Origin of the sequence: Streptomyces sp. CoH27 (genome assembly GCF_020181035.1) — a bacterium.
In the GTDB taxonomy this organism is placed as follows: Bacteria; Actinomycetota; Actinomycetes; order Streptomycetales; family Streptomycetaceae; genus Streptomyces; species Streptomyces camelliae.
In genome coordinates this window covers 1-52,494 of record NZ_JAIQYY010000037.1, presented here as the reverse complement: position 1 = coordinate 52,494, position 52,494 = coordinate 1, and the positions used below count along the sequence as shown (strand labels likewise).

Genomic DNA, 52,494 nt, shown 5'->3' with positions numbered 1-52,494 from the left:
CGCCCTCTGCGCGAACTCCAGGGTCTCTTCCACCGTGATGACATACTCCGGCGCACTCATCGCCGGCTTGCACAGCCTGGGCATATCTGGAATCCACTTCTTTTGGAGTCTCGACAGCGAGGGCAGCAGGACGTCGGGCTGACGGCAGGCCATGTCCGCCTGTCCGCAGGCACGTTGACGCCGGAGTCCCTCGGACGGACAGCACCGGCCGGGCTGCCCGGAGGGGGAAACGGGGGAACCAGGGGGGAAGCGACGGGTGGCGGCCGCTCGGGCCTGACCACAGGGCCGGCGCAGCAGGCGGCTTCGACGCCGGCCCGGCCACGGCGGTGTGCGCGAGAGGGGGCGGGCCGCCTCGGTCTTACGGCATTGCGGGGCAGAGCGTGCTTGCGCTCACCGCACCCACGAGCGCTTCGCTCTCGTCCGCGCGAACCGGCGGGCGGCGCCCAACTGACAGCCGTGCGGCTGTTTTTGGGCAGGCTAGGGGTGCATCAATCGTGACACAGGCAGTGGCCCTCGCCAAGCGCTCCCCGAAGTGACCAACGTCACATTCAAGGCAGTCTGTCCCGCACCCGGTCACATTCTCGGGGCCTGTCCTGTCGGACATACAAGGCATTGGTGGGAGAGGGGTGTGACCCGATGAACGAGAGCGAATGGCTGGCCGCGCGGTTCGAGACCGACCGGCCGAGGCTGCGTGCGGTGGCGTACCGGGTGCTCGGCTCGCTGACCGAGGCGGACGACGCCGTCCAGGAGGCCTGGCTCCGGGTCTCCCGCGCGGACGCCGCCGCGGTGGAGAACATGAGCGGCTGGCTCACCACCATCGTGGCCCGCGTGTCGCTGAACATGCTCCAGTCGCGCAGGTCGCGCCGCGAGGACCTGGTGGGCGACCCCGAGGCCGACGGCCCGCAGTCCCCGGACGCGGTGGTCGACCCGGAGCAGGAGGCGGTGCTCGCCGAGTCGGTCGGCGCGGCCATGTTCCTCATCCTCGACACCCTCACGCCCGCCGAGCGGCTGGCGTTCGTCCTGCACGACATGTTCGCGGTGCCCTTCGACGAGATCGCGCCGATCGTGGACCGCACTCCGGCCGCGGCCCGCCAGCTGGCCAGCCGCGCCCGCCGGCGCTTCCAGCAGCAGCGCGCCGCCCCGGCCGCCGAACCGAAGAGCGCGCCGGTCCGGGACGAGGGCGCCGGCGCCTTCCAGGCCGCAGAGGCCGACTTCGTCGACGCCTTCCTCAACGCTTCTCGCGAGGGCGACTTCGAGGCCCTGCTGGGCATCCTCGCCCCGGACATCGTGGTCCGCGCCGACCAGGCGGCCATGCGCATGGGAGCGGCCACGGGGAGGCCCCTGGCCGAGGAGATCCGCGGCGCGGACGCCGTCTCCCGCGCCTTCGCCAAGCTCTCCTGGGCCCCGGTGCCGGCCCTCATCGACGGGGCCGCCGGGCTGGCCTACGTCCAGGACGGCGTGCCGCGGACCGTTCTCCGCTTCACCATCGCCGACGGACTGATCACCCGCATCGACATCATGGCCGACCTGACCGACCTGCAGATCATCGTCCTGTGCTGAATCCGCCGCGGCACGTGCCGCGGCAGCGCGAAAGGGCGGTCCGCACGGGACCGCCCAGGTCGTTCGAGGTGGTGCTCAGTCCACCAGGGAGTCGAAGGCCTTCAGCAGGCGCCGCTGGACGTCGGTGATGTGGTAGTACGCCCCGAGCTTGTAGTACTCCTCCTTGGGCGACAGAGTGAGCCCGTAGACGAGGGTGCGCTTCTCCCCCACGTACGAGTACGGCGCCCTGGTCGCGTAGTTGTGGAACTTCTCGATGTCGCCCGGGTCTTCGGAGGGCACCAGTGTGGGGTCGGTGGAGATCACGGCGAAGCACAGCCGCTCGATCTTCCCGGTGTCCCAGCCGAGGGTGGGGTAGACCGAGAACGAGCGCTTGCAGAACTCCAGCCCCAGCTCGGTCGGAACGTGCAGGCCCAGCTCGCGCACCAGGGCCAGGACGGATTCCGGCTCCAGGTACTTCCGGTTCAGGTTGCTGAAATAGAGGTTGACCTGCCGCTTCTTGTAGTCCATCGAGGTCATCTGGACCTTGTCCAGGCCATAGCGGGCGAACAGCTCGGCGTTCTCGGCCACGGACTTCGGCATGGAGGGAATGGCGCTCAGCTGGGCGACCCCGGGCATGTTGTCGGTGGGGAAGAACGCGTACGTCTTCTTGAAACCGCCGGTGACCTCACCGTCGATGGCGAACAGCGAGACCGGAAGGTGCTTCTGGGTGTCCGCCAGCAGGTCGTCCACGGGATGGCCCGTCGCCGGGAACAGGCCCTTGTCCAGCACGGTGGCGTACGGGTCACCCTGGGTCGTCTCCGCCGAGATGCTGAAGTCCAGCTCCGTGGAGTGGCGCCCGCTCGCCATGGAGAAGACGACCACGCCCTGGTCGAGCCTGCCTCGGAACGCGTCCAGCAGCGGATAGACCTTGTCACGTGCGCAGGTCACGCCCAGCAGACCGGCCGCTTCCTCCATGGCCGCGTAGACGCGCTCGACATCATCAGTTCCGGACATTCAAACCTCCACACGTGTTCCCGATGATCCGTCACAAGTCGATCGGCGGTTCGGGGACATTGAACGAAGCGATGCCGTGCGCCGCCCCCCGCTGCTCCCCCGCCCCAGCGTCGGCCAGACGCCTTGAGCGTGACTGGAGAATCGACTGGTGCCGACTTGGCGCACAGACCGTCGGCACATAAGGTCGCAAACAGCGGTGGAACCATTGCCTTTCCCACGCCGCAGAGGAAAACACCGACGTCCAGAACCGTCACCCCCCTACGGGCACTTGTCGTATTCGGCGCGCGCATGTGAAAAACCCGCTCCGTTCAGGCCGTTCACCGCGCTGCACCAGGCGTCCGGTCGCCGGACACGGCCTGCTTCGGCCGTCCTGGCCGTCGGCCAGGCGCCCTCCGGTACCGGCCGGGCGACCGCACAAGGCCGTGGAAATGGAGAGTTCACGGATGGCAAACGAAAAGGTCGATACCGGTAGGCCGGACAGGGAAGCCGGTCATCCCGATACGTGGCGCATCGCGGAACTGGAACGCGAGATCCAGGAGCTTCGCCGTACCAACGAGGCACTGCGCGTGTACGTGGCCAGAGAACTCGAACTCGATCCCGAAATCCCGGCAGCCGGACACGTGATCGCGGAACTCTTCGCGACGGATGGTGTCGTACAGGGCATCACGAACGGCGGTGGAAGCACCGCGGCCGCGCCGCCCGGGCGAGCGGAGGACGTCCGGTGGGCCACGGAGCGGGCGGCGCAGAACCCCGCACCGCCGCGCCCGCTGGTCGAGTTCCGCGCGCTGGGCCCGATCGAGGCCGCCGTCGGGGGCCGCCTCGTCGACCTGGGAGCGCCCAAGCAGCGCGCGTTGCTGGCGCTGCTGGTCAGCAAGGTGGGCCAGCCGGTGACCGTCGACGTGATCGTCGAGGAGCTCTGGACCGGGAACCCGCCACCGTCGGCGATCGCCTCCCTCCAGGCGTACGTCGCCAACCTGCGGCGCGTACTCGAACCCGGTCGCGCGCCCCGGACCCCGCCGACGGTGCTGCGCACCTATGGACGTGGCTACCTGCTCAACAGCCGGGTCGTCGAGGTCGACGTGCAGCGCTTCGGCGAGCGGGCCGTCGCCGGCTGGCAGGCGCTGGAGCGGGGTGACGCGCAGTCCGCGGTCCACGCGTTCGACGTGGCGCTGGCGCTGTGGCGCGGACAGGCGTACGCCGAGGTGGCCGACACTCCGTATGTGGGGCCGGACGTGGCGCGGCTGGACGAGCTGCGGCTGTCGGCGGTCGAGGGTCGCTGCGCGGCCCTGCTCGCGGCCGGTGCCCACGAGGTCGCGGTGGCCGAACTGGAGGCCTTCGTGCAGGCTCATCCCCTGCGTGAGTACGGGTGCGAGCTGCTGAGCCTGGCCCTGTACCGGGCGGGTCGTCAGGTCGACGCGCTGGCGGTGCTGCGCACCAACCAGCGGCGGCTGGCGGAGGAGTTGGGGATCGATCCGCGGCCGGCGCTGCAAGTGCTGGAGCAGCAGATACTCAACCAGGCACCGTGCCTGGACTGGCGGCCGCACCCCAGGGCGGTCGCGGAGCCGGCCTGGCCTTCCGGGCGGTGCGGATCGGCGCCGCCCGCGCCCGTCCGGCCGTCGCCGGCCGCCACGGCACGGTCCTTGGCCGCGGGGCGGCTTCGTTCGGTCGCGCTGGCCGGCAGCGTTCCCGGTGGCGGCTGACCTCCGCCCCTGCCTGCCCACCCGCACAGCAGCCCGCGGGCCACAGCGCGGTGCCCCCCTCGGCACGCCGAGGGGGGCACACCTGCGCGGCTTCACCGTGCCGGGGGACGGTCACGCGTCCCGGGCCGGGCGGGGCGGAGAGCCCGCCAGCGGCGAGGAGTCCTCGTACCGGACCTCGTAGACGCGCTCGGTGAACTTCCAGCCCTCGTCGGTGCGCTGGTACCGGTCGTGGTAGATGGCGTAGTTCTGGCCCCCGCGGCCGTCGAGGCCACGCCCGACCTCGGAGATGTAGGTGCGGCCCGATGCGGTGTCGCCGCCGAGCTGGATCAGGCCCGGGTGGGTGTTCTGCACGAGGAAGTCCACCAGGTCCGGCACCCGCCTGCCCCAGGCGCGGATCGCCTCCCGGCCTTCGAGTTCGACGGGGATGTTGGGCATCCGCCACACGCCGTCCGGGGTGAACAGCGAAGCCACACGGTCGTAGTCACGCATCATCACCGCGTCGGTGAACTCGCCGCGCAGCGCCTCGATCTCGACGCGGTCCACGACGGCTTGAAGGTCACTCATCGCTTTCTTCCTTCTCATCGCCTTGCACTCGGAGCACGGACGAACGGCACCGCCCACGGGACGCCCGGTGGCCGGACGGTGTGTTCGCCTCGTCCGTTACGACAGGGCGGCCGTGCGGAATGTGACACGGCCCCTCGCGTCGCAGGTCGGAAGGCACGGCGGTGACCTGTCAAGCCGACGCCGACCCGCGCCATAGTGCGGCTCAACCACCGCGACCGATGCTGGGGGACGCAGCATCGGCCGAAGAGCGTCGTCGTGGTGGCGTCGACCGTCGTATCCCGGGACGACAGACACATCGGTTGAACCGTTTCCCCGGCCCGCCCGCCGGCATCCAGGGTCCTTCGTGATCGCCTGACGCCCTGTATGTGGGCCGGCCCTCACCTTATGGAAGGCCGAATATGGAGGTTACCGAGGTTCCGGTCCTGATCGTGGGGGGCGGCGGCTGCGGCCTGTCCGCCTCCCTCTTCCTGTCGGACCACGGTGTGGGCCACGTGCTCGTGGAGCGGCACGCGGCCACGTCGATTCTCCCGAAGGCGCACTACATCAATCAGCGCACGATGGAGATCTTCCGCCAGCACGGCCTGTACGACACCGTGGTCGAACGCGCGGCGACCCCCGGGCAGTACGGCCGGGTGCGCTGGCAGACCACCCTCGCCGGCGACGGGCCGTTGGACCGGCGGGTGATCCATGAGATGGACGCCTTCGGCGGTGGCGCGACGACGGAGGTCTACGCGGCCGACGGCCCCGTGCTGCCGATCAAGCTGCCGCAGCTCAGGCTGGAGCCGATCCTGCGCAGGCAGGCCGAGGAGCGCAATCCAGGCCGGGTGCTCTTCTCCCACGAACTGGTCTCCTTCGCCGATGAGGGCGACCGGGTCGTCGCCGAGATCCGCGACCGCGACAGCGGCGAGGTGACCCGGATCGCCGCGCAGTACGTCATCGCCGCCGACGGCGGCCGTACGCTCGGCCCCCGGCTCGGCGTGCAGATGCAGGGCGTGACCAAGATGGCCGAGGTCACCACCGCGTACTTCACCGCGGACCTGTCCGCGTGGTGGCACGACGGCACCCTCATCACCTGGTTCATGAACCCCTACCGGCCCGATCTGAACAGCGCCCTGCTGGAGATGGGGCCGACCTGGGGCAGGCAATGCGAGGAATGGGGACTCACCTTCGCCCTGGGCGACGTGGACCGCTCCGACGACGCGGCGATCGCCGACCGGATGCGCGAGGTGCTGGGCCTGCCCGACCTCGACCTCACGGTGCACAAGGTGTCGCACTGGATGGTCGAGGGCGTGCTCGCCGACCGCTACCGGGCCGGCCGGGTGCTCATCGTCGGTGACGCCGCCCACCGCCAGCCGCCCACCACCGGGCTCGGCCTGAACGGCGGCATCCAGGACGTGCACAACCTCGCCTGGAAGCTGGCCGCGGTGGTCGCCGGCCGCGCCGACGACAGCCTGCTCGACACCTACGAGGCCGAGCGGCGGCCGATCGGCCGGCGCAACGTCGAATGGGGCCTGGCCAGTTGGTTCCACCACCGGACCATGACGGAGGCCGCGCTCGGGCTCGGCCCGCATGTCCCGCCGCAGCGCCGCCCGTCCGCGTTCACCCAGTACTTCGAGACGTCCGCGGTCGGCGAGGTCACCCGCGCCAGGGCGGCGGAGATCTTCGGCACCCACCGCGCCGAGTGCCAGGCACACGACCTGGAGATCGGCTTCGCCTACGAGCAGGGGGCACTCGTCCCCGACGGGACCGAGCCGCCGCACCGCTCGCCCATGGGCGACGTCCACCACCCCACCACCCGCCCCGGGCACCGGCTGCCGCACGCCTGGATCGAGCGGGACGGCCGACGCCTGTCCACCCACGATCTGGTCGGGTCGTCGAACGGCTTCGCCCTGATCACCGGCCCTGTGGGCACCCCGTGGGCCGAGGCGGCCGAGGAGGTCGCCGCGAAGTTCTCGGTCCCCATCACCGTGGCCCGGATCGGGCCCGGCGCGGAGTACGCCGACGGTGGCTGGGCGGACGTACGGGAGATCGCCGACGACGGCGCCGTCCTGGTCCGCCCGGACAACCACGTGGCGTGGCGCTCCATGGGAGCCGCCGAGAACCCGGCAGGCGTGCTGGCCCAGGTCATGTCCGAGGTCCTGGAGCAGGGGGCCGCGGACAAGCCCTAGCCGACGGGTCGCGTCGCCACGGCGGCGGGGCCCGTCACATCCGGCTGCTGCGGCCTGTCATAGAGGTGAAGCAGCTTGAGCCCGACCGAGTACCTAGGAGACAGCTCATGTCCACACCCAGCGCCGTGCCTGCGGCAGCCGTGCCCATGGCAAAAGATTCACGGCGGTGGATCGTCCTCGCCGTCATCTGCGTCGCCTACCTCATGCTGACGCTCGACAACACGGTGATGAACCTGGCGTTGCCGTCGGCGCAGAAGGCGCTGCACTTCTCGGACACCGACAAGCAGTGGGTCGTGACGGCGTACGCGCTGTGCTACGGCAGCCTGCTGCTGTTCTGCGGCCGGCTGGCCGACCTGATCGGGCGCAAGGAGACGTTCATCGTCGGCCTGGTCGGATTCGCGGCCGCCTCCGCCGTCGGCGGTGCCGCGGGCAGCTTCGGCATGCTGGTGGCCGCCCGCGCCTGCCAGGGTGTCTTCGCCGCGCTGCTGGCGCCCACCACTCTGTCGCTGCTGGCCACCACGTTCACCGACCCCAAGGAGCGCGGCAAGGCGTTCGGCGCCTTCAGCGCGGTCGCGGCCAGCGGCGGCGGCCTGGGCCTGCTGATCGGCGGCGCACTGACCTCCGCCCTCAACTGGCGCTGGTGCATGTACGTCAACCTGGTCTTCGCCGCCTTCGCGCTGATCGTCGGCTCCCCGCTGCTGACCCGGCAGCCGCGCACGGGCGCCCGGATGGACGTCCCCGGCGTGCTCCTGGTGTCCGGCGGCATGTTCGGCCTGGTCTACGGCTTCTCCAACGCGGGAACGCACAGCTGGCACACCACCTCCACCTGGAGCTTCCTCGCAGTCGGTGGTGTGCTGGTGATCCTCTTCGCCCTCTGGCAGCGCCGCGCCCAGAACCCGCTGCTGCCCCTGCGGGTCGTGCTCGACCGCAACCGCGCCGGCGCCTACATCACCAGTGCCGTCGTCGGCGCCGGCATGTTCGGCGTGCTTCTCTTCCTCATCTACTACATGCAGACCGACCTGGGCTACTCGGCGTTCAAGTCGGGTGTCGCCCTGCTGCCGATGGTGGCCGTCATCGCCGTGATGAGCAACGTGGGCAACATCCGGCTGATGCCGAAGGTCGGCCCGAAGCCGCTGATCCCGCTCGGCATGCTGTGCAACGCCGGCGGCATGGCCTGGCTGACCCGGATCCAGCCGGACTCCCACTACGCCTCGACGATCCTCGGACCGATCATGGTGATCGGCGTCGGCATGGGCTTGGTCTTCTCCGGCGCCCTGAGCACCGGCACCTCCGGGGTGCAGCCGCAGGACGCGGGTATCGCTTCGGCGACCATCAACGCCGGCCAGCAGCTCGGCGGCGCCATCGGCACCGCGCTGCTCAACACGATCGCGGCCAGCGCCGCCACCGGCTACCTGAACAGCCACGCCCACGGCAAGCCGGGTCCGGGGCTGTTCCAGCAGGCCGTGATCCACGGCTACCACAATGTGTTCTGGGTGTGCGCGGCCATCTTCGCGGGCGGCGCCGTCATCAGCGGTCTGCTGCTGCGCAAAGGCCCGCTGCCGGTGCCCGGCGCACCCGCCACCAGGCCGGCCGCCGAACCGGAAGTGGCGCACTCCTGACGCACGAATTGAACAATCCATGCGAGAGGGCCGGGTAACCCGGCCCTCTTCCTTTTCCCGTCAACCTCGCCCCGGGCACTCCCGGGTCACGGACGAGGCTGACTGTATCGGGCCTCCAGCACTCTTCTGTACGTTCGTGTGGAAGCACTTGAAGGTATAGGTGTGCATCGAGGGATGGGATACATGGCATCTCTCTTCGCCGGATGAAACCAACGGCCGTCGTCATCTCACGCATTAACGCCGCAGGAGATTCCATGCAGGTTCGGTCGTGTCCCAGAAATCACGCGCACAAGGGCTGCACCGCCGGCGATTCCGTCCTGTGCGACGTGTGCATCAGCCAGGTGGCGCGCAACCTGCGCACGCTGCCTGCCCTCCACCAGGAGTGCCTGCACCACGCATCGCCGACATCCAGGCGGAGCAACCCCACGAAGGTCTCGGGCAGCCGGACGCGGGACCATCTGAACGTCTCGGTGCTCGACGCCCGATACAACATTCTCGCCACGCTCGAATCCTGGGCCGAGGTCGTCTCGGAAGAACTCGACGTCGCCGTTCCGGCCCGCTCCGTCCCGCATCTGACACGCTTTCTGACGCACCATCTGAAATGGCTGGCGTCCCAGCCTCCGGCCGTCGATTTCGCGGACGAGATGGAGAGTCTGGCCGCCGAACTGCGCGGCACGATAGACCCGGAGTCCAACGATCTCCGAACTGCGATCCGGAAATGCGTCGTGGACAACTGCAGTGGAACGATCAGCACATCACTGACGAACAGCGGAAGGATGCCGCGGGGCAGCATCGAATGCTCCGCCGGACACTCCTGGGAAATGCATGAGTGGCTGAATCTGAGGCACCTCATGGAACAGCAGCGAAAGGGGGTCATGGCATGACCAAGCCGCCACGTCACCGGCTCGTCCCGACCAATGTGGCCGCACTGGCCGTGGGGGTGTCCGAAGCGACCATTCGCAAGTGGGTGAGCCGGGGGAAGATCACGCGCTACGGGGCGCCGAACTGCCGCTCCGAGTTCGACATCGACGAACTCACGCGGATCGCCCTCCAGCGTCGCCCCTGCCCACCGCGACACCCTCACTGACCAGTTCCTGAGCAGTCGACCGGACTATGCGATCCCACCGCAGCAACGAGAAGGGAAGCTGAGCGTTGACTCCACCGACCTCTGTGGAGGGGGTGTCGGGGCACCACCGGACTCGCTCCGTCGGCATCGGTCGCGCCCATGCGAAGGCCATTCTGCTGGGAGAGCACGCGGTCGTGTACGGGGCTCCCGCGCTGGCCGTGCCGATTCCCCAGCTCTCCGCCACGGCGAGCGCCGGCTGGTCCCACGGTCCCACGGACACCTCCGGCGGCGAGGGCAACCTGTCCTTCACCATGACCGGTTCGGTGTCGCGAGCGATGGTGACACAGGTCTCCGGCGGGCTGCGCCGGCTGACCGCCGCCTTCCAGGCGCGTACGGGCGTGACGGACCACGCGCACCTCGACGTGATCGTCGACGGCACCATCCCGCCGGGCCGCGGGCTCGGCTCCAGCGCCGCCACCTCGCGGGCCATCGTCCTCGCCCTGGCCGATCTCCACGACCGTGAACTGACCGGCTCCACCACGTTCGAGCTGGTGCAGACCGCGGAGAACGTGGCGCACGGCCGGGCCAGCGGGGTCGACGCCATGGCCGTCGGCGCGGCGGCGCCGCTGCGGTTCCAGGCGGGCCAGGCCCACGAACTGAGCGTCGGCTGCGACACGTTGCTCGTCGTCGCCGACAGCGGCACCCACGGCAGCACCAAGGAAGCGGTCGAGCTGCTGCGCGCGGGATTCCGGCGGGACGGCACACGGGAGAGCTTCCTGCACCGCGCCCGCGTGCTGGTCGACACGGCCGCCCTGGCCCTGGCTGAGGGCCGGCCGCTGGAGGTGGGCGCGCAGTTGACGCACTATCACGAGCTGCTGGCAACGGCCGGGCTCAGCACCGACGGGATCGATGCCCTGGTCGAGGCCGCGCTGGACGCGGGCGCGCTCGGCGCGAAGATCACCGGCGGCGGCCTGGGCGGCTGCGTGATCGCGCTGGCCCGGCCGGAACATACCAGGAACGTCACCGTCCGACTCCACGAAGCCGGCGCCGTGCAGACGTGGGTCGTACCCCTGAGGAGGCACGCCGACCATGTCTGAGCAGCTCATCACCCTGATCGACCTGGCTGAGCCCGGCGAGCGGCGGGGCACCCCGGGCCGCGCCACCGCCGTGGCACACCCGAACATCGCGCTGATCAAGTACTGGGGCAAGCGCGACGAGAAGCTCGTCCTGCCCCGCACCGACAGCCTGTCGATGACCCTGGACATCTTCCCCACGACCACCACCGTCCGCCTCGCCCCCAGAGCCGGACAGGACACGGTGACCTTCAACGGCAGGCCCGCGACCGGCGAGGCGCTGCGCCGTATCGTCGCCTTCCTGGACCTGGTCCGGGACCGGGCGGGGGCCGCTGAGCGGGCGGTCGTGGACACCGAGAACACCGTGCCGACCGGGGCGGGCCTGGCGTCCTCCGCGAGCGGGTTCGCCGCGCTGGCGGCCGCTGCCGCCGCCGCGTACGGGCTCGGTCTGGATGCCACCGCGCTGTCCCGGCTGGCCCGGCGCGGCTCCGGATCCGCCTCGCGGTCGGTGTTCGGTGGCTTCGCCGTCTGGCACGCCGGGAGCGGTACGCCCGAGGAGGCCGACCTCGGCTCCTACGCCGAGCCGGTGCCCGCGGCCGGCCTCGATCTCGATCCCGCCCTCGTCATCGCCGTGGTCGACGCCGGGCCCAAGGCCGTCTCCAGCCGGGAGGCCATGCGCCGCACCGTCGACACCTCGCCGCTGTTCGAGCCGTGGGCCGTCTCCAGCAAGGACGACCTGACGCAGATGCGCGCCGCGCTGCTGGCCGGTGACCTCGAAGCGGTCGGGGAGATCGCGGAGCGCAACGCCCTCGGCATGCACGCGACCATGCTCGCCGCCCGCCCCGCCGTGCGCTACCTGGCCCCCGCCACCCTCCGCGTCCTCGACAGCGTGCAGCAGCTGCGCCGCGACGGTCTCCTGGCCTACGTCACCATGGACGCCGGCCCCAACGTCAAGGTGCTGTGCCGCAGGGTGGACGTCGAGCGGGTGGCCGCGGTCGTCCGCGGCGCCGCCGCCGGCGGTGCCGTACACATCGCCCGCCCGGGACCGGGCACCCGCCTGCTGAACGTGGACGGACGATGACCGGCGGGCGGGCGGTCGTCCGGAGCGCTCCGGGCAAGCTGTTCATCGCGGGCGAGTACGCGGTGGTGGAGCCCGGCACCCCGGCGATCGTCGTGGCCGTGGACCGGGAGGTCACGGTCACCGTGCGCGCCCCGGCCGGGCCCGGTGTCGTGATCACCTCCGATCTCGTCGACCGGCCGATGCGCTGGCAGTGGCGGGACGGCCGGCTGGAGGTGTCCCCCGGGCAGGACGAGGAGCGGGTGCGCGGCGCGGCGGCCCATGTGGTGGCGGCCATCGAGACGGTGGCCGCTCTGCTGGCCGAACACGGCCTGCCCGCACCGGAGTTGAGTGTCTCGGTCAGCAGCGACCTGCACGACGGGGGCAGGAAGTTCGGGCTGGGTTCCAGTGGCGCCGTGACCGTGGCGACCGTCGCGGCCGTGGCGGACCACTGCGGCCTCGGCCTGTCGCGTGCCGACCGGTTCCGGCTGGCGCTGCTCGCCACGGCCCGGATCGACCCCAAGGGCTCCGGCGGTGATCTCGCCGCCAGCACCTGGGGCGGCTGGATCGCCTACCAGGCCCCCGACCGCGCCTTCGTGCTCGACCTGGCGCGGCGCCGGGGCGTCGGGGAAGCGCTGCGCGCCCCCTGGCCGGGGCTCGACGTGCGCCCGCTGCCAGCGCCGCGGGCCTTGCGTCTGGAGGTCGGCTGGACCGGCCGTCCGGCCTCCACCACCTCACTCGTCGGCGACCTGCACCGGCGCACCTGGCGGGGCAGCGCCTCGCACCGCGACTTCGTCAAGACCAGCACCGACTTCGTGACCGCCGCGATCGACGCGCTGGAGAGCGGCGACGACAAGGCACTGCTGCACCAGATCCGGCGCGCCCGGCAGGAGCTGGCCCGCCTGGACGCCGACGCTGGGCTCGGCATCTTCACCCCCGAGCTGACAGCGCTGTGCGCGGCGGCCGAGGCCGTCGGCGGCGCGGCCAAGCCGTCGGGGGCGGGCGGCGGCGACTGCGGCATCGCCCTGCTGGACGCCACGGCCGAGCACGACATCGCGCACGTACGGAAACGGTGGGCCGCGAGCGGAGTGCAGCCCCTGTCCGTCGGTCCCACCCCGGAAAGGAACGAGGAATGACCAGCGCTCAACGCAAGGACGACCACGTCCGCCTGGCCATGGAGCAGCACCGTGCGCACAGCGGCCTCAACCAGTTCGACGAGGTGTCGTTCGTGCACCACGCCTTGGCGGGCATCGACCGGCCGGACGTCTCGCTGGCCACGTCCTTCGGCGGCATCGAGTGGCAGGCCCCGCTCTACATCAACGCCATGACCGGCGGCAGCGCCAAGACCGGTGAGATCAACCGGGACCTGGCCACCGCCGCCCGCGAGAGCGGCGTCGCCATCGCCTCGGGCTCCATGAACGCCTACCTCAAGGACCCGTCGTGCGCGCACACGTTCAGCGTGCTGCGCACCCACAACCCCGACGGGTTCGTCATGGCCAACATCAACGCGACGACCTCGGTCGACAACGCCCGGCGCGCCGTCGACCTGCTGCGGGCCGACGCCCTGCAGATCCACGTCAACACGGCCCAGGAAACCCCCATGCCGGAGGGCGACCGGTCGTTCTCGTCATGGGTCGGGCAGATCGAGCAGATCGCGGCCGGCGTCGACGTCCCCGTGATCGTCAAGGAGGTCGGCAACGGCCTGAGCCGGCAGACCGTCCTGCTGCTGCAGAACCTGGGCGTGCGGGTGGCCGACCTCGCCGGGCGGGGCGGCACCGACTTCGCCCGCATCGAGAACGGGCGCCGGGAGCTGGCCGACTACGCGTTCCTGCACGGCTGGGGCCAGTCCACCGCGGCCTGCCTGCTGGACACCCAGGACGTGGCCCTGCCGGTGCTCGCCTCCGGCGGCGTACGCAACCCCCTCGACGTGGCCCGCAGCCTGGCGCTCGGCGCCCGTGCCGTCGGCGTGTCGGGCGGGTTCCTGCGCACGCTCATGGACGACGGGGTCTCGGCGCTCGTCGCGCAGATCACGACGTGGCTCGACCAGCTGGCGGCCCTCCAGACCATGCTCGGCGCCCGCACCCCGGCTGACCTCACCCGCTGCGACGTACTCATCCACGGCTCCCTGCGCGACTTCTGCGCCGACCGGGGCATCGACACGAGCCGCCTCGCCCAGCGCTCGGCCTCCACGCACTCCCTCGCATCCATCGACACCCTCCACGACCTGACGGGAAGCACACGATGACCGACACCCACGCGATCGCCGGCGTCCCGATGCAGTGGGTCGGGCCGCTCCGTATCTCCGGCAACGTCGCCACCACCGAGACCCATGTGCCGCTGGCCACCTACGAGTCGCCGCTGTGGCCGTCGGTGGGCCGGGGCGCGAAGGTGTCCCGGCTGGCCGAGAAGGGCATCGTCGCGACCCTCGTGGACGAGCGGATGACCCGCTCGGTGCTGGTCGAGGCGACCGACGCGCAGACCGCGCTGACGGCCGCCCGCACCATCGAGGCCCGCAAGGGCGAGCTGCAGGAGGTCGTCCGCACCTGCAGCCGCTTCGCCGAGCTGATCGAGATCCGGCACGAGATCAACGCCAACCTGCTGTTCCTCCGCTTCGAGTTCCGCACCGGCGACGCCTCCGGCCACAACATGGCCACCCTCGCCTCCGACGTGCTCCTGAAGCACCTGCTGCAGACGGTCCCGGGCATCTCCTACGCGTCGATCTCCGGCAACTACTGCACGGACAAGAAGGCCACCGCGATCAACGGCATCCTCGGCCGCGGCAAGAACGTGGTCACCGAGCTGCTCGTCCCGCGTGACGTGGTCCACGACGTCCTGCACACCACGGCCGCGAAGATCGTCGAGCTGAACATCCGCAAGAACATGCTCGGCACCCTGCTCGCCGGCGGCATCCGCTCGGCCAACGCCCACTTCGCGAACATGCTGCTCGGCTTCTACCTGGCGACCGGCCAGGACGCGGCCAACATCGTGGAGGGCTCCCAGGGCGTCGTCATGGCCGAGGACCGCGACGGCGACCTGTACTTCGCCTGCACGCTGCCCAACCTGATCGTGGGCACGGTGGGCAACGGCAAGGGCCTGGCCTTCGTGGAGACGAACCTGACCCGGCTCGGCTGCCGGGCCGACCGCGCGCCCGGCGAGAACGCCCGGCGCCTCGCCGTCCTCGCCGCGGCGACGGTGCTGTGCGGCGAACTCTCGCTGCTCGCGGCACAGACGAACCCGGGTGAGCTGATGCGGGCTCACGTCCAGCTGGAACGCGACAACAAGACCGTAGAGGTTGGTGTTTGAGGCATGTCCCTGTCCATCGGAATCCACGATCTGTCGTTCGCGACGGGCGAGTACGTCCTGGAGCACACCACGCTCGCCGCCCACAACGGCACCGACATCGGCAAGTACCACGTGGGCATCGGCCAGGAGTCGATGAGCGTGCCCGCCGCCGACGAGGACATCGTGACCATGGCCGCGTCCGCCGCCGCGCCCATCATCGCCCGGCACGGCGGGGACCGGATACGGACGGTCGTCTTCGCGACCGAGTCGTCCATCGACCAGTCGAAGGCGGCCGGTGTGTACGTCCACTCCCTGCTCGGCCTGCCGTCGGCGTGCCGGGTCGTGGAGTTGAAGCAGGCCTGCTACGGCGCGACGGCGGCCCTGCAGTTCGCCATCGGCCTGGTGCGGCGCGACCCCGCGCAGCAGGTCCTGGTGATCGCGTCCGACGTCTCCAAGTACGAGCTGGACAGCCCGGGCGAGTCGACGCAGGGCGCCGCCGCGGTGGCCATGCTGGTCGGCGTGGACCCGGCCCTCGTACGCATCGAGGACCCGTCGGGCCTGTTCACCGCCGACGTCATGGACTTCTGGCGGCCCAACTACCGCGCCGCCGCGCTCGTGGACGGCCAGGAGTCCATCAACGCCTATCTCCAGGCGGCCGAGGGCACCTGGAAGGACTACACGGAGCAGGGCGGCCGCTCGCTGGAGGAGTTCGCCGCGTTCTGCTACCACCAGCCGTTCACGAAGATGGCCACCAAGGCCCACCGCCACCTGCTGAACTACTGCGGCAAGGACACCGACAACGACGCCGTCGCCGCCGCCATCGGTCTGACCACGGCCTACAACCGGGTGATCGGCAACAGCTACACCGCGTCGGTGTACCTGGGCCTGGCCGCGCTGCTCGACCAGGCCGACGACCTGACCGGCCGCTCCATCGCCTTCCTCAGCTACGGCTCCGGCAGCGTCGCCGAGTTCTTCGCCGGCACCCTGGTCGCCGGCTACCGCGCCCACCTGCGCACCGAGCAGAACCACACGGCGATCGCCCGGCGCACGCCCGTCAGCTACGCCGAGTACCGCGAGCTGCACGAGTACTCCCTGCCGACCGACGGCGGCGACCACGCCACCCCGGCCCAGACCACCGGCCCCTTCCGGCTCGCCGGGATCAGCGGCCACAAGCGCATCTACGAAACGCGCTAGATGGCACCGCCCCGGCCCCGGTGCGCGGGCAGTCCGTGGAGGCTGCCCGCGCACAGGTCCGTCCGTGCATTCCACTGCAAGGTCCCAGACGAGGGGAGGGCAGCCGCATGACCGACGTCAGGATCCTCGGTACGGGCGCCTATCTGCCGGAACGAGTTGTCTCCAACGACGAGGTCGCCGCGCCGGCCGGGGTCGACGACGCCTGGATCGTCGGCAAGACGGAGATCCGCGCGCGGCGCTGGGCCGCCGCCGACCAGGCCACCTCCGACCTGGCCACGGCGGCCGGGCGGGCCGCGCTCGAAGCGGCCGGCATCACCGCGGCCCAGCTGTCGGTCATCGTGGTCGCCACCTCCACCCCGGACCGCCCCCAGCCGCCCACCGCCGCGTACGTCCAGGGCGATCTGGGCGCGATCGACGCGGCGGCGTTCGACGTCAACGCGGTGTGCTCCGGCGAGGTGTTCGCGCTGTCCGCCGCCGAGGGCGTCCTCGCGCGCCGGGGCGGCCACGCCCTGGTCATCGGCGCGGACCTGTACTCACGCATCCTGAACCCGGCCGACCGCAGGACGGTCGTCCTGTTCGGCGACGGCGCCGGCGCCATGGTCCTGGGCCCGGCCGCTCACGGTCCCCGCATCCGCCACCTGTCCCTGCACACGTTCGGCGAGTTCTCCGGCCTGATCGAGGTACCCGGCGGCGGCAGCCGGCTCCCCCTGGACGAGCAGGCCCTGGCTGCGGGACAGCAGTACTTCACGATGGACGGCCGAGGCGTACGCCGCTTCGTGGCGGACCATGTGCCGCAGCTGGTCAAGCAGTTCCTGCACGAGGCCGGCGTCGCCCCCGACGACATCCGCCACTTCATCCCGCACCAGGCCAACGGCGTCATGCTGGACTCCCTCTTCGAGGAACTGGCCCTGCCGAACGCCACCATGCACTGGACCCTCCAGGAGTACGCCAACACCGGCGCCGCCTCCATCCCGATCACCCTGGACTCGGCCCGCCGCATGGGCACCCTCCAGCCGGGCGAACTGGTCCTGCTGGCCGGGTTCGGAGGGGGGATGGCGGCGGGGTTGGCGTTGGTCGAGTGGTGAGAGGGCCGGTGGCCGGTCGGCGGCGGGGCGAGCTATTGCGGGGCCCGAGGCTTCCGGTGTCTGCCGGTCCCAGGGCCGAGCTTCGGCGCCGGCCCCGAGACAGGGGTGACCTCGGTGTCGGGGAACAGAACGCGCCTCGCCTCCGCAAGGCTCGCTGCGAAACCGTAGGGCTCCCACATGTGTCCGTTCCATCGCTGGATCGCCCGTGGCGCATCAGGGTTCAGATGTGATCCCTGCGGACTGCCACCCGTGACGAGAGGCACGGCGCGGAGCCGTCCGATCTTCGCGTCACGGCGCTCGGCCCACTGCGACAGCGGTTCGTCGTCCATCGTGCTTCCTACGAGCTGGGGGGGGGCGGCTTCCTCGGAGGGTAGCGGTTCAGGCGAGCCGATGCTCCCAGCGCAGCAACGGGCTGCTGTCGATCCAGTACAGGTGCGATCTGTCGGTGACGCGGAGCCGCACAGCCTCGATACCTGGACTGCCGTTGTCCTGCCAGGCGACGAGGGCGCGCTCGATGTCGTCCCAGAGGGCCACGGGGCCGCCCTGGCGGACGGTCCAGCTCTCGCCGTCGGCGATGAACTCGGCGAACGACTCCCGCTCAGTGTCGAAGAGGTACCGCAACGGTGCGCCGTCGCTGCGGGTGGCGCGAACGAATTGCGCTCCCGGTGCGGCGAGCTGTGCGAGGAAGGCGGGCATCCACTCCTCCAAGACGAGAGGAGACACCAGCGCGGGCCGGTCACTGTCCGCGTAGGCAGTGCGCGCGGAGAGGTCGCCGGCCAGGGGTGTCACCGCCTGGGCCCGCGCCTGCATGAAGGAGGAGCGTCCGATGATCGCGCCCTCGGCGGTACCGTCATCGCCGACAGTGACCTTCGCGAGGCCGGTTCCCCACGGCCAGGAGCCGACCGTGCTGAGGACGATGCCACCGGGCCTCGTCTGCCGGACCCATGTGTACGGGATGCGGCGGACCGCGCAGGTGACGATGACTCTGTCGTACGGCGCCCGGTGCGGATGGCCGAGAAGCCCGTCGCCCGTCACCGTCCACGTCGAGTAGCCGACGGTTTCCAGGGCGGCATCGGCGCGTCCCGCCACCTGCGGGTCGACTTCGACGGTGGTGACGTTGTCCGCACCGAGGTAGTGGCACATCAGGGCCGTGGAATAGCCGGTGCCTGTGCCGATCTCCAGGACGCGAAGTCCCGCCGTGAGACCCAGAGTCTCGATCATGGTGACGACAGTCGTCGGGTCGGTCGAGGACGACGTGGGCACGCCCTCGACGGGTTCGCCGGTCTGGTCGGCGGTGAGGTGGCCGTCGAGCTGGGTGGTGAGGGTTTCGACGCTGTAGGCGATCTTCAGCCACTCGTCCGGGTCGGCGCCGAGAGCGGTGACGGGCCGCCAGGTCCGCCCCTCATCGAGGAAGACCCCGGGATGGAGGAACTGCTCGCGCGGCACGGTCTCAACGGCACCGCGCAGCCAGCGGGACTTCAGAACGCCCTTGCTCGTGAGCAGCGCGGCCATGCGGCGCCGCTCGGATGCCGAGTCGGTCATCGGCTGTCTCCTCGCATGAGTAGGTCGGCGAAGGCCGCGGACATCGGGAGGCCGGTCTCCGTCTCCAGCCACCCCCACTGCCCGTTGGGATTCAACTCCAGCCACCAGTAGTCCCCCGCCCGGTCCACCGCGAGGTCGAAGCTTCCTGATACCAGCTCCAGAAGGTCCAAGTAGGCGTGCAGGGCTTTGTCCACCCGGTCGGGGAGGTGCTCGACGGTGTAGGCCAACGCACTGTAGTCCTTGCGCCAGTCCAGCAGTTCGGAGTCGATGCGTACGGCGAACGTGTGCCTGCCCACGATCAGGACGCGGAGGTCAGCGACCTTGTCCACGCGGGCCTGAAACAGGTGCGGGGTGACACGAACACTGTTGTCGACCTCGTCTGCGGTGACCGGATCAGCCCAACCGGTCATCGGCACGCCCTCACGCATGTACCGGGTCCATCGCAGCGTCTTGAAGATCGCATCTCCCTGAGTGTGGATGAACTCGCGTGCCTCGGCCGGGTCGTTGGTGACGAGGGTGGGCGGGACAGTGAAGCCCAGCTGCTGGGCGAGGACAAGCTGAGCGGGTTTGTAGTCGGCCGCGGCGATGCGCAACGGATGGTTGACCCAGAGCGGGCCGTCCAAGGCGTAGAGCGTGCCCCCAAGCCCGTAACGGACCTGCGCCGCCGCGAACCGGGAGTCGTCCGGAGACAGATGAGGGAACGACGGCCACTCCGGGCGGCGCCAGTACACCGATCGGACGCGGGTCAGGTCGGCGGTTCTCGACGGGGTGCGCACCTGCCCGGTCACAGGGGCCGGGCAGGTGCCGAACCGAGCCGAGACCGTGAGGTCCTCGCCGATGTCGGCGGGGTTGAACCGGACCACCGGCACATCGCGCCGGTTGAGCTCGGTGATCACCATGTCGGCGGTGATGTCGTCCGCCTCGGTGGCCACCAGTACCGGCCTCTTCTCGGTCGTGGACATCAGTCCTGATTGCTGTCCTGGTCGTGACCCTGGTCGTTCCGGGAGTCCGAGTTCGTCGTCGTGGAGGTCTCGGTGCCGGAGCTGGTGCCGTGCTTGCCCATCTCGACCACCTGGCCGGCGCGGTCACGGAACACTCCGAGCTGCGTGGTGGGGTCGACGGCGACTGTGGCGTGGGGCCGGCGGATGATGGTCGGGTAGGGCGCGAGTCGGCTCGCCCCCCAAGGCCGGGTGAGGGTGGGGAGTACGCCGGAGGTGGTCATGAGACTCCTTGTGTTGAAAAGGGAGTGTGTGGGACACCGCCCGCGCCGGCAGGGTGCGGACGGCGATCTGGGGGCACCGCCTCAGAGGTGAGCGGCCTGGATGTTGTCGGCCGCAGTCGTCCACTCGACGCCGTTCTCGGGCCGGATGTGCGCGACCCGGACCGTACCGTGGCTGTGGAGCTCGTGCGTGACAGCGACGAGTACGCCCTCCCCGCGCGAGGCGACGTCGCGGACGTTCATGTTCAGGAGAGGGTGCTGCTCGTAGCCGTCGGGGCCGACCGGGTTCACGTCTTCGCCTCCTGCCAGGTCTCGCTGCGGCGCATGAACTTCTCCCAGCCGCTGGCCGCCCGTACCCGCAGAGCCCGGCTCGGCGCACCCGGTTGGGGCTCCAGGAGTGTGTACGTACGGCCGCTGGCGCCAGGGTTTCTGCGGGGCAGCGCGGAGGTTGTCACGCGGTCGCTCCTCTCTGGTGGGGCAATAGCCGGCCGCAGCTTGGACGGGACACGGCGCGGCCCGCTGCCTCGGGGAGTCGCCCGAAGGGTCCTTCGATCCGAGCAGCGTGTGACCAGTGAACAACGATCCGTTACCGTCTCCCAGAGCGGATCCCGCGCAGTGCCCAGGCGTTTTCCGGGCATCGGGTGTCGCGAGTGAGGAAGGCGCTCTTCGTGAGGGGGACCAATGGCGCCAAGGCGTAGGCGCTTTGCCGAACGGCGGGTGGCACAGGGCTACTCTCAGGAGGAATTCGCCGAAGCGCTCACGGTGGCCGCGTCCACCGTGATCCGCTGGGAGGGCGGCCATGCCACACCACGGCCGCACCAACGGCCCAAGATCGCCAGCCTTTTAGGCGTCACCCTCTTCGAGCTGGAAGGGCTCCTCGTCGAAGAATCACCAGTCGAAACGGCCGTGCCCCCTGACACCCCACCCCTCCTCCACGGTGAAGATGACGACATGAAGCGCCGCGATGTCCTGGGCCTCCTCGCCGTCACGGGCGCGCTGGTCACCCTGCCCGGTTCTGACGAGGCCCCCCGAGGACACACGGCGGCGACGCTCCTGGAGACGGGGGAAGAGCTGCACCGCAGCCTGTGGCAGGTCTTCACCCTCTCGGACTCCAAGCAGACCGTCTTCCCGGCGGTCTGCAAGCAGCTCGACGTCCTGACGAAAGGCCTGGCCGAAGCGCGCACCGCAGCGGACCGGGCCCGGCTGTGCACGATGACGGCCGACCTCTACCAGCTCGCCGGCGAACTCTTCTTCGACGTCAACCGGTACATCGACGCCGCCCAGTACTACACGCTGGCCGCCAACGCTGCTCATGCCGGTGGCGACTACGACCTCTGGGCCTGCGCCATGACCCGCCACGCCTACGTCGAGCTGTACGCGTGCCGCGCGCCCGCTGCCCAGCCCCTGCTGGCGGCAGCCTCCCAGATCGCCCGGTGGGGCGACAGCACACTGTCCACCCGCCACTGGGTCGCCGCCGTCCAGGCCCAGGCGTACGCGGCCATCGGTGACATCGACGCCTGCACCCGGGCCCTCGACGAAGCCGAGAAGGCGAGCTCCCTCGACGGCCACTCCAACAACGGCGGCTGGCTTCGTTTCGACGGCTCCCGCCTCCCCGAGGAACGAGGAGCCTGCTACCTCCAGCTCGGCCGCCCCGACCTCGCGGAAGACGCCCTCACCACAGCCCTCGCCCAACCTCTGTCGCTGCGCCGCCGCGCCGCCGTACTGAGCGACCTTGCCATCCTCGGGGTCCACCGGCGCGACGTCGACCAGGTCGTGCACTACGCGGAGATCGCGATCAGCCTGGCCGGCCGGTCGAACTCGGGATTCATCGGTAAGAAGCTGGACGGGCTTCGAGGGCGTCTTGCTCCGCTCATGTCCGATGGCCGAGTCTCGGATCTGGATCACCGAATCGCGGCGCTTTCGCGCACCGCATGACGAGAGGAACACGTGCATGAGTGACGGTCGGATCTTCCGCGAGGCGTGGATCGCCGGTGTGTCCAAGCACTACCCCGGTGAGCCGAAGCCCAGCTACGTCACGCCGTGGGACGAGACGCCCGAGTGGGAGCGCGAGGCCGCCGCCGCCGTGTACGGACAGGTGCGCGACTTCATCAAGATCAGCGAAGGGCACGCCACACGGCTCACCCGCGAGCAGAAGGGCCGCTTCGTCGCGATCTGCTGGACCGCCCAGATGTTCAAGCACTTCAAGGACCCGAAGCCCGGATACGTCGCCGACTGGGCCGACCTTCCGGCGTGGCAGCAGGAGACGGACTCGGACATCTTCGAGCGCATCGAGCGGACCGTCTGAACTCCGAGAACGACGAAGCCCCCGTCCGGACCGCTCCGACGCTGGGGCGCGTCGGAGTTGGGCACTTGCTGGGAGAGGCCTGCTACGGACGTGGGACGTCAGGAGCCGATGCGGGCGCGGCGAAACCACGGTGCATGGCGCAGCGTCTTGATGCCCAAGACCGGGAGAACGCATCCGAATGACGCCATCTCGGGCCTGTCTGAACGTATCGAGAGAGGCTGGTTCGACATGACACGCCGGAACCGTTCCCTGTACCGCGGTGCCGCTCTGGGGATGACCGCTGCCGCGGTGGCGCTGCTGACTGGCTGCACGCAGAACAGCAGCACTGCGCACAGCAACACTCCGAACGCAGCGCAAACGCCTTCTTCGTCGGCCGTGGCGTCCGCCGCGGTGGGTACGTCGGCCGGGCACACTGCCGTCGGCTCCTCGGCCAAGACCACCGGCTCCTCGGCCATGACCGGCGGCTCCTCGGCCATGACCGGCGGCTGCCGGTCGTTGCCGGCATCGCCCACCGTCAAGGCGAGCGTCACGGCGGCCTACCGCAGACAGGCTCAACCGCCCCTCACCCACATCGTCCCGGTCAAGGGCACGTTCTACTATGGCAGTTGTGACGGGACCTTCTACGCCGGAACCCGATTCCACCTCACTCTCGGCAGCACGGAGGCGGAGCAGGTCGCCCTGCAGGACGACGGAGCCGCGATGAAGTACTTCGTCGATCGCCCCGGCACTGGTTGGCGCTACGTGGCCAGCGACAGTTTCCCCGCCGGCCCTCGGGGCTGCGCCGCCATCACCCAGATCCCGGCCCGCCTCGCCGCCCTGTGGAACGACTGCCGGTCCACGCCAGGACAACCGTGACGGCCGGAGCCGCCGACACCATACCCCCGTGCTTGACCGACCCGCGGTCACACTCTCCTGCCCCGCGGTGTGAGAGCGGTGCAACGGGATGGGAACAGGGCAGTCGATTCTCGCCGCCCCGTTCCACCGCCCACCTGGCTGTCAGCGTCGGTTGCCTGCCCAGCGCGACGAGGACTCCTCGGCCAGGACCCGCTTACGTCGCGCCCACCGCTCGGTGTCGTGTTCCAGCCCGGCCGCGCACCGTGCCCTCAGATCACGCGAGGCGAGCTTGCCGAGCAGATCGCCGACCAGACGCAGCACCTTCTTGTCCTCGCCGGTCAGACCCTTGAGCCGGTCACGGCCAAGGGCCCTCCGAAGGGGCTGCCGCAGGAACGCACCGCGGCTTGCCCAGTGCTGGTCGGGCTCGTGGTCGGCGCGGGCGTGCCGGAGGCCGGCCGCTGGTCGGTGTGCCGTCATCGCGTTGTTCTCCCTCGGTCCGGCGGACGAGGGAGCAGCGTGCCCAGGACCCCCTTGTCCGCGGTCTGACGGCCGTCGGTAGTGCTCTGACCGCAAACGATCACAGGTGGTGTGACGGCTGGATGTCGGCAGCGGTGGATGTCGCGCAGGTCAGCTGAAGGTCGTGCCATGGTCTGTCAGTGGCCTGGTCTAGGGTCGCCTGCATGGCTGAGCTCTCCTTTCTGACCGCCGTCCGCGAGTCGTACGACACGGTCGCCGCCGACTACGTCGAACGCGTCCCGCCTCCAGCCGAGATGGACCCGCTGTCACGCGGGATGCTGGCGGGGTTTGCCGAACTCGTGCGCACGGCCGGCCTGGGGCCGGTCGCGGACCTGGGGTGCGGCCCCGGACGCGTGACGGCGCACCTGGCCGGGCTGGGGGTGTCCGTCTTCGGCGTCGATCTGTCGCCGAAGATGATCGGGCTGGCCCGGCGCGCCTATCCGAACCTGCGGTTCACCGAGGGCTCGATGACCGCGCTGGAGATGAGGGACGACGAGCTCAGCGGCATCCTGGCCTGGTACTCCACCCATCACACGCCCCCGCAGTGGCTACCGGTTGTGTTCGCCGAGTTCCACCGCACGCTCGCGCCCGGCGGCTACCTGCTCTGGGGAGACTACGTCGGCGATGAACGGCTGCAGCCGACCCAGGGCTATGGCCGTCCGGTGTCCTACGAGTCGTACCTTCTGCCCCTGGACCGCATGGTCGACCTGCTGGAGCAGGCCGGACTCGTCGTCACCGCGAGACTGGAACAGGAGCCCGGCGGACGCGTGAACAGACCGCACGCCTGCCTCCTGGCCCGCAAGCCCGAAACGCCCTGACAGGGCTCGTTCCCGGGGTGAGGCCGCTCGTGCTGGATCGCAGACGATCACGGGGCGGGCGGTCAGGCCGCGGAGTTCAGAGGGCGGCCGCCCCAGCGGATGCCTTTCTCGCTGCGGATGCGGGCGCGTTCCCGGCGCTGGGCGGCCAGGACGTCGGGGTGGCGGGCGTTCTGGTCGCGCCAGTGCAGGTAGAGGTGCAGCGCGCGGGTCTGGACGGTGTGGTTGGGGTGGTTGGAGTTGGCGAGGGTGAACTGCCGCAGCGGCCCGAAGTGCGCCTCGATCGGGTTGGCCCAGGACGCGTTGGTCGGTGTGAAGCAGAGCTCGACCTTGTTCCTGCCGCCCACCAGCGGATCTTGCTGCCCTTGAGAGCGGAGGGGTTGTCGAGGATGACGTAGATGGGGCGCCGTCCGGGCGGGCCGCCCGGATGCTCTTGAGCGCGGCGAGACTGTGATCGGCGCCCTTGCGACGCCGATTGACACCCCTTGGTCAGCGTCTTGACCATGCCGTGGACCTGTTCCCGGGGGTCGAGCCGGTCAGCGGCCGGCGCCCTCCGGCCACAGCACCCGCACCGGGACGCCGGTCCCTTGGGTCGGACGGGGTCCGGCGGCCATGTCTTGATCTTGCTCGCACAAAGGACCGCTTGCACGAGACGCGCAGTGGAGTCGCCGCTCCCGGTTCGGACACACGTCCCAGCCGGACGCTCTTACTTCAGATCGGCGAGGAGACCGTCCAAGGCCTTCTTGAGGGCTGCGGCGTTGGCCGGATCGAACCAGGTGGTGCGGATGCGCTCGTTGTTCCCTCTGGGTGTCTCGTGGCCGGCGGCGAGTTGGTGCAGAGGACGGGTCTCGTCGCTCAGGGAGCGGCCGACGTTCTGGAAGAGGCCGCGCACATACCGGTCGGCGGTGTCGGGAGCGATGTCATGGTCGGTGGCCCATGAGGTGAGCGTGGCGAGGTAGGCGTAGTGGGCGGTGAGGGTCCCGGTCAGTGCGGAGAAGACATTGAAGGCGCCCTCGTCCGCGACAGGGAGCGCTCCGCCCAGCTGTTCAAAGAGAGAGTCCACCACCGGGTGCGAGGGGCAGGTCACGGTGACGGAGCGGCACTCGCGTACGGCGGGCAGCGGGACAGCGCGGACGATCGGGGCGCCGGTGGCGAGAGTTCGGCGCAGGTCCTCGATGGCGACGCCGGCCATCAGGCTGATCACGGTCTTGTCGTCGTCCATCTTCAGCCCGGCGAGTGCCTCGTGGTGGTCCTGGCGGCGCACGGCGATGATCACCAGATCGGAGCGGTCCAGCACCCCCTGGTTGTCGGCGCACACATGGACGCCCTCGAAGCGCTCGGACAGTTCGGCGGCGGTGCGGGCCCCCCGGGGAGAGAGGAAGACGTCTGGCGACGCACCGCCCCCGTTGCGCAGGCCCTCGACGACGGCCCGGCCGATCTCGCCCACTCCGATGATGCCGATGCGCTGCACTGTGTCTTCCTCCATGGTGCGCGGTGGTCGTGACCTGTGTTGGTGCGGGTCTGTGCGGTCGCGATGGTTGCCGTCGGCTCCTCACGTGCGGGGTCGAACGGAGCCGACGTCACGTCAGTCGCGGTCTTCCCCACATCAGTGCGATCGCGACGACGCCTGCCAGGCAGGGAATCATCCCGGCCCAGCCCAGCTGTGGCGGTAGTCCGGTCGCGCCGGAGGTGTCCTTGGTGAGCAGCCCGGCCAGTCCGATGCTGGTGCCGAGCACGAACATCACGGTCGCGGCGGGGCGTGCCCACCGCTTGCCTGCATGGACAGCCCAGGCCGTCGTGAGCCAGGCAAGGACGCCGAGCGCTCCGATGACGGACAACACAACCAGGTAGGTGGTGACGGCCGAGTCGACCCGCGCCTGGGGGTAGCTGGAATAGCCGGCCCGGATGTGGTCGGCCAGCAGATGGGTGGTGCCGCGGTCGACGTACGGGGCGGTCGTCGCGAGGACAGTGAGCGCAAGGCCCGCGTACATCGCTGCGAGCGGCCCTCGTGCACGGGGTGGGTTCGTCATCAGGGTGCTTCTCCCATGATTTTCCTTCATTGGTCGATCAGGGCGATGCCGTGGTCGCTGTACCGGGCTCCCTGGGCCCCGGTGTCGGGGACGGCGGCGTCGATGTCGCCGAGGTCGGTGGCGGTCAGGTGCAGGTCGAGGGCGGCCAGGTTGTCGCGCAGGTGGGGGCGCCGGGAGCTGCCGGGGATGGGGACGACGTCGCTGCCGCGGGTGAGGAGCCAGGCGAGGGCGATCTGGGCGGGGGTGGCGCTCTTGGCGGCGGCGAGGTGGGTGATGGCGTCGACGATTGCCAGGTTGGCCTTGAGGTCGTCGCCGTTGTAGCGGGGAGCGGTGGCGCGGAAGTCGCCGGGTTCGTAGCGCGTGGTGGTGCGGACGGCCCCGGTGAGCAGGCCCCGGCCGAGAGGGCTGTAGGCGATCAGGGTGGCACCGAGGCTGCGGATCGTGGGCAGGATGTCGATTTCGACATGGCGTTCCCACAGCGAGTACTCGGTCTGGACGGCGCTGATCGGATGGATGGCGTGGGCGCGGCGGAGGGTGGCGGCCGAGACTTCGGACAGGCCGATGTGGCCCACCTTGCCCTGGGCGACCAGGTCGGCCAGGGCGCCGACGGACTCCTCGACGGGGACGGCGGGGTCGATACGGGCGAGGTAGTACAGGTCGAGGTGATCGGTGCGCAGCCGGCGCAACGACGCTTCGCAGGCCCGCCGCAGATCGTTGGGTGAGCCGGCGGGCACCAGGCCCTCGGCGGTGCGCCGGACTCCGGTCTTGGTGGCCAGCACGGCGCGGTCGCGGTGCGGTGCGAGGGTCCGGCCGAGGAGTTCCTCGTTTGCTCCGTCGCCGTAGAAGTCGCCGGTGTCGAACATGGTGATGCCCGAATCGAGGGCCTCCAGCAGAGTGGCCGCAGCCTCGCGCGGGTCAGTGGGGCCGTAGGTGCCGGTCATGCTCATGCAGCCGAGACCGAGCCGGGAGACCGCCGGGCCGTCGGGTCCAAGGGTGCGGTGCACTACTCCTCCGTCACTTTGCCAGGGCCGCGCGGAGGAACGCGAGGATCTCTGCCTGGGCGGCCTCGGCCTGTGGTTCCACGCCGGGCAGGGTGAGGAACGCGTGCTTTGCGCCCGGGTATTCGGAGAGCCGCACAGAGGTCCCTGCCTCGCGCAGCCGCTCGGCGTAGCGGCGGCCGTGGTCGGCGACCGCGTCCCGGGTGGGCACCACCACGAGCGCCGGGGCGAGCCCGCTCAGCTCGTCCGCGTACAGCGGCGAGACGGCGACGGCGCCGGCTCCCGGCGGGACGGCGAGCCGCTGGAAGAGCCGCAGTTGTGGCAGGGCCCGGGTCGGGCTGTATGCGTACTCGGCGATCGAGGGGTACTCGAACATCGTCTCGGTCACATCGACTGCGGGGTTGACCAGTACCTGCGCCCTGAGCTCCAGGCCGGCCTCCCTGGCCCGAATGGCCGTCAGCGCGCTGATCAGCGCGCCGCAGCTCTCACCGAAGACGGCCGCGCGCGCCGGGTCGACCCCCCACTGCGCGGCGTGCCGTACCACGTGCTGGAGCACGTCCCAGCCGTCGTCGGCGGCGTTCGCGAGCGGGCTGCCGGGGGCGAGGAGGCGGTGCTCGACCGAGACGACGAGGGCGGGCAGCCGCGCGGCGAGGTGGCTGTTGGTCCAGTCGCACTGCACCGCCGTGCCCACGAAGCTGCCTCCGTGGACATGGACCACGAGCGGCAGGTCGGTTCGGGCTGCGGCTTCGTCGTCTCCCGTCGGGGCCGGCCGGTAGACCCGCACCGGTAGGGCGCGGCCGGGCAACGCGATCTCCTGCCAGACGATCAGAGCGCCGGGGTCCGGCTCCCCGAGGATCGTCCGCGCCGCGCTGGAGGCCCGGAAGCGGTTCTCCGCATCGCGGTATGCGCGCAGTTCCTCGGTCGTGATCGCCGAGAAGTCGGGCTCCAGCGGCCGTGTCGCGGCGGTGGTCCCGCTCATGTGCCCTTCTCTCCTCCCGGCCGGATGCCGGGTGTGTCGTTGTGGCCGGACAGTGCGTCGACCTCATTATGCACGCAGTGCGTGCATCAGCAAGTGCATAGGTTAGGCTGCATCTGGACGAGAGGGGCGAGATGACTGGCCGAAGGCGATGGTCGACCGAGGAGATCCTGGACAAGGCGGCGGAACTGCTGCGCACGAGCGACGCCGAGTCGTTCAGCGTGCGCAAACTCGCCGCAGCGCTCGGGACCGACTCCTCCAGCCTCTACCGGCACTTCCGCAACAAGACCGAACTGCTGCGCGCGGTCGCCGACCGGATCCTCCTGGCCGCCATGGACGGCTACCGCCCCGAGGGCGACTGGAAGCAGCGTGTCACCGCCCTGGCCCTGCGCCTGCGCGAGGCATTCGGCGAGCAACCCCAACTCGCCGCGGTGTGGGGACACTATGGGTCCGGCGGCGCCGGATCCCGATCGGTCATGGAGGAGCTGCTGCAGGCCCTGCGCGCGTCCGGCCTGCCCGACGAGGAGATCCCGGCGCGCTACCACCGCATCGTGATCCTCCTCGCCGCGCTGATCGCCTCAGAGGGCGGTATCAGCACCCTCACCCCCAAGGAGTACGAACAGGGCATGGAGCAGTTCCGCGTCGCGGTGCTCGGCGCCGACCCTGAACGCTTCCCCGCCCTGGCCCACTTCGCCCGCGACATCCGCCCCCTCGGAGCAGACCGCCGCCCCGCATTCGAAGAGATCCTCGCCGCCCACCTCGCCCATATCGAGACCCGGATCCCCTGACGTGTTTGCGCTGCCTCTTCCGGCAGTCGTGTTGCTGTCCGCGCCAGCCTGGCTGACCCGGCCTTTCCTGCTGGCTGGGCGCCAGGAGGTCGTGTCGGCGGTCCTCGACCGCCTCGTCCAATGGGTGGTGGAGCGCCGGCCATGACCCATGCCGACGGCAAGCGGCAGATGGCCGTCGCAGTGAACCTGCAGAGGTGGAACAGGCTCGACTCCTCGGGCAAGCCGCAGCCCCATCCCATCGACGACGCGCTTGCGGCCTTCTACCGCGTGTCGATGTACGGCTGACCGGGCCGGGCCGGCTGTCCGCGGGACCGGTGTCAGGACGAGGGGATCCAGTCCCGGTTGATGCACGGGGTCTCGATGCCGAGCGACTTCATCTGCTCGATCGGGTTGGTGTGCTCCCGGCTGGTGGCGATCTGCCCGTCCCGCAGTGTGAAAGCGTGGATGAAGTGGTTGCGGTAACGGCCCTCGGGATAGCCGGGGAAGCGGATCGTCCCCTGGCCGTCGCACTCGACCCAGATGACGGACGGGTCCTGGGTCTCGTAGAGGTGCACGTCGGACCACTGCCAGTCGGGCAGCACCTCAAGGGACAGCTCGCCATGCCGCCGCAGCATCTCGCGGCCCACGATGACGATGGGCCTGCCGATGTCGGTGTAGAACAGGGACGCGGTGCCGTCCTCGGTGTAGAGGGTGTACCGGCTGAGGCGGGCCTCGGCACCGGTGCGCAGGTACTGCTCCACGGCCCGCCGGTTGCGGGCCCGCAGGTCGTGGTCGTCGGTGAACACCGACGTGACGGGCGCGGTCTGGGGGGCGGATGAGAAAGTGATGATGTCTCCCAGGAAACTCGCAGGAACGGCAGGACTCAGGGCTGGAGCCGGCTGATCTCCCAGCCGCCGCCGACGCGTTCGTAGGACAGCCGCTCGTGCAGCCGGTCGGTGCCGTTGGCCCAGAACTCCACCGAGGCGATGTCGAGCCGGTAGCCCACGAATGTCGCGGGGCGCGGCAGCGGGCGCTGGGGCTCGCCCAGCTCCAGGGCCTCGGCGCGCAGCCGGTCGAAGTGGTCGAGGCCGGTCAGCGGCTTGCTCTGCCGGGAGACCGTCGTCATCGCGTGCGTGAAGACGGCACGCGCGAACCACAGGTCCTCCGACTCGGCGTCGGACAGCTGGGTGACCGGGCCGGCGAGCGTGATCTGCTGGCTGGTCTCCCGCCAGTACAGGACGCCGGACGCCCAGGGGTTCTCGGCGAGATGGCGGCCCTTGCGGCTGTCGGAGTGGGTGATGAACACGATCCCGGTGCCCGTCACCTTGCCGAGGTTGACGATGCGCGACGACGTGCGGCCCTGGGCGTCGGCGGTGGCCAGGGCCAGTGCGCGGGGCTCGCGCACCCCGTTCGCGACGGCGGCCTCAAGCCACGCGTCCAGCAGGCCCATCGGCTCGGCCGGCGGCGCGAAGAACTCGGGGAAGTCCACCGCGACGGTGCCGGTCATCGACTCGGAGCGGGTGGCGGCCGCCGCCGTGCCGTTGGCGGAGACGGACTGGGTCAGGTCAGACATGGAGCACTCCTTCGATGCGGAGACGGACTGGGTCAGGTCAGACATGGAGCACTCCTTCGATGGTGACCACACCGGGACCCGCGACCTCGACGGAGGCGACGTGGTCGCCCTTCCCGTGCGCCAGCGCGCCCATGGGAGAGGGGCGGCCGATCTCGACGCCCTGGGTGATCTCGATGCGCTGCCCGTACTCGATCAGGCCGTGCCGGGCGAGATGGATGGCGATGGGTCCCGCGGCGGAGCCGGTGGCGGCGTCCTCGACGACCCCGTACGCGGGCGAGAACATGCGGTTGCGCCACGAACTTCCCTCCCCTGCATAGCAGTTGGTCGCCATGTCGGGGAAGCGGGCCAGGGCGCGGTGATCGGGGTCCACCTTCGACAGCGCCTCGACGCTCTCCAGGCCGACGAGGACGTGCCGCGGGCCGTTGCGGTAGATCTCCACCGGGAGCGTCGAGGCGCTGATGCCGAGTGCCTCCAGGAGTTCCTCGGTGCGGTCGAAGGGCTCCCACACGGGCACCGGCTGCCGCATGCTCGTCGAGACCACCTTGCCGTCGGCGCGCTTCAGCTCGAAAGGGATCACGCCCATGGCGGTCTCGATCCGCAGCCCGTCGGCGTCGGTCCGCTGCCCGAGCGCGATGGCCGTGCCGAGCAACGGGTGTCCCGCGAAGGGCAGTTCGTTGACCGGGGTGAAGATCCGCACGTGGTGGTCCCCGCCCTGCTCGGGGGTGAGCACGAACGTGGTCTCCGACAGGTTCATCTCCCGCGCGATGCGCTGCATCTGCCCGGTGGTCAGGTCGTCGGCCCCGAAGAACACCGCCACCGGATTGCCGGTGAGGGGCTCACGCGCGAACGCGTCGACGACGACGTACGTATGCATCTGATGTCTCCCACGTGTCTGATGTCGGCGGGTGCCGGGCCGGCGCTCGGGGGTGGGCGCCGGCCCGGCAGTTCGGCCTGAGGCCGCTTGGGGCCCTCAGGCCCGGCGGGCGGCGGCCCCGGCCGGCGCGAGCAGCGCGGCCAGGCGCGTGCCCACGATGCGCGGCCCTTCCCTGGTCAGCACGGACTCCGGGTGGAACTGCAGGGAGGCGAACCGGGGGCCGCTCAGGGCGTGCACCTCCCCGGTGGCCGGGTCCCGGCTGACCCGGACCGGGCCCACGCCGTCCACCTCGAACCCGTCGTGCTCGGCAACGAGGGCGAAGGTGTTGTAGAAGCCGACGCGTTCGGCGCCGCCGAACAGGTCGATCCGCTTCTGCACGCCCTGGTTGGGCACCTCCCTGCGGCGCAGCGGCAGGCCGAGGCGCAGGCCGAGGACCTGGTGGCTGAGGCACACCGCGAAGAACGGCCGGCCTTCGCGCAGCAGGGTGTCCACCGCCGTGTGCAGGTGGCGCATCTTGGGGTGCGCCACCTCCTGCGGATCGCCCGGCCCCGGCCCCATCACGATCAGGTCGTGCCCGTCGAAGGTGTACGGCTCGTCGAAGCGGCGGACCGTGACCTCAAGGCCCAGGGAGCGCAGTTGCTGGTCCAGCATGGAGGTGAAGGTGTCCTCGGCGTCCACGACGAGGACCCTGCGCCCGGCCAGCTCCGGCCGGGCCGCCGCGCGTGCCTCGGTGTCGGTGAGCCAGAAGTCGGCGATGGAGTCGTTGCGCAGCCCCAGGGCCTGGCGCACGCTGGGGTGGTCGGCGAAGCGGGCCTTCTCCTCCCCGCCCAGCGCGGCGACGACTCCGGCCGCCTTGGCGCGGGTCTCCGCGGCCTCGGACGCCGGGTCGGAGTGGCGCACGATGGTGGCGCCGACGCCGATCCCGATACGGCCCTCGGGGCTGATGTCGGCGGTGCGGATGAGGATCGCGGAGTCCATGACCCGCTCGCCGGCCTCGTCCCGCCCGATCAGCGCCGCCGCCCCGCTGTAGTAGCCGCGGCCGCCGGGCTCGTACTGCGTGATGATCCGGCAGGCGCTCTCCAGCGGGCTGCCGGTGACCGTGGGCGCGAACATGGTCTCGCGCAGGATGTCGCGTACGTCGCGGCCGGTGTGCCCCTCGATGAAGTACTCGGTGTGCGCGACCCGGGCCATCTCCTTGAGGTAGGGGCCCACGACCCGGCCGCCGCCGGGGCAGATCCGCGCCATCATCTTGAGTTCCTCGTCGAGGACCATGTACAGCTCGTCGGTCTCCTTGCGGTCGCCGAGGAACTCCAGGACGCCCGAGAGCGTGGGGCCGGACGACGGGTAGCGGTAGGTGCCGCTGATGGGGTTCATGACCGCCGTACCGCCCTGGAGGCTGATGTGCCGCTCGGGCGAGGCACCGACGAGCGTGCGGGTGCCGGTGTGGATCAGGAAGGTCCAGTGGGCACCGGACTCGCGCTGCACGAGCCGGCGGAACAGCGCGGGGGCGCTGCGCGGCCCGTAGTCCGTGATGTCGGCGACGAAGGTGCGCTTGATGACGAAGTTCGCGCCCTCCCCGGTGCCGATCATCTCCTTGACGATGCGGCGCACGACCTCCTCGTACGCCTCGTCGTCCACGTCGAAGGCGCCGCCGGCCAGCGGGGTCGGTACGTCGGGGATGCGGGCCAGCGCCTCCTCAAGGGGCAGCCGCTGCTGGCCGGTGACGGTCATCGCCACCAGTGGGGTGCCGTCGTCGGCGCAGGCGAAGCCGCGTTCGGTCAGCTGCCGGTACGGCATGACGACGAGGACCTCGTGGCGCGCGCCGGTGCCGTCCGCCGGGCCCTCGGGCAGCGGGATGTCGGCCAGGGAGGCGGGCAGGGACACCTCGCCCGTCAGCACCTCCACGGCCCCGGGGCCGGTCGCACCAGGCCGGTGCAGCAGGGCGTAGGGCTGCGCCGGGCCGTTCAGCGCCTGGTCGAGCAGATCGGCACAGGTCATGCGAACACCTCTTTGGCGGTGACGACGCGGGCGCAGCGCTCCGCGGCGTAGGTGAGGGCCGAGCGGTGGTAGTCCTGCGAGAAGTCGGCCGTGGCGTCGGCGACGAAGAACGTCTGGATGTCGTTCGTGAATGCCTCGACGGCTGTGGCCAGCACACCGACGTGGGCGTACACACCGCACAGGATGAGCTGGTCGCGGCCCGCGGCCCGCATCCGCTGGAGCAGGTCGGTCCTGAAGAAGGCGCTGTAGCGCCACTTGGTGAGCAGCCAGTCGTGTGCGGCCGGCGCGAGGGCGTCGACCACCTGGCGGTCCTCGGGCGAGGTCCGCATGCCCGGACCCCAGAAGTCCTTGAGCAGACCGCGCTGTTCGTCGGTCATGCCGCCGGGCTGGGCGGTGTAGGCGACGGGGACGCCGAGCGCGGCACAGCGCTCGCGCAGCTCGGCGGCGTTGCGGATCAGATCCTGGCGCAGGGGGTCGGGGAACGGCTTGAGGAAGTAGCGCTGCATGTCGTGGACGAGAAGGACCGACCGGTCGGGCTCGGCCTTCCAGGGCACGGCGGCCGGCGGCAGGTCGCCCTCGGCGGGCAGCGGGTAGGCGGAGATGGGGGGTATGCCGGTCATGGCTTCGGTTCCTGTTCCTGCTCGGTGCGTGGGGGGTCAGGCGGCCCAGGACGAGATCACGGACACGGCCTGCCACGGCGTGAGGCGGGGGTCGCAGAAGGTGGTGTAGCGCTCGCCGACGGAGCCGAGGTCGGCCTCGGTGGCGGCGCACTCCGTGACGTCGTCGGGAGTCGTCTCCAGGTGCAGGCCGCCGGGGACGCCGCCGGCGTCGCGTACGGCGGTCACGAAGCGGGAGACCTCCAGGGCGAGGGTCTCCACGAGCCGGGTCTTGTGGCCGCTCGGCGCGGTGACGGTGTTGCCGTGCACCGGGTCGGTGAGCCAGATCGCCGGATGACCGGCCTCGCGCACCGCCTCGACCAGGCGCGGCAGCCGGTCGGCGACGTTGCCGGCGCCCATCCGCGCGATCAGGGTGAGCTTGCCCGGGTCGCGCCAGGGGTCGAGCCGCTCGCACAGGGCCAGCAACTCCTCGGGCTCCATCGAGGGGCCGACCTTGCACGCCACCGGGTTGGTCACCTGCGAGAGCATGGCGACGTGGGCGCCGTCGGCCTGGCGGGTGCGCTCGCCGATCCACGGCCAGTGGGTGGAGCCGAGGAACAGCCGGCCCTGCTCGTCGATGCGGAGCATGGGGATCTCGTAGTCGAGGAGCAGCGCCTCGTGGCTCGTCCACACCTGGGGGCTCGCCACGTCCCGGCCCGCGGCACGCTCACGCCAGCCCAGGTGGTCGATCACGTCGCTGGCGGCCATGTAACCGGTGAGGATGCGCAGCGGGTCGGCCCGGCGGATCTCGGCGTCCGGCTCCGGGCCGTTGACCATGTGGCCCCGGAACACGGGGAGTTCGACGCCGTCGATGTCCTCGGTGGGCTTGGACCGGGGCTTGGCGAACTGCCCCGCGATGCGGCCCGCGCGCAGGACGGGCTTGCCGGTGATCAGGCCGAGCGTCCCGGCGAGCAGGTCGAGCACCGCCACCTTGCGCGCGACGTGCTCGGGCCGGCACTCCTGCGGATCCTCGGCACAGTCCCCGGACTGCACCACCAGGGCCTCGCCCGCAGCCACGGTGCCGAGCAGGGTGCGCAGGGTTGCCACGTCGTCGGACTGTACGAGGGTGGGGCGGGTGGCGAGTGCCTCGCCCACGCGGCTCAGTTGGAGAAGATCGCTCCACTGGGGCTGCTGCAGCGCCTCGCGGACACGTATCTCGTCGATGACGTCCTTCGCGACGTCCTTCATGGGTACTCCGATCCAGAGGTTGTCGTTCCCGTCAGCCGTCCGGTCAGGTGGGGATTCCCGTGCGCTTGATCTCGGGGACGGGGATGCCGAGGGCTCGCAGCTGCTGGAAGGGGTTCATGAACTCGCGCTGCCGCTTGATCTTCCCGTTCTCGAACTCGAACGAGTGCAGGAAGTGGTTCTCGTAGTAGCCCTCCGGATAGTCCCCGAAAAGGATCTTTCCGTGGCCGTCGCACTCCACCCAGAAGTGGTTGGGGTCGTCGGTCTCGAAAATCCGGACGTTGTACCACTCCCAGTCCGGGAAGCACTTCAGGGACCAGACGGCGTGCTCGCCGAGCCGGTCCCGGCCGTGGGTGGCGACGGGCGAGCCGGTGTCGGTGGTCCACAGACCGCCGACACCGTCCTCGGTGAACAGCTCGTGCCGGCGCAGCCGGTCCTGGCCCCTGGTGTTCATGTACTGCTCGACGATGGCGCGGTTGTGGCTCCGCACCTCGGCATCGTCGGCGAATGCGTCGGTGCGTGCAGTGGTGTCTGCGGGTTCGGACACAGTGGACCCCTGTGTGGTGTCGGAGAGTGAAGGAAAGATGAGCGGCCGAAGCCCCGTGAGAGCGAGGGGGCTGATGCGGCAGGGGCAGCGACAAGGGCTTGCCCGTACAGGCCGGCGGACAGAGCGCCGGCTCACTGCCCCACACATGGGCTCAGACTGAGCTCACACATGTTCCGGGCAGGAAAGACGTACACAAATGGTGACACATACCAACTCTTCCCACCAATACCCCCTTGGGGTGACCTGGGTCACCCCAACGGGGTTGCGTGTGGCGGGAGTTGAGCATCACGCGCGCGTCACGACGTCCGCTGCGTCGCACTGATCGCCATGGCGGTCAGCTGGTGCTTCGCGAAGTCGGTGGCGCTGCTCGCCCGCAGCGCGGCGAGCGCTCTGCCGGTACGGCGCTCGATGTCGCGTTCGACATGCCCCACCGCGCCCACCTCGGTGATGACGGCGCGCATGGCGGTGAGCTCGTCGTCGGTGAGCGGCGTGCCGATCTTGGTGCGGAGGAACTTCGCCGCGTCCGGGTCCTGCTCGTCGGCGTACTTCAGCGCCGCCGCGAACAGGGTGGTGCGCTTGCCCTGGATCAGGTCGCCGCCGGACGGCTTGCCGGTCTCCTCCGAGGAGCCGAACACACCCAGGATGTCGTCGCGCAGCTGGAAGGCGACACCGATCTCGTCCCCGAACGTGCGGTAGGCGGCGATGAGTTCGGCGTCCGCGCCGGCGATCGCGCCGCCGATGTGCAGCGGGCGCGCCACCGTGTAGGAGGCCGTCTTGTACTGGTTGACCCGCAGCGGTGTGTCGATGTCCTCGTCGCCCGAGACCTCGGCCGTCAGGTCGAGCATCTGTCCGTGCAGGACCTCGGTGCGCAGGCCCGACCACACCGGGGACACCCGCGTCAGCGCCGGTACCGGCAGCCCGGAGGTGTGGACCAGGTCGTCGGCCCACCCCTGGGCCATGTCTCCGATCAGGATCGCGGCGCCCGTACCGTACAGTTCCGCGTCGCCGGTCCAGCACAGCTCCCGGTGCCGGTCGGCGAAGATCACATGGGCGGCGCGGGCGCCACGGCGGGTCGGGGCCGCGTCGATGACGTCGTCGTGGACGAGGAGCGAGGCGTGGAGCAGCTCCAGCGCGGCACAGACACGCACCACGGCATCGGCCGTGGGGTCCTGCGCGTCGCCCCCGGCGCCGATCCAGCCGAGCCATGCGAAGGCGGGCCGTACACGCTTGCCGCCGCGCAGCACATAGGCCTCCAGCTCGGTGACCGCGTCGGCGCAGGCCGCACCGATCTCCGCGGCCTCCGTGCGGCGGTCGGCGAAGAACCGGCGCAACGCGTCCTCGACGGCTTCCACGGGGCAGATTCGGGTGCTGGTCATTGCGTCAACTTCCCTAAGTCTCTGAGGCCATCACCGAGCCGTTCACGAGTTTTTCCGTACTGGCCCGAGTATTGGCGAAGGGACTTGAGGTCCGGTTGAGTTCTGTTCGCCCGGGCACGCGCCGCACCGCCGATTCTGGAACCGCGCTGCAACTGAACTCGAACTTCCCTTGTCCGCAGGGGACTTGGCGATCCTGCCTTACCTAGGATGGGTCGCGAGAACCCCCCTTCCGAGGCGTGCCCGCTGCTCATCCCCCGTCAGCGGGCACGCCTTTCGGTGAGCGAACCGGGTGACGGCCGCCCGCAGCCAGTTCCGAGGAGCCGGTGTGACCAGAGCTGAGGAGTTCGCGAGGCTACGGCCCCTGCTGTTCGCGATCGCCTACCGGATCCTGGGCGACGCGCGTGCGGCTCAGTACGCGGTACAGACGGCCCGGCTGCGCTGGACGGCGGAGCCGACGGGGCCCGCGTCCGTCGAAGGGCATCTGGCGGCCGACATCACCCGGATCGCGGCCCGGGCCCTGCACTCGGCCCGTGTCACACAGGGCGAGCTGGTCGGGCCGCTGCTCACCCGCGTGGTGACGGACCCGGACCGTCCGGCGGACCTGGAGGAGTCACTGTCGCTGTCGGCCCTGATGGTGCTGGAGCGGCTGTCCCCGCTCGAACGCGCCGTCTTCGTGCTGCGGGAGGCGTTCGGGTGCGGCCACGCGCAGATCGCGTCGGCCCTCGGATGCTCGAAGGAGGCGAGTCGCCACATCGTCGCCGCTGTCGCCGCGGTCAGCGACGGCGGCCGTGCTCCGCTGCCCTGGCCCACATGCGTCACGGGCGCCTGGAACATCGCCAGGCTGCTGACCGCGATCGTCCCGCCGCTGCTGCGGGTGGGCGTCACACTGGAGGAGTGCCAGGTGAACGGCCGGCCCGGTTCGGTCTTCCGGGGCCGGGACGGCGCGGTCCTGCAGGCCATAGCGCTCGACGCCGGCGACGGACGGGTACAGCGCGTGCACCTGGTCGCCCCGCCCGCGGGGGCCGGGCACGCCGATCCGGTGGCCGAGGCCTGCGCCGTCCTCCGCGAGGCCGGCCGGGCGGACTGAGCTGCCCGGCCGGGCCCACGGGGGGCATGACCCGGACCGGGTCATGCCCCCGACGTGCTCCTCCCGTGTCCGGCAGGGCGGTGGAGTCAGCGGTGCGGTGCGAGGACGCGCCGGGCGCTCCAGGAGTCCTGTACGGCCCGGTGGATCTCGGGCGCCGCGGTCGACCGGTTGAGCGTGATGTAGTGCAGTCCGGGAGCCCCTTCGGCAAGGAGGCGCTCGGCCATGGCGGTGGCGTACTCGACTCCGATGCGATGCCCCTGCGCGGGATCATCCCGCACGGCCTCCAGGCGGTGCGCGAGCTCCTCGGGGAAGGCAGCCCCGCTGAGTTCGGCGAAACGGCCGATCTGGCGGGCGTCGGTGGCCGGCATGATCTCCGGGATGATGGGGATGTCACAGCCCGCGGCGGCCACCCGGTCGCGCAGCCGCAGATAGTCCTCGACGTGGAAGAACATCTGCGTGATGGCGTAGTCGGCGCCCGCCCGGCACTTGGCGACGAAGTGACGGATGTCGCTGTCCCAGTCACGGGACCGCGGATGACGCTCGGGAAAGGCCGCGACGCCGATGCTGAAGTCGCCCAACTCCCTTACCAGAGAGACCAGTTCGTGGGCGTAGGTGAAGCCGTCGGGGTGGGCGACCCACGGTGCGTTCGGGTCGCCCGGCGGATCCCCGCGCAGGACCAGGACGTCCCGGACCCCGGCGTCGGCGTACTGGCCGATGATGTGGCGCAGTTCCGCCACCGAATGCCCGACCGCGGTGAGGTGGGCGACGGGCCGCAGCGTCGTCTCGGTCGCGATCCGTTTCGTCACCTCGACGGTACGGTCCCGCGACGAACCCCCCGCGCCGTAGGTGACCGACACGAAGTCCGGTGCCAGCCGCTCGACCTGGCGGATCGCGTGCCACAGGTTGCGCATCCCGGCGTCCGTCTTCGGCGGGAAGAACTCGAAGGAGAAGGAAGGGGTCCGACGGTCGAGGACCTCGCGCAGCGTCGTCACGGCCGGCCTCCGGTGCTGGTCGCGCCCAGGACGGGGGCGAGGGGTTCGGCCGCGCCGGGGCCGTAGGCGCGCTCGACGACGGCGGACAGCTCGCCCCGGTCGACCTCGTGGCACTGCGACCCCACCGCGCCGAGGGCCACGGAGGCCAGCGCACAGCCCAGGCGGGCCGCGGGTTCGAGCGGCACCCCAAGGCTGACGGCAGCCAGGAACCCGGCGCGGAACGCGTCGCCGACCCCGGTCGGGTCGAGCGTCTCGGCGTCGTGGACCGCGGGGACGACGAGGGGGGCCGATCCGGCGCGTTCGATGCGCACACCCTGTGCGCCCAGGGTGGTGACCCAGACGCCGACCGCGGCGAGGACGTCACCGTCGCTCCAGCCCGTGCGCTCCTTGAGCAGGGCGGCCTCGTACTCGTTGGTGAACAGCCAGGCGGCGCCGTCCGCCAGGTCGCGGACCTGGTCACCGTCCAGGCGGGCCAGCTGCTGCGAGGGATCGGCGGCGAAGGGAATGCCCAGAGCCCGGCATGCGGCGGTGTGGCGCAGCATCGCCGCTGGATCGTCGGGCGAGACCAGGACGAGCCCGGGACGCTCGGATCCGGCTGCGGTTGCGGTTGCGGTGAGCAGTGCGCCCAGGTCGATGTCGCAGGCCTCCGCCATCGCGCCCGCGTAGAACGCGGCGATCTGGTTGGCGTCATCGTCGGTGATGCACAGGAAGCGTGCCGTCTGCCGCTCGCCGGAGACCCGCACCCCCGCGGTGTCGACACCGTGGTCCTTCAGCCACACCTCGTACTCGGCGAAGTCGGAGCCGACTGCTCCGACCAGCAAGGGAGACAGTCCGAAGCCGCCGAGCCCGTAGGCGATGTTCGCCGCGACCCCGCCCCTGCGCACCTCCAGCCGGTCGACGAGGAAGGAGAGCGAGAGATGGGCGAGCTGGTCGGGCAGCAACTGCTCGGTGAACCGCCCGGGGAAGACCATCAGATGGTCGGTGGCGATGGATCCGGTCACCGCAATGCGCACGAGGTCTCCTTCGGTCGCTTCGGTTGCTCCGTTGCGCGGGCGAGTCCACCCGTGTCCCCGTCACGATGCCCAGCCCCGAAAGAGCCGGGCTCGAAACACGATGGACCCGGCGCGGAACCGCCGGTAGCTGCCTGTGGAGCGGAACGACGCCGCAGCTCATACGGCGCGCACGCACCACAACAGCGACTGAAGCGACCGAAGCCTGCGGTCATACGCTCCACGGCCGGAGTTTGTGAGGATTGCGGACGGCCCAGATCCGCCGGATACGGCCGTCGGTCACGGCGAAGGCGAGCACGGACAGGGCGATGCCGTCGCGCTGTACGACGAGTCCGGGCTGGCCGTTGACAGCGCACTCCAGGATCGAGACGCCGGGCAGGCCGGCGAGGCCGACGAAGGTGCGGGCGACCTGTTCGCTGCCGTGGACGGGGTCGAGGGTGGCGTTGACGATACCGCCGCCGTCGGCGACGGCCAGGACATCGGGGTCGAGCAGCCCGATCAGGGCCTTGATGTCCTGGGCCTCCCACGCCTGCCGGAAGTCACTGACCACCTCGGCACGTTGGGCGCAGGAGCCGCTGGGAGTCTGTGCGTCGCGGATACGACGACGGGCGCAGGAGGCGAGCTGGCGGCAGGCGGCCGGGGTGCGGCCGACGATGTCGGCGATGTCGTTGAAGGGGTAGCGGAAGACGTCGTGCAGGACGAAGGCGACGCGTTCGGCCGGGGTGAGCGATTCCAGTACGACGAGGAAGGCCATGGTGACGGACTCGTCGAGGGTGACCCGGTCGGCCGGATCCACGGCGGTGCTGCCGGTGCGGGAGCTGACCCACCGCGTACGGTCGGGAACGGGCTCGGGCAGCCATTGGCCCACATACATCTCCCGCCTGGCCCGTGCCGAGCCGAGCAGGTCCAGGCAGATACGTCCGGCGACTTTGGCGAGCCAGGCCCCGGGCGACTCGATGGCCTCCTGCTGAACCGGCGTCATGGCATACCAGCGGGCGCACGTCTCCTGCACGACATCCTCGGCATCGGCCAGCGAACCCAGCAGCCGGTACGCCAGATTGATCAGCGCACGCCGTTCACGCATGACCGCGCCCAGGCTCGGATCCAGTCGTTCGTCTCGCTGCGGGGATCGGGTGCTCATGGTGTCGACATCTCCTCACATCGCACTGCCGTCACCTGTCCGACGAGACAGCACCGCGAACTGTCAGGCGGCGCGGACATCACCTCACAGTCCGCGGCCCCACGTCGTCGTAGTACTCGGCAACGCATTCCGGGTGCACAGGAGGGACTGGATCATGAGTAGGACCATCACGTTCGCGGTGGCGGGAGCAACCGGACGACTGGGACGCCACATCGTCGACGTCCTCACGGAACGGGACTACGAAACCGTGCCGATGTCACGGGCCTGCGGAGTGGACATCGTCACCGGTGAGGGCCTTGCCGAGGCACTCGCCGGGGTCGACATCATCATCGACGCCGCGTCCTGGCCCGCCTCCGACCAGCAGGCCGCGGCGGAGTTCTTCCACGCGTCCACCCGTACTCTGCACGAGGCCGGCCGGAAAGCGGGCGTCAGCCACATCGTCGTCGCCTCCGTCATCGGCGCCGACCGGTTCACCGCCGGCTTCCTGGCCGCCAAGCAGGTGCACGAGCAGCTCAGCCTGGCCGGCCCGCTACCGGCCCGCATCCTGCGCGCCGCGCAGTTCCACGAGTACGTCGCCGAGCACCTGGACCGGCAAAAGGACGGCGTGGCCCACATCCCGGCCTGGCCCAGCCGGCCCGTGTCCGCCCGCACGGTGGCCGAGGCCCTGGCCGACCTGGCCCTCTCCCCCGACACCCCCGCACGCCCCACCCCCGGAACACCGATCCCGGAAATCGCCGGCCCCCGCAAGGAGATCCTGGCCGAGGCAGCCGCCCTCCTCGGCGCCCGCCGCGGCATCCGGGTCATCGGAGTCGACATCCCGGACGCGAACGACCCGGACGCCGAGACCTACGCGGGTGGCGGCCTGCTGCCCAGCCCGCATGCGAGGCTGGCGGGGCCCAGCTTCGAGGAGTGGGTGGAGAGCCAGGGCTGAGAACTGGTCGAGCTTGAGTGGACGGGCATCGCCATCTTTGGGAGGAGTCCGGCTTGGCAACCTCGCCTCCGCCCTCAACGGCGTCCCCGGTGTCCGGCTCAGCAGCTCGGGCCGCTGAGCCGGACACCGGAAACGGCTACCGGCAGAACGCGTTCCTCGGCAGACCCGCGCACGGACGCCGCATGCTCGCCTGCGCGGTAAATGGCGCCAGTTCGAGGCCGGTCCGCTGCGGATAGGCCGCGTCCGGGACCGGGCAGGGGCCGAATCCCGCCGCGCACACCAGCTCGCCGGCGAGCAGCTGGTCGTCGCCGACTCCCGCGCCCTGGCCGCACGGCGGGCCGTCCACCGCACGGCTCTGGATCGATGCCGGGTCGCTGGTCGGCGCGCCACCGCCGGTCCCGCGGTTCCCGTAGAAGCAGTTGTGCGGGGCCGTCGTCGACTCGTTGGCGAGATCCCCGTTGGTCGGGTTGCCGAAGGAGCCGTTGCCGCTGAACTGGTTGGCCGCCACCACGTTCCCGTAGGAGAGGAACACGCAGACGCCGGTCAGCTGCACCCCGCCCTGGCAGTGGCTCAGCGGCGGCGGGGTCTCGCTGTCGGGGAAGTCGTGCAGCACGACGCCCCAGCTGCCCTGCTGCTCGATCCGGTTGCCGCGGAGCGTGTCGCCGTGACCGCCCGAGATCTCGATGCCGGCGCCGATGGCGCCTGCCAGCCCGGACACCGGGACGTTCGGGTTGTTGTTCTTGTGGATGTAGTTGTGCTCGATGAAGGTGCACGAGCGCTGCGGTGCGCCCACGCAGCTGCCGTCCTGGGGTGGGGGCGCGTCGTCGTTGTTGAGCGAGTTGACGACGATGCCGGTGCGGTTGTTGTCGAACTCGGAGTCGCTGATGGTGTAGCCGCCCGAGTTGATGCCGGAGAAGCCGATGGCCGAGTTCTGGCCGTGCGCGTCGGTCAGCGTCACCCCGCAGATGTTGCGGCACGCGCCCACGTAGTAGTCGGAGTCGCCCATGTTGGACGCATAGGTGTGCGCGATGTCCGCTGGGCCCGTCGCGTTGGACGCGAAGATCCCGTACTGCGCCATCGACGCGCTCGGGTCGGCCGAGCCGTAGCCGGAGGTCGCGGTCAGATAGGCGCCGTGGTAGCCGTGCAGGCCGATCTGCCCGCTGCCGTCGCCACCGTTCCACCAGATCTGGTTGCCGCCGCTGCCGTCGGTGCCGGACAGGTAGTTGCACACGGTGAGGTTCTCGATGGAGACGTCGTCGGCCTTGGAGACTTCGATGCCGCTGCGGCCGGTGGTGTCCTGCGACGTCAGGTCGGCCGGGCACGGCTGCGCCGCGGTGCCGTTGCTGCCGTCGACGACCACCCGGTTGCGGTCCAGCCCGCGGATGTGGATGCCGGGCGTGGTGATCAGCACGCCCGCCTCCTTGGTGGCCTTCTCGTGGTAGACGCCGGGCCAGACGAGCACCCAGTCGCCCGTGCGTGCGGCGTCGGCGGCGGCCTGGATGGTTCCGTACTGGTGCGCCGAGCTGCTCGGGCAGCTGACGGTGCTGGCGTTGCAGACGAGCAGCACCTGCGGATCTTCCCGGTCGTGTGCGGCCGCCGCGGGGGCGACCCCGCCCGCCGTCAACGCCAGGGTGCCGAGCAGGGCCGGCAGGAGTCTGTTGCGTCGCGGGGCTGACCTCTGTCCCACAGCAATCCTCCGTCACTCAAGTGAGCTGACGTAGTGTCAGATGGACTCGGCCTCCGGGCCCGCCCAGGGGAAGTCAAACAGCCACGCAGAGCCGCCCCAGTGCGAAGCCTTCACCCGAATCCGCAGGTGGGAGGACCGATGACTCATTGTCAGATCCGCGGATCGGGTCAGGCTGAGAGCGCCTCGGCCCTGCAGTCGCCGTGTCTGTCAGTCCGGCCGTTGTCAGTGCCTGCCGGCAGGATCACCGGCATGACACCGTTGCTTCTCACCGACATCGAACGAGCCGTTCGCAGCAGTTGGAGTGCCGAGACGTGCACGCCTGAATACCGATCGCGCTGGACCAAGGACAATCCGGCCCGGGATCAGTGCGGGGTGACCGCCATGGTGCTCAATGACCTGCTGGGAGGCGAGTTGATTCGCGGAGAGGTCCACGTCGGCGGAGAGCGCGTGGACTACCACTGGTGGAACCGCCTGGGCCTGGGCATCGAGATCGACCTCACCCGCGAGCAGTTCGGACCCGAGGAGATCGTCACCGGAGGCATCGTGATTCCCCGCCCGCCGGTGACCGAATGGCGCAGGCTCCGTGAGGAGTACGAGCTGCTCCGCGACCGCGTCCTGGAGAAGCTCGATCGGCAGCAGGCGACGGCCGCAGCGGCGGTCCCTCGTCAGCCGGCTTGAACCATGTTCGACTGACCCGCCGTTCCCTGACGAGGGAGCCTGCCAGGCCGGTTACGGAGTGTCACATAGGGCTCTTCGCGTACGGTCCCTCGCCCGCGCGGCATACGGCGCACGGGAGCCCAGGGCCTGTCCGGGGCGTCGTCGTCAGGTGAGGGAGAAGAATGACCGGCATGACCATGGTGAAAGGCATCGATGCCCGCGGTATGCAGCACTGCGAGACCACGGCGCTGGGCGTGCTGCTGCGGCATGAGGGACTCGACTTGTCCGAGCCCATGCTGTTCGGGCTCGGCTCCGGGCTGTCCTTCATCTACTGGGACAGCAAAGGCATGGCTTTTCCCTTCCTGGGAGGCCGGGTCAAGCCGTTCGAGCTCACCAGGAACCTGGTCGCCGTACTCGGGCTTGAGCTGCTGGTCAGGGAGACCACCTCCCCGCGCAAGGCGTGGCAGAACGTGGCGGCACCCATCGACGCCGGTCGTCCGGTGGGCCTTCAGCTCGACAGCTACCACCTGGACTACTTCAGCACCAAGGTGCACTTCGGCGGGCACGTCGTGGCCATGTACGGCTACGACGAACAGGACGCCTACCTGGTGGACACCGACCCGCAGGGCGGAGCCGTCTCGACCAGCCTCGCCGGCCTGGCCAGGGCCAGAGCCGAGCGCGGCCCCATGACCGCCAAGCACCGCTCCTTCACCATCACAGCGCCCAGCAACCTGACGTCACCACAGGACCGGATCATCCCCGCGATCAAGGCCTGCGCCGACGCCTTCCTGAACCCGCCCATCGCGAACCTGGGCCATCGGGGGATCGAGAAGACCGCCAAGAACGTGCCGAAGTGGCTGCAGCGCAGCCACAATCCGCAGGAGGACCTGCCACGGGCCGCCGTCCTCATGGAGAGGGCCGGCACCGGCGGTGCCCTGTTCCGCAATCTCTACCGGGACTTCCTCGCCGAGTGCGCCCAGCTGATCGGCAGCAGCCACCTGCGCACCGGCCACAGCCTGTATACCGAGGCCGCCGCCCTCTGGACCCAGGTGGCCGCACTCATCGCGACAGCAGGCGAATCCGGCGACGCGAAGAACCTCACGCAGGCCGGCTCCATCCTCCACGAGCTCTCGCGCATCGAACGCGATGCGATGCAGGCACTCAGCCTGCTTTAGGTCGGGGGTCGCGGGTGCTCGGGCTGGTCGTGGGCGGTTGTCTGTGGTGGCCGTCCCGGCCGGCGCCGCGGATGGGTCGGCCTGGCTTTACCGCCAGCGTCGCAAAATAGTTCGACATGTATGGGGCGGATGCGTTGGATTGGTGCGGTGCTTCTGCGAAGCCGGTGAGGACGAACCCTGCGGCGAGTTGCCCGCCGATCTGCTCGGTGAGGGTGTGACTGTATTCAAGAGGGGCATCCGCGCCGAACTTCGTGGCGCGTTCCTCGGCGGAGTACTGCGTCACATCGCTGTAGGGCAGCTTGTGCACGACGACCAGCTCGCCGCGCTCGTCGAGGGCCTCATGGTCGAACAAGTACACATCAGGGTTGAGGAAGCCCACGAGCAGAGTTCCGCCCGGTCGCAGGATGCGGAAGCACTCACGCCACACCGGCGCCACGTCGGGTACGAATACGTTCGAGACCGGGTGGAACACAACGTCGAATGCTGCGTTGCCGAAGGCGCTGAGGTCGCGCATGTCACCCAGGACGGTGCGCAGCTCAAGTCCGTCGCGCGCCGCCACCATCTGGTCCTGGCCGAGCTGACGGGGCGAGTTGTCGAACACGGTGACCCGCGCCCCTGCGGCGGCGAGGATCGGCCCCTGCTGGCCACCGCCGGCGGCCAGGCACAACACGTCCTTGCCGGTCAGGTCTGTCGGCAGCCAGGAGCGGTCGACCGGCTCACGCCCGATGAGAACAATCGACCAGTCGCCCATGCGGGCGCGTTCGACCTCCTCGGTACTCACCGGCCTCGTCCACTCGTTGCCCTCCTGGACATACTTGTCCCAGGCTGCCCGATTATGGACACCGGGGTCGACGACAATGTCCTGCACGTTTAACTCCCTGCTGCAGCCAAGCGGACACCAGCGGTACCGACAGTTCGATGCCGATAGCCAACACGATCACAGGTGCGAGCTCAACGAATTAGCGGGCGTCACAGGTGCCCAGGGGCTCGCCGGGTGGTCGCGCAGCGGGTGCGTGAGCGCTGGGTCGTGACGAGGCACCCTCGGTGGCGGTTGCCTGGTCCGGGACCTCGGCGTGAAGCCGCTGATCGCCCGCCGCGGCACCGAGCACGGCTCCGGCGTGGGCACCCAACGATGCGTCGTGGAACGCGCATTCGCCCACCCGCACTGGTTCCGCCGCGGATCCGCTGGGAGATCCGCGACGACATCCACGAAGCCTTCCTCACCCTCGGCTGCGCACTCATCTGCCGGCGACGGCTGCGCTCACTCCGAGGGGCACTGGGCGGCCGTGCATCCGGCTTCCTGGGCTGCCATGACCTCATCGCCATGCTCGAAGGCCCACGCTCCGACTGCGTCGATGGGCACCAACAAAGTCCGGCCCAGCGCGGTGAGTTGGTAGTCGACGCGCGGTGGCGCTCCGGGGTGTGCCCGCCGGTCCACCAGTCCGTTGGACTGCAAGCGCCGCAGAGTCTCAGTGAGGACCTTGGAGCTGATCCCCCCGATCTGCTCGCGTAGTTCGACCGGACGTCTGGGACCGTCGCGCAAGGCCCAGACCACCACGGCGTTCCAGGTGTTGGACAGGAGGTCGAAGGCCAGGCGAGCACGGCAGTCGGCGAGGAAAGCGTCGGTCGTCACGTACCAAATGGTGCCCGACAGGCCCTCTAGCGTCGTTGCGAATGGTCCAAGCAGGTCGTGGGAGGAAATGCGTGATGAGAATCGGCGTACTGGGCACGGGCAACATGGCGGACGCGCTCGCCACCCACTGGGTCCGGGCCGGGCACGACGTGGCCGTCGGAGGACGGGACATGCACAAGGCGGAGCGACTCGCGACGCGCCTCGGGGGCAGTGCGAAGCCTGTCAGCCTGCGTGCGGCGGCCGAGTTCGGTCAGGTGGTGCTGGCCGCGCTGCCCTTCGGCGCGGGTACGAGCGTGGTGCGGGAACTACGAGCGGTCATGGACGGCAAGGTGCTGATCGACTGTTGCAATCCGGTCGGCCCGGGCTTCCGGCTGCTGACACAGAGCGGCCTCTCGGCCGCACAGCAACTGGCTGCGGCGGCGCCAGGAACCCATGTGGTCAAGGCGTTCAATCTCTGCCACGAGGACGTGTGGCGTATGTCGCCGCCCATCTTCGACGGGCGCCGACTGGCCGTTCCGGTCTGCGGAGACGACGAAACGGCTCTCGCCCTCGTACACCAGTTGGTGCGGCATGTCGGCTGCGAACCCGTGGCCGGCGGCTCTCTCGAACGAGCCGGACTCCTGGAAGCGACCGCGGCACTCTTCATCGGGCTATGGGTCGGCGAGGGAGCCGATGCCCAGGCCATCGCACCCCCGCTGGCCTATGCCGCCGGACCGGGAGACGAGGAACCACAAACCACCGATAAGGCTTTTCGCCAGGAGTTCTGACTCCAGCCGACGGCGGTCACCATGGATAGCTGACCTACGCTCCGTCCGGGTGCGCCAAGGCACGTTTCTTCGTGCCTTGGCCGCGCGATGGGCGCCGCGGGAGCATCATGGCCGTGGTCACCGCGGTGCCGAGGATGAGCGCGGCGGCGAGGCAGAAGGCGTTGCGGGCGCCGGTGAGCGCGGCAGCGGCCGGGGTGGGGTCGCCGGGCGCGGCGGCATGGAAGAAGAGGCTGCCGAGCAGGGCGACGCCGAGAGTGCCGCCGAGTTGCTGCACCGCGTTGAGCAGGCCGGCGGCGGAGCCCGTCTCGTGTGGGCGGACTCGGTGCAGGGCGGTGGTGAAGAACGGCACGGCGTACAGGCCCTGACCGATCCCGGCCACGGCCAGCGCGGGCAGCAGCAGCCAGGGGTAGGAGGCGGGCGGGCTGGTGGCGTACACGGCGGCAGCCGATACGACTCCGGCGAGCAGGGCCAGCAGGCCGACGCTCATGACCCGGGCCCCGTAGCGGGGTACGAGCCAGGCGCCGGCGACCCAGGACGACAGCGCCATCGTCGCGGACCACGGCAGCAGCGTGAAGCCGGCCGAGAGGACGTCGCGGTGCAGGCCCAGCTGCATCTGCAGCACGGCCACCAGCATCAGGCCGCCCACCACCGCGAAGAACAGCACGCTGGACACCAGTGCGGCGGTGAAGCCGCGGTCGGCGAACAGGCCCGGCTCGATGAGCGGGCTGCGGCCGCTGCGGGCCCGCCGCCGCTGATGTGCGGCGAAGCCTGCCAGCACCGCGCCACCGGCGGCGAGCATGGCCCAGCACCAGCCTGGCCAGCCATGTGCGCCGCCTTGGATGAGCGGATAGACCAGCAAGCTGCTGCCCAGGACCGCCAGCAGCGTGCCGGCGTGGTCCAGTCGCGGCCGGAGCGCGGCACGGTCCTCGTGCAGCAGCGGCGTGGCCGCCAGCACGGCGGCGCCGAGGGGGACGTTGACGAGGAAGACCGCGCGCCAGGAGGAGCCCAGCACATCCGCTTGGGTCAGCGCGCCGCCGACCATCGGGCCGGTGACCGCGGCGAGCCCCATGACCGGTCCGATGGTGCCCATGGCCCGGGCCAATGCCGGGCCGGTGAACATGGCGCGGATCATGCCGATGGTCTGCGGGATGATCAGTGCTGCCGCCGAGCCCTGCACCGCCCGCAGGGCGATCAGCGCTGCCGTGGACGGTGCGAGTGAACACCCCAGTGAGGCCAGGACGAAGCCGGCCATGCCGAGGCGGAACACCCGCCGCCGGCCGACGATGTCACCCAGCCGCCCGCCGGTGATCAGGAAGACGGCGAACGGCAAGGTGTACGCGGCGCTGAACCACTGGATGCTGGAGGCAGGGCCGCCCAGACCGGCGCGGATCACAGGGGCGGCGACGGTCATGATGGTGGCGTCGAGGAGGTTCATGGCCTCGGCGACCAGCAGCACGGTGAGTGCGGCCCAACGCCGCCGCGGAGGCGGGGTGGTGGAGTACGACATGCGCCCGAGAGTGCGCCCTGCCGCCGGGACACCTCCACTTCGGGCAGCTGGATTGCCGAATCATTCCATGCGCATGTCTCTGGTGCATGATTTTCACATGCTGGACGACATCGACCGTGGTCTCATCCACGCCCTGCGCATCGACGGGCGGGCGCCGTTCAGCGCGATCGCCGACGTCCTCGACGTCTCGGCGCAGACGGTCTCCCGCCGCTACCGGCGGCTGTGTGCAAGCGCTGCGCTGCGGGTGGTCGGCCTGGCCGAGCCGGAGCGCAGCGACCGCACCCAGTGGCTGCTGCGGCTGGCCACGGGCCCGCGCGTCGCGCAGGACCTTGCCGACGCGCTGGCCCGCCGCGCCGACACCTCCTGGGTCAAACTCGCCTCGGGCGGCACCGAGATCGTCGCGATCGTGCACACCTCCACCGCCGACGGGCCCTCCGGGCACGCGCTGCTGTTGCACGACATCCCGCGCACGGCCGGCATCACCGCGGTCTCCGCACATTGCGTGCTGCACACCTACCTCGGTGGGCCCACCGCCTGGTCCGGCCATCAGCAGTCCCTCGACGCCACGCAGCAGCGCCGCCTGCGCGCCGCCGTAGCCGAGGCGGCTTCTGCCACCGCCGCTTCTGGGGGGCGGCTCTCACCGATGCCGATTCCGACCTGCTCGCCGCCCTCCAGCGCGACGGGCGGGCGAGCCTGAGCAGCCTGGCCGCGGCCACCGGCTGGTCACCCGCCACCGTCGCGCGCCGGCTGGAGCAGCTGCGGGCCGACGGCCGGCTCTTCTTCGACGTCGAACTCGACTCCGCCCTGCTGGGCGTCGCCACGCAGGCGCTCCTGTGGATGGCCGTCGCCCCCGCTCACCTCGACCAGGTCGCCCGTACCCTGGCCCGGCACCCCGAGCTGGCCTACGTGGCCGCCGTCACCGGCCCCCACAATCTCACCGCCCATGCCCTGTGCCCCGACCCGGCGGCGCTGCACCGCTACCTCACCGAACGCCTGGGCACCCTGAAGGCGATCCGCGCCCTGGAGACCGCGCCCGTGCTGCGCACGCTCAAGATGGCCGGTCCGCTCCCGGCCGCCGGCAAGCCGCCCATGCGCCGCCGTTAGCTCGTGCCGGCCGACGCACGGCCGTGGCATGGGAGGAACAGCTCCTACCGCCCCCAGACCAACGGCAAGGCCGAACGCTTCAACCGCCCTGCTCGACGAATGGGCCTACGCCCACCCCTACTCGCCCTGCACCTGCTTCGATCCGCGCTCGTGCACATCAACGCCCTTCTGCTTCAGCAGGTCCTCGCCGAACCGGCCTGGGCGACAAGCTTGGGGCCTACTCGTCGGGGTGGACGGCCTGGACGCCGGTTCCTTCGTACAGCTCGGGCGTCAGGGTGAGCAGGAAGCGGCCGGTGGGAAAGTCCGCGGAGGGGCGGGCGGCGTGGATGGCGTGGACGGCCGCCCAGGAGTGCCCGGCGCGCAGCAGCCCGGTGGCGGTGACCGCGGCCTCCGTGTCGAAGGGCTCGACCGTGACGAACCGCAGCCCGTCGATGTAGGCGAGGAGACCGGGCCGCTCGGTGTCGCCGGCCGTGAGGGAGAGCACCGGGGCGTACAGGGTGCCCAGCCCGCCGGAGGCCTGAACGTAGAACGCGGCCACGGCCTCGTTGTACGGATCCTTGGGATCGTGGAGGGCGGTGGCGGTGGTGTGGTCCAGGACGACCGCGATCTGCCCCACTACGCGGCCGCCGGGTCCTGGCCGGCGCCGAGCCGCTGAAGCAGGCCGCGGGCCTTCGCCTCGGCCTGCTCGCTGGGCACGGTGCCCAGGACGGAGGCGAGCTCGGCGCGGGCCTGCTCGACGCGCTCCGCGTACTCGGCCTCGGTCGGCCGGCTCTCGGCGAGCTCTTCGACGAGCTGCCGGATCGTGGTGCCCTGCTCGCTCGCCAGCGCGGCCAGCCGGTCGCGGGTGGCCGCACTGACCTTGATGCTCGTTTCGTCCGCCATACCCACCACTCTACTGCCAGTAGAGGACTGATGCAGGGCCTCGGCGTATTCGTGCGGCCATAGCGTTCACTTTTCATCCATTGCAACAAACGAAGCGCTTGTCGTTGCGTTACCAGCGAGGCCGTTGCAACAATTTCCTTGACTTGACCTGCATAGATGCCAATCTCTCGCAACGAACGCGTTGTCAGACCACGGAAAGCAACGTAGCGTTTCCAATGTCAGAAACGACGAACGAAACCACCGGAGAGCATCATGCAGAAGTTCGCCACCGCCGCCCCGATCACCGTCGTCCTGGACATCCCCGCCGGACGCGTCCAGCTCTTCGCCGCCGACCGCGCCGACACCAGCG

The 52,494-nt window shown here is 70.4% G+C and carries 55 protein-coding genes and 4 pseudogenes; 28 read left to right on the top strand and 31 right to left on the bottom strand.

Features of this window, described 5'->3' with window-relative positions; genetic code table 11:
* Nucleotides 1-636: 636 nt before the first annotated feature.
* Nucleotides 637-1,560, top strand: coding sequence for a sigma-70 family RNA polymerase sigma factor (locus tag LE548_RS39555; protein WP_225101883.1), 924 nt, complete (start codon nucleotides 637-639; stop codon nucleotides 1,558-1,560).
* A 75-nt stretch (nucleotides 1,561-1,635) separates the two neighbouring features.
* Here LE548_RS39555 and LE548_RS39550 read toward each other — a convergent pair whose 3' ends face one another.
* The gene (locus tag LE548_RS39550; protein WP_225101882.1) at nucleotides 1,636-2,553 is read right to left on the bottom strand and encodes an aromatic prenyltransferase; all 918 of its coding nucleotides are present in this window, start codon (nucleotides 2,551-2,553) and stop codon (nucleotides 1,636-1,638) included.
* A 443-nt stretch (nucleotides 2,554-2,996) separates the two neighbouring features.
* Between LE548_RS39550 and LE548_RS39545 the strand changes: the two genes are divergently transcribed.
* A complete protein-coding gene (locus tag LE548_RS39545) occupies nucleotides 2,997-4,253 on the top strand; it encodes an AfsR/SARP family transcriptional regulator (RefSeq protein ID WP_225101881.1) in 1,257 nt (418 codons plus the stop codon).
* Between the two features lie 111 nt (nucleotides 4,254-4,364).
* Here LE548_RS39545 and LE548_RS39540 read toward each other — a convergent pair whose 3' ends face one another.
* Nucleotides 4,365-4,817: a nuclear transport factor 2 family protein gene (locus tag LE548_RS39540; RefSeq protein WP_225101880.1), complete on the bottom strand. Its 453-nt coding sequence runs from the start codon at nucleotides 4,815-4,817 to the stop codon at nucleotides 4,365-4,367.
* 398 nt (nucleotides 4,818-5,215) lie between these two features.
* Here LE548_RS39540 and LE548_RS39535 point away from each other — a divergent pair, with 398 nt between their 5' ends.
* From LE548_RS39535 to LE548_RS39485, 11 genes are all read left to right on the top strand, one after another.
* A complete protein-coding gene (locus LE548_RS39535; protein WP_225101879.1) occupies nucleotides 5,216-6,985 on the top strand; it encodes an FAD-dependent monooxygenase in 1,770 nt (589 codons plus the stop codon).
* A gap of 107 nt (nucleotides 6,986-7,092) precedes the next feature.
* Nucleotides 7,093-8,604, top strand: coding sequence for an MFS transporter (locus LE548_RS39530; RefSeq protein ID WP_225101878.1), 1,512 nt, complete (start codon nucleotides 7,093-7,095; stop codon nucleotides 8,602-8,604).
* Between the two features lie 254 nt (nucleotides 8,605-8,858).
* The gene (locus tag LE548_RS39525) at nucleotides 8,859-9,488 is read left to right on the top strand and encodes a hypothetical protein (RefSeq protein WP_225101877.1); all 630 of its coding nucleotides are present in this window, start codon (nucleotides 8,859-8,861) and stop codon (nucleotides 9,486-9,488) included.
* The gene (locus LE548_RS39520) at nucleotides 9,485-9,691 is read left to right on the top strand and encodes a hypothetical protein (protein ID WP_225101876.1); all 207 of its coding nucleotides are present in this window, start codon (nucleotides 9,485-9,487) and stop codon (nucleotides 9,689-9,691) included. Before LE548_RS39525 ends, LE548_RS39520 begins: the two co-directional genes overlap by 4 nt.
* Nucleotides 9,692-9,774: 83 nt before the next feature.
* On the top strand, nucleotides 9,775-10,767 hold the full coding sequence (gene mvk, locus LE548_RS39515) for a mevalonate kinase (RefSeq protein ID WP_225101886.1): 993 nt from the start codon (nucleotides 9,775-9,777) through the stop codon (nucleotides 10,765-10,767).
* Entirely contained in the window at nucleotides 10,760-11,824 is a 1,065-nt protein-coding gene (gene mvaD / locus LE548_RS39510) for a diphosphomevalonate decarboxylase (protein WP_225101875.1), read from the top strand. Before mvk ends, mvaD begins: the two co-directional genes overlap by 8 nt.
* The gene (locus LE548_RS39505) at nucleotides 11,821-12,936 is read left to right on the top strand and encodes a phosphomevalonate kinase (RefSeq protein WP_225101874.1); all 1,116 of its coding nucleotides are present in this window, start codon (nucleotides 11,821-11,823) and stop codon (nucleotides 12,934-12,936) included. Before mvaD ends, LE548_RS39505 begins: the two co-directional genes overlap by 4 nt.
* Complete coding sequence (fni, locus tag LE548_RS39500) at nucleotides 12,933-14,045, top strand: type 2 isopentenyl-diphosphate Delta-isomerase (protein ID WP_225101873.1); 1,113 nt, start codon at nucleotides 12,933-12,935, stop codon at nucleotides 14,043-14,045. Before LE548_RS39505 ends, fni begins: the two co-directional genes overlap by 4 nt.
* On the top strand, nucleotides 14,042-15,103 hold the full coding sequence (locus LE548_RS39495) for a hydroxymethylglutaryl-CoA reductase (protein WP_225101872.1): 1,062 nt from the start codon (nucleotides 14,042-14,044) through the stop codon (nucleotides 15,101-15,103). Before fni ends, LE548_RS39495 begins: the two co-directional genes overlap by 4 nt.
* 3 nt (nucleotides 15,104-15,106) lie before the next feature.
* Nucleotides 15,107-16,276 (top strand): hydroxymethylglutaryl-CoA synthase, encoded by a 1,170-nt coding sequence (locus LE548_RS39490; RefSeq protein WP_225101871.1) that lies wholly within the window; start codon nucleotides 15,107-15,109, stop codon nucleotides 16,274-16,276.
* Between the two features lie 107 nt (nucleotides 16,277-16,383).
* Complete coding sequence (locus tag LE548_RS39485; protein ID WP_225101870.1) at nucleotides 16,384-17,361, top strand: 3-oxoacyl-ACP synthase III family protein; 978 nt, start codon at nucleotides 16,384-16,386, stop codon at nucleotides 17,359-17,361.
* A 32-nt stretch (nucleotides 17,362-17,393) separates the two neighbouring features.
* On the opposite strand, the gene LE548_RS39480 is transcribed toward LE548_RS39485, so the two are convergent.
* From LE548_RS39480 to LE548_RS39455, 6 genes are all read right to left on the bottom strand, one after another.
* Nucleotides 17,394-17,690, bottom strand: a complete 297-nt coding sequence (locus tag LE548_RS39480; protein WP_225101869.1) for a DUF6087 family protein — start codon at nucleotides 17,688-17,690, stop codon at nucleotides 17,394-17,396.
* A gap of 49 nt (nucleotides 17,691-17,739) precedes the next feature.
* Complete coding sequence (tgmC, locus tag LE548_RS39475; RefSeq protein WP_225101868.1) at nucleotides 17,740-18,903, bottom strand: ATP-grasp peptide maturase system methyltransferase; 1,164 nt, start codon at nucleotides 18,901-18,903, stop codon at nucleotides 17,740-17,742.
* The gene (gene tgmB, locus LE548_RS39470; protein WP_225101867.1) at nucleotides 18,900-19,865 is read right to left on the bottom strand and encodes an ATP-grasp ribosomal peptide maturase; all 966 of its coding nucleotides are present in this window, start codon (nucleotides 19,863-19,865) and stop codon (nucleotides 18,900-18,902) included. Before tgmB ends, tgmC begins: the two co-directional genes overlap by 4 nt.
* Nucleotides 19,865-20,125 carry a putative ATP-grasp-modified RiPP gene (gene tgmA / locus LE548_RS39465; RefSeq protein WP_225101866.1) on the bottom strand — a complete coding sequence of 87 codons (261 nt, stop codon included), beginning with the start codon at nucleotides 20,123-20,125 and terminating at the stop codon, nucleotides 19,865-19,867. The genes tgmB and tgmA overlap by 1 nt, the downstream gene beginning before the upstream one ends.
* An 81-nt stretch (nucleotides 20,126-20,206) precedes the next feature.
* Nucleotides 20,207-20,413 carry a hypothetical protein gene (locus tag LE548_RS39460; RefSeq protein ID WP_225101865.1) on the bottom strand — a complete coding sequence of 69 codons (207 nt, stop codon included), beginning with the start codon at nucleotides 20,411-20,413 and terminating at the stop codon, nucleotides 20,207-20,209.
* A complete protein-coding gene (locus LE548_RS39455) occupies nucleotides 20,410-20,577 on the bottom strand; it encodes a hypothetical protein (RefSeq protein WP_225101864.1) in 168 nt (55 codons plus the stop codon). Before LE548_RS39455 ends, LE548_RS39460 begins: the two co-directional genes overlap by 4 nt.
* A gap of 226 nt (nucleotides 20,578-20,803) precedes the next feature.
* Here LE548_RS39455 and LE548_RS39450 point away from each other — a divergent pair.
* From LE548_RS39450 to LE548_RS39435, 4 genes and pseudogenes are all read left to right on the top strand, one after another.
* A pseudogene (locus LE548_RS39450) lies at nucleotides 20,804-20,977 on the top strand (multiprotein-bridging factor 1 family protein); the annotation flags it as partial.
* Between the two features lie 96 nt (nucleotides 20,978-21,073).
* Nucleotides 21,074-22,057: a transcriptional regulator gene (locus LE548_RS39445; protein ID WP_225101885.1), complete on the top strand. Its 984-nt coding sequence runs from the start codon at nucleotides 21,074-21,076 to the stop codon at nucleotides 22,055-22,057.
* 16 nt (nucleotides 22,058-22,073) lie between these two features.
* Entirely contained in the window at nucleotides 22,074-22,427 is a 354-nt protein-coding gene (locus LE548_RS39440; RefSeq protein ID WP_225101863.1) for a hypothetical protein, read from the top strand.
* A 150-nt stretch (nucleotides 22,428-22,577) separates the two neighbouring features.
* Nucleotides 22,578-23,282, top strand: a complete 705-nt coding sequence (locus LE548_RS39435; protein WP_225101862.1) for a hypothetical protein — start codon at nucleotides 22,578-22,580, stop codon at nucleotides 23,280-23,282.
* 141 nt (nucleotides 23,283-23,423) lie between these two features.
* Here the strand turns inward: LE548_RS39435 and LE548_RS39430 are convergent, their stop codons facing one another.
* A complete protein-coding gene (locus LE548_RS39430) occupies nucleotides 23,424-23,738 on the bottom strand; it encodes a hypothetical protein (RefSeq protein WP_374116233.1) in 315 nt (104 codons plus the stop codon).
* Between the two features lie 203 nt (nucleotides 23,739-23,941).
* Between LE548_RS39430 and LE548_RS39425 the strand changes: the two genes are divergently transcribed.
* On the top strand, nucleotides 23,942-24,595 hold the full coding sequence (locus LE548_RS39425) for a class I SAM-dependent methyltransferase (RefSeq protein ID WP_225101861.1): 654 nt from the start codon (nucleotides 23,942-23,944) through the stop codon (nucleotides 24,593-24,595).
* A gap of 62 nt (nucleotides 24,596-24,657) precedes the next feature.
* Here LE548_RS39425 and LE548_RS39420 read toward each other — a convergent pair.
* The 5 genes and pseudogenes from LE548_RS39420 to LE548_RS39400 all read right to left on the bottom strand — a co-directional run.
* A pseudogene (locus tag LE548_RS39420) lies at nucleotides 24,658-25,075 on the bottom strand (transposase); the annotation flags it as partial.
* A gap of 223 nt (nucleotides 25,076-25,298) precedes the next feature.
* On the bottom strand, nucleotides 25,299-26,078 hold the full coding sequence (locus LE548_RS39415; RefSeq protein WP_225101860.1) for an NAD(P)-binding domain-containing protein: 780 nt from the start codon (nucleotides 26,076-26,078) through the stop codon (nucleotides 25,299-25,301).
* Nucleotides 26,079-26,172: 94 nt separating this feature from the next.
* The gene (locus LE548_RS39410) at nucleotides 26,173-26,622 is read right to left on the bottom strand and encodes a hypothetical protein (protein WP_225101859.1); all 450 of its coding nucleotides are present in this window, start codon (nucleotides 26,620-26,622) and stop codon (nucleotides 26,173-26,175) included.
* A gap of 26 nt (nucleotides 26,623-26,648) precedes the next feature.
* Nucleotides 26,649-27,626: an aldo/keto reductase gene (locus LE548_RS39405; RefSeq protein ID WP_225101858.1), complete on the bottom strand. Its 978-nt coding sequence runs from the start codon at nucleotides 27,624-27,626 to the stop codon at nucleotides 26,649-26,651.
* 10 nt (nucleotides 27,627-27,636) lie between these two features.
* Nucleotides 27,637-28,599, bottom strand: coding sequence for an alpha/beta hydrolase (locus LE548_RS39400; protein WP_225101857.1), 963 nt, complete (start codon nucleotides 28,597-28,599; stop codon nucleotides 27,637-27,639).
* Between the two features lie 131 nt (nucleotides 28,600-28,730).
* Here LE548_RS39400 and LE548_RS39395 point away from each other — a divergent pair, with 131 nt between their 5' ends.
* On the top strand, nucleotides 28,731-29,384 hold the full coding sequence (locus tag LE548_RS39395) for a TetR/AcrR family transcriptional regulator (RefSeq protein WP_225101856.1): 654 nt from the start codon (nucleotides 28,731-28,733) through the stop codon (nucleotides 29,382-29,384).
* A gap of 75 nt (nucleotides 29,385-29,459) precedes the next feature.
* A pseudogene (locus LE548_RS39390) lies at nucleotides 29,460-29,669 on the top strand (hypothetical protein); the annotation flags it as partial.
* Nucleotides 29,670-29,701: 32 nt separating this feature from the next.
* On the opposite strand, the gene LE548_RS39385 reads toward LE548_RS39390, so the two are convergent.
* The 8 genes from LE548_RS39385 to LE548_RS39350 form a co-directional block, all read right to left on the bottom strand.
* The gene (locus LE548_RS39385; protein WP_225101855.1) at nucleotides 29,702-30,169 is read right to left on the bottom strand and encodes a PhzA/PhzB family protein; all 468 of its coding nucleotides are present in this window, start codon (nucleotides 30,167-30,169) and stop codon (nucleotides 29,702-29,704) included.
* Between the two features lie 77 nt (nucleotides 30,170-30,246).
* Entirely contained in the window at nucleotides 30,247-30,936 is a 690-nt protein-coding gene (phzG, locus tag LE548_RS39380) for a phenazine biosynthesis FMN-dependent oxidase PhzG (protein ID WP_225101854.1), read from the bottom strand.
* Between the two features lie 37 nt (nucleotides 30,937-30,973).
* The gene (locus LE548_RS39375) at nucleotides 30,974-31,810 is read right to left on the bottom strand and encodes a PhzF family phenazine biosynthesis isomerase (protein ID WP_225101853.1); all 837 of its coding nucleotides are present in this window, start codon (nucleotides 31,808-31,810) and stop codon (nucleotides 30,974-30,976) included.
* Between the two features lie 96 nt (nucleotides 31,811-31,906).
* The gene (locus tag LE548_RS39370; RefSeq protein WP_225101852.1) at nucleotides 31,907-33,808 is read right to left on the bottom strand and encodes a chorismate-binding protein; all 1,902 of its coding nucleotides are present in this window, start codon (nucleotides 33,806-33,808) and stop codon (nucleotides 31,907-31,909) included.
* A complete protein-coding gene (locus LE548_RS39365) occupies nucleotides 33,805-34,428 on the bottom strand; it encodes an isochorismatase family protein (protein WP_225101851.1) in 624 nt (207 codons plus the stop codon). The genes LE548_RS39370 and LE548_RS39365 overlap by 4 nt, the downstream gene beginning before the upstream one ends.
* 36 nt (nucleotides 34,429-34,464) lie before the next feature.
* Nucleotides 34,465-35,652 (bottom strand): 3-deoxy-7-phosphoheptulonate synthase, encoded by a 1,188-nt coding sequence (locus LE548_RS39360; protein ID WP_225101850.1) that lies wholly within the window; start codon nucleotides 35,650-35,652, stop codon nucleotides 34,465-34,467.
* Nucleotides 35,653-35,695: 43 nt separating this feature from the next.
* The gene (locus LE548_RS39355; protein ID WP_225101849.1) at nucleotides 35,696-36,196 is read right to left on the bottom strand and encodes a PhzA/PhzB family protein; all 501 of its coding nucleotides are present in this window, start codon (nucleotides 36,194-36,196) and stop codon (nucleotides 35,696-35,698) included.
* Between the two features lie 296 nt (nucleotides 36,197-36,492).
* Nucleotides 36,493-37,572: a polyprenyl synthetase family protein gene (locus tag LE548_RS39350; RefSeq protein WP_225101848.1), complete on the bottom strand. Its 1,080-nt coding sequence runs from the start codon at nucleotides 37,570-37,572 to the stop codon at nucleotides 36,493-36,495.
* Nucleotides 37,573-37,897: 325 nt separating this feature from the next.
* On the opposite strand from LE548_RS39350, the gene LE548_RS39345 reads away from it, so the two are divergent.
* The gene (locus LE548_RS39345; protein WP_225101847.1) at nucleotides 37,898-38,659 is read left to right on the top strand and encodes a sigma factor-like helix-turn-helix DNA-binding protein; all 762 of its coding nucleotides are present in this window, start codon (nucleotides 37,898-37,900) and stop codon (nucleotides 38,657-38,659) included.
* 86 nt (nucleotides 38,660-38,745) lie between these two features.
* Here LE548_RS39345 and metF read toward each other — a convergent pair whose 3' ends face one another.
* From metF to sigJ, 3 genes are all read right to left on the bottom strand, one after another.
* Nucleotides 38,746-39,651, bottom strand: coding sequence for a methylenetetrahydrofolate reductase [NAD(P)H] (gene metF / locus LE548_RS39340; RefSeq protein WP_225101846.1), 906 nt, complete (start codon nucleotides 39,649-39,651; stop codon nucleotides 38,746-38,748).
* Nucleotides 39,648-40,664 (bottom strand): carbohydrate kinase family protein, encoded by a 1,017-nt coding sequence (locus LE548_RS39335; protein WP_225101845.1) that lies wholly within the window; start codon nucleotides 40,662-40,664, stop codon nucleotides 39,648-39,650. Before LE548_RS39335 ends, metF begins: the two co-directional genes overlap by 4 nt.
* A gap of 208 nt (nucleotides 40,665-40,872) precedes the next feature.
* Nucleotides 40,873-41,802 carry an RNA polymerase sigma factor SigJ gene (gene sigJ, locus LE548_RS39330; protein ID WP_225101844.1) on the bottom strand — a complete coding sequence of 310 codons (930 nt, stop codon included), beginning with the start codon at nucleotides 41,800-41,802 and terminating at the stop codon, nucleotides 40,873-40,875.
* Nucleotides 41,803-41,956: 154 nt separating this feature from the next.
* On the opposite strand from sigJ, the gene LE548_RS39325 reads away from it, so the two are divergent.
* Complete coding sequence (locus LE548_RS39325) at nucleotides 41,957-42,733, top strand: SDR family oxidoreductase (protein WP_225101843.1); 777 nt, start codon at nucleotides 41,957-41,959, stop codon at nucleotides 42,731-42,733.
* Between the two features lie 136 nt (nucleotides 42,734-42,869).
* Here LE548_RS39325 and LE548_RS39320 read toward each other — a convergent pair whose 3' ends face one another.
* On the bottom strand, nucleotides 42,870-44,420 hold the full coding sequence (locus LE548_RS39320) for a right-handed parallel beta-helix repeat-containing protein (protein WP_225101842.1): 1,551 nt from the start codon (nucleotides 44,418-44,420) through the stop codon (nucleotides 42,870-42,872).
* Nucleotides 44,421-44,669: 249 nt separating this feature from the next.
* Here LE548_RS39320 and LE548_RS39315 point away from each other — a divergent pair, with 249 nt between their 5' ends.
* Entirely contained in the window at nucleotides 44,670-45,098 is a 429-nt protein-coding gene (locus tag LE548_RS39315) for a hypothetical protein (protein ID WP_225101841.1), read from the top strand.
* Nucleotides 45,099-45,268: 170 nt separating this feature from the next.
* Nucleotides 45,269-46,252 carry a BtrH N-terminal domain-containing protein gene (locus LE548_RS39310; RefSeq protein ID WP_225101840.1) on the top strand — a complete coding sequence of 328 codons (984 nt, stop codon included), beginning with the start codon at nucleotides 45,269-45,271 and terminating at the stop codon, nucleotides 46,250-46,252.
* Here the strand turns inward: LE548_RS39310 and LE548_RS39305 are convergent.
* Nucleotides 46,239-47,120 (bottom strand): class I SAM-dependent methyltransferase, encoded by an 882-nt coding sequence (locus LE548_RS39305; protein WP_225101839.1) that lies wholly within the window; start codon nucleotides 47,118-47,120, stop codon nucleotides 46,239-46,241. The genes LE548_RS39310 and LE548_RS39305 overlap by 14 nt on opposite strands.
* Nucleotides 47,121-47,310: 190 nt before the next feature.
* On the opposite strand from LE548_RS39305, the pseudogene LE548_RS39300 reads away from it, so the two are divergent.
* Nucleotides 47,311-47,498 (top strand): annotated as a pseudogene (locus LE548_RS39300) (IS5/IS1182 family transposase); the annotation flags it as partial.
* A gap of 15 nt (nucleotides 47,499-47,513) precedes the next feature.
* On the opposite strand, the gene LE548_RS39295 reads toward LE548_RS39300, so the two are convergent.
* Complete coding sequence (locus LE548_RS39295) at nucleotides 47,514-47,885, bottom strand: helix-turn-helix domain-containing protein (protein WP_225101838.1); 372 nt, start codon at nucleotides 47,883-47,885, stop codon at nucleotides 47,514-47,516.
* Nucleotides 47,886-47,959: 74 nt separating this feature from the next.
* On the opposite strand from LE548_RS39295, the gene LE548_RS39290 reads away from it, so the two are divergent.
* The gene (locus tag LE548_RS39290) at nucleotides 47,960-48,652 is read left to right on the top strand and encodes an NADPH-dependent F420 reductase (protein WP_225101837.1); all 693 of its coding nucleotides are present in this window, start codon (nucleotides 47,960-47,962) and stop codon (nucleotides 48,650-48,652) included.
* A 34-nt stretch (nucleotides 48,653-48,686) separates the two neighbouring features.
* Here LE548_RS39290 and LE548_RS39285 read toward each other — a convergent pair whose 3' ends face one another.
* On the bottom strand, nucleotides 48,687-50,159 hold the full coding sequence (locus LE548_RS39285) for an MFS transporter (protein WP_225101836.1): 1,473 nt from the start codon (nucleotides 50,157-50,159) through the stop codon (nucleotides 48,687-48,689).
* Between the two features lie 97 nt (nucleotides 50,160-50,256).
* On the opposite strand from LE548_RS39285, the gene LE548_RS39280 reads away from it, so the two are divergent.
* Both LE548_RS39280 and LE548_RS39270 read left to right on the top strand, forming a co-directional pair.
* On the top strand, nucleotides 50,257-50,856 hold the full coding sequence (locus LE548_RS39280) for an Lrp/AsnC family transcriptional regulator (RefSeq protein ID WP_225101835.1): 600 nt from the start codon (nucleotides 50,257-50,259) through the stop codon (nucleotides 50,854-50,856).
* A gap of 140 nt (nucleotides 50,857-50,996) precedes the next feature.
* On the top strand, nucleotides 50,997-51,263 hold the full coding sequence (locus tag LE548_RS39270) for an Lrp/AsnC ligand binding domain-containing protein (RefSeq protein WP_225101884.1): 267 nt from the start codon (nucleotides 50,997-50,999) through the stop codon (nucleotides 51,261-51,263).
* Nucleotides 51,264-51,480: 217 nt separating this feature from the next.
* Here LE548_RS39270 and LE548_RS39265 read toward each other — a convergent pair whose 3' ends face one another.
* Nucleotides 51,481-51,879, bottom strand: a complete 399-nt coding sequence (locus LE548_RS39265) for a hypothetical protein (RefSeq protein ID WP_225101834.1) — start codon at nucleotides 51,877-51,879, stop codon at nucleotides 51,481-51,483.
* A complete protein-coding gene (locus tag LE548_RS39260) occupies nucleotides 51,879-52,145 on the bottom strand; it encodes a hypothetical protein (protein ID WP_225101833.1) in 267 nt (88 codons plus the stop codon). The genes LE548_RS39265 and LE548_RS39260 overlap by 1 nt, the downstream gene beginning before the upstream one ends.
* Nucleotides 52,146-52,494: the final 349 nt, after the last annotated feature.

What these genes read in the sequence shown, in the direction of transcription:
- LE548_RS39415 (WP_225101860.1), bottom strand. Translation starts at nt 26,078, where the DNA reads ATGGAGGAAGACACAGTGCAGCGCATCGGCATCATCGGAGTGGGCGAG.
- LE548_RS39530 (WP_225101878.1), top strand. Translation starts at nt 7,093, where the DNA reads ATGTCCACACCCAGCGCCGTGCCTGCGGCAGCCGTGCCCATGGCAAAA.
- tgmB (WP_225101867.1), bottom strand. Translation starts at nt 19,865, where the DNA reads ATGTCCACGACCGAGAAGAGGCCGGTACTGGTGGCCACCGAGGCGGAC.
- LE548_RS39550 (WP_225101882.1), bottom strand. Translation starts at nt 2,553, where the DNA reads ATGTCCGGAACTGATGATGTCGAGCGCGTCTACGCGGCCATGGAGGAA.
- LE548_RS39525 (WP_225101877.1), top strand. Translation starts at nt 8,859, where the DNA reads ATGCAGGTTCGGTCGTGTCCCAGAAATCACGCGCACAAGGGCTGCACC.
- LE548_RS39400 (WP_225101857.1), bottom strand. Translation starts at nt 28,599, where the DNA reads ATGAGCGGGACCACCGCCGCGACACGGCCGCTGGAGCCCGACTTCTCG.
- LE548_RS39440 (WP_225101863.1), top strand. Translation starts at nt 22,074, where the DNA reads ATGAGTGACGGTCGGATCTTCCGCGAGGCGTGGATCGCCGGTGTGTCC.
- LE548_RS39540 (WP_225101880.1), bottom strand. Translation starts at nt 4,817, where the DNA reads ATGAGTGACCTTCAAGCCGTCGTGGACCGCGTCGAGATCGAGGCGCTG.
- tgmA (WP_225101866.1), bottom strand. Translation starts at nt 20,125, where the DNA reads ATGACCACCTCCGGCGTACTCCCCACCCTCACCCGGCCTTGGGGGGCG.
- LE548_RS39350 (WP_225101848.1), bottom strand. Translation starts at nt 37,572, where the DNA reads ATGACCAGCACCCGAATCTGCCCCGTGGAAGCCGTCGAGGACGCGTTG.
- fni (WP_225101873.1), top strand. Translation starts at nt 12,933, where the DNA reads ATGACCAGCGCTCAACGCAAGGACGACCACGTCCGCCTGGCCATGGAG.
- tgmC (WP_225101868.1), bottom strand. Translation starts at nt 18,903, where the DNA reads ATGACCGACTCGGCATCCGAGCGGCGCCGCATGGCCGCGCTGCTCACG.
- LE548_RS39535 (WP_225101879.1), top strand. Translation starts at nt 5,216, where the DNA reads ATGGAGGTTACCGAGGTTCCGGTCCTGATCGTGGGGGGCGGCGGCTGC.
- LE548_RS39410 (WP_225101859.1), bottom strand. Translation starts at nt 26,622, where the DNA reads ATGACGAACCCACCCCGTGCACGAGGGCCGCTCGCAGCGATGTACGCG.
- LE548_RS39260 (WP_225101833.1), bottom strand. Translation starts at nt 52,145, where the DNA reads ATGGCGGACGAAACGAGCATCAAGGTCAGTGCGGCCACCCGCGACCGG.
- sigJ (WP_225101844.1), bottom strand. Translation starts at nt 41,802, where the DNA reads ATGAGCACCCGATCCCCGCAGCGAGACGAACGACTGGATCCGAGCCTG.
- LE548_RS39375 (WP_225101853.1), bottom strand. Translation starts at nt 31,810, where the DNA reads ATGCATACGTACGTCGTCGTCGACGCGTTCGCGCGTGAGCCCCTCACC.
- LE548_RS39520 (WP_225101876.1), top strand. Translation starts at nt 9,485, where the DNA reads ATGACCAAGCCGCCACGTCACCGGCTCGTCCCGACCAATGTGGCCGCA.
- LE548_RS39545 (WP_225101881.1), top strand. Translation starts at nt 2,997, where the DNA reads ATGGCAAACGAAAAGGTCGATACCGGTAGGCCGGACAGGGAAGCCGGT.
- LE548_RS39270 (WP_225101884.1), top strand. Translation starts at nt 50,997, where the DNA reads ATGGCCGTCGCCCCCGCTCACCTCGACCAGGTCGCCCGTACCCTGGCC.
- LE548_RS39495 (WP_225101872.1), top strand. Translation starts at nt 14,042, where the DNA reads ATGACCGACACCCACGCGATCGCCGGCGTCCCGATGCAGTGGGTCGGG.
- LE548_RS39325 (WP_225101843.1), top strand. Translation starts at nt 41,957, where the DNA reads ATGAGTAGGACCATCACGTTCGCGGTGGCGGGAGCAACCGGACGACTG.
- LE548_RS39365 (WP_225101851.1), bottom strand. Translation starts at nt 34,428, where the DNA reads ATGACCGGCATACCCCCCATCTCCGCCTACCCGCTGCCCGCCGAGGGC.
- LE548_RS39315 (WP_225101841.1), top strand. Translation starts at nt 44,670, where the DNA reads ATGACACCGTTGCTTCTCACCGACATCGAACGAGCCGTTCGCAGCAGT.
- LE548_RS39445 (WP_225101885.1), top strand. Translation starts at nt 21,074, where the DNA reads ATGAAGCGCCGCGATGTCCTGGGCCTCCTCGCCGTCACGGGCGCGCTG.
- phzG (WP_225101854.1), bottom strand. Translation starts at nt 30,936, where the DNA reads ATGTCTGACCTGACCCAGTCCGTCTCCGCCAACGGCACGGCGGCGGCC.
- LE548_RS39485 (WP_225101870.1), top strand. Translation starts at nt 16,384, where the DNA reads ATGACCGACGTCAGGATCCTCGGTACGGGCGCCTATCTGCCGGAACGA.
- LE548_RS39480 (WP_225101869.1), bottom strand. Translation starts at nt 17,690, where the DNA reads ATGGACGACGAACCGCTGTCGCAGTGGGCCGAGCGCCGTGACGCGAAG.
- LE548_RS39490 (WP_225101871.1), top strand. Translation starts at nt 15,107, where the DNA reads ATGTCCCTGTCCATCGGAATCCACGATCTGTCGTTCGCGACGGGCGAG.
- LE548_RS39430 (WP_374116233.1), bottom strand. Translation starts at nt 23,738, where the DNA reads ATGACGGCACACCGACCAGCGGCCGGCCTCCGGCACGCCCGCGCCGAC.
- LE548_RS39435 (WP_225101862.1), top strand. Translation starts at nt 22,578, where the DNA reads ATGCCCAAGACCGGGAGAACGCATCCGAATGACGCCATCTCGGGCCTG.
- LE548_RS39290 (WP_225101837.1), top strand. Translation starts at nt 47,960, where the DNA reads ATGAGAATCGGCGTACTGGGCACGGGCAACATGGCGGACGCGCTCGCC.
- LE548_RS39395 (WP_225101856.1), top strand. Translation starts at nt 28,731, where the DNA reads ATGACTGGCCGAAGGCGATGGTCGACCGAGGAGATCCTGGACAAGGCG.
- LE548_RS39505 (WP_225101874.1), top strand. Translation starts at nt 11,821, where the DNA reads ATGACCGGCGGGCGGGCGGTCGTCCGGAGCGCTCCGGGCAAGCTGTTC.
- LE548_RS39285 (WP_225101836.1), bottom strand. Translation starts at nt 50,159, where the DNA reads ATGTCGTACTCCACCACCCCGCCTCCGCGGCGGCGTTGGGCCGCACTC.
- LE548_RS39555 (WP_225101883.1), top strand. Translation starts at nt 637, where the DNA reads ATGAACGAGAGCGAATGGCTGGCCGCGCGGTTCGAGACCGACCGGCCG.
- mvaD (WP_225101875.1), top strand. Translation starts at nt 10,760, where the DNA reads ATGTCTGAGCAGCTCATCACCCTGATCGACCTGGCTGAGCCCGGCGAG.
- LE548_RS39280 (WP_225101835.1), top strand. Translation starts at nt 50,257, where the DNA reads ATGCTGGACGACATCGACCGTGGTCTCATCCACGCCCTGCGCATCGAC.
- LE548_RS39425 (WP_225101861.1), top strand. Translation starts at nt 23,942, where the DNA reads ATGGCTGAGCTCTCCTTTCTGACCGCCGTCCGCGAGTCGTACGACACG.
- LE548_RS39360 (WP_225101850.1), bottom strand. Translation starts at nt 35,652, where the DNA reads ATGAAGGACGTCGCGAAGGACGTCATCGACGAGATACGTGTCCGCGAG.
- LE548_RS39370 (WP_225101852.1), bottom strand. Translation starts at nt 33,808, where the DNA reads ATGACCTGTGCCGATCTGCTCGACCAGGCGCTGAACGGCCCGGCGCAG.
- LE548_RS39310 (WP_225101840.1), top strand. Translation starts at nt 45,269, where the DNA reads ATGACCATGGTGAAAGGCATCGATGCCCGCGGTATGCAGCACTGCGAG.